Source organism: Prosthecobacter sp. Pr1 (assembly GCF_057652315.1).
The window spans coordinates 114,480-161,647 of the sequence record NZ_JBYFBS010000018.1; the positions used below are offsets into that span (position 1 = coordinate 114,480).

At 59.0% G+C, this 47,168-nt stretch carries 50 protein-coding genes (1 of these 50 only partly in view); 22 read left to right on the forward strand and 28 right to left on the reverse strand.

Features of this window, described 5'->3' with window-relative positions; translation table 11 throughout:
* Positions 1 to 247, forward strand: partial view of a DUF5329 family protein gene (locus AC24GY_RS23405; RefSeq protein ID WP_487687825.1) — the 3' portion only. It extends 104 nt beyond the left edge of the window; only the last 247 of its 351 coding nucleotides appear in the window; its start codon lies beyond the left edge, outside the window; it ends in the stop codon at positions 245 to 247.
* Positions 248 to 309: 62 nt separating this feature from the next.
* Entirely contained in the window at positions 310 to 741 is a 432-nt protein-coding gene (locus AC24GY_RS23410) for a GNAT family acetyltransferase (protein ID WP_487687935.1), read from the forward strand.
* Between the two features lie 29 nt (positions 742 to 770).
* Here the strand turns inward: AC24GY_RS23410 and mobA are convergent, their stop codons facing one another.
* On the reverse strand, positions 771 to 1,355 hold the full coding sequence (gene mobA, locus AC24GY_RS23415; protein ID WP_487687828.1) for a molybdenum cofactor guanylyltransferase: 585 nt from the start codon (positions 1,353 to 1,355) through the stop codon (positions 771 to 773).
* Positions 1,352 to 1,807: an MOSC domain-containing protein gene (locus tag AC24GY_RS23420; RefSeq protein ID WP_487687830.1), complete on the reverse strand. Its 456-nt coding sequence runs from the start codon at positions 1,805 to 1,807 to the stop codon at positions 1,352 to 1,354. The genes mobA and AC24GY_RS23420 overlap by 4 nt, the downstream gene beginning before the upstream one ends.
* A gap of 46 nt (positions 1,808 to 1,853) precedes the next feature.
* On the opposite strand from AC24GY_RS23420, the gene AC24GY_RS23425 reads away from it, so the two are divergent.
* The gene (locus tag AC24GY_RS23425) at positions 1,854 to 2,885 is read left to right on the forward strand and encodes a Gfo/Idh/MocA family protein (RefSeq protein ID WP_487687832.1); all 1,032 of its coding nucleotides are present in this window, start codon (positions 1,854 to 1,856) and stop codon (positions 2,883 to 2,885) included.
* Between the two features lie 6 nt (positions 2,886 to 2,891).
* Here AC24GY_RS23425 and AC24GY_RS23430 read toward each other — a convergent pair whose 3' ends face one another.
* From AC24GY_RS23430 to AC24GY_RS23445, 4 genes are all read right to left on the reverse strand, one after another.
* Entirely contained in the window at positions 2,892 to 3,512 is a 621-nt protein-coding gene (locus tag AC24GY_RS23430) for a hypothetical protein (protein ID WP_487687835.1), read from the reverse strand.
* 17 nt (positions 3,513 to 3,529) lie between these two features.
* Positions 3,530 to 5,014 (reverse strand): AAA family ATPase, encoded by a 1,485-nt coding sequence (locus tag AC24GY_RS23435; RefSeq protein WP_487687838.1) that lies wholly within the window; start codon positions 5,012 to 5,014, stop codon positions 3,530 to 3,532.
* 37 nt (positions 5,015 to 5,051) lie between these two features.
* Entirely contained in the window at positions 5,052 to 6,341 is a 1,290-nt protein-coding gene (locus AC24GY_RS23440; RefSeq protein WP_487687840.1) for a protein kinase domain-containing protein, read from the reverse strand.
* 73 nt (positions 6,342 to 6,414) lie between these two features.
* Complete coding sequence (locus AC24GY_RS23445; protein ID WP_487687843.1) at positions 6,415 to 7,575, reverse strand: TMEM43 family protein; 1,161 nt, start codon at positions 7,573 to 7,575, stop codon at positions 6,415 to 6,417.
* Between the two features lie 138 nt (positions 7,576 to 7,713).
* Here AC24GY_RS23445 and AC24GY_RS23450 point away from each other — a divergent pair, with 138 nt between their 5' ends.
* Positions 7,714 to 10,800, forward strand: coding sequence for a DUF7133 domain-containing protein (locus tag AC24GY_RS23450; RefSeq protein WP_487687846.1), 3,087 nt, complete (start codon positions 7,714 to 7,716; stop codon positions 10,798 to 10,800).
* Positions 10,801 to 11,114: 314 nt separating this feature from the next.
* Complete coding sequence (locus tag AC24GY_RS23455; RefSeq protein WP_487687848.1) at positions 11,115 to 12,431, forward strand: N-acetylmuramoyl-L-alanine amidase; 1,317 nt, start codon at positions 11,115 to 11,117, stop codon at positions 12,429 to 12,431.
* Between the two features lie 152 nt (positions 12,432 to 12,583).
* Here AC24GY_RS23455 and AC24GY_RS23460 read toward each other — a convergent pair whose 3' ends face one another.
* Genes AC24GY_RS23460 through AC24GY_RS23470 form a run of 3 tightly spaced genes read right to left on the reverse strand, consistent with a single transcriptional unit; the run spans position 12,584 to position 15,987 of the window.
* Positions 12,584 to 13,879 carry a tetratricopeptide repeat protein gene (locus tag AC24GY_RS23460; RefSeq protein WP_487687851.1) on the reverse strand — a complete coding sequence of 432 codons (1,296 nt, stop codon included), beginning with the start codon at positions 13,877 to 13,879 and terminating at the stop codon, positions 12,584 to 12,586.
* A 14-nt stretch (positions 13,880 to 13,893) separates the two neighbouring features.
* Positions 13,894 to 15,300 (reverse strand): ATP-binding protein, encoded by a 1,407-nt coding sequence (locus AC24GY_RS23465; RefSeq protein WP_487687854.1) that lies wholly within the window; start codon positions 15,298 to 15,300, stop codon positions 13,894 to 13,896.
* A 42-nt stretch (positions 15,301 to 15,342) separates the two neighbouring features.
* A complete protein-coding gene (locus tag AC24GY_RS23470) occupies positions 15,343 to 15,987 on the reverse strand; it encodes a peptidoglycan recognition protein family protein (RefSeq protein ID WP_487687857.1) in 645 nt (214 codons plus the stop codon).
* Between the two features lie 365 nt (positions 15,988 to 16,352).
* Here AC24GY_RS23470 and AC24GY_RS23475 point away from each other — a divergent pair, with 365 nt between their 5' ends.
* The 4 genes from AC24GY_RS23475 (at position 16,353) to AC24GY_RS23490 (ending at position 22,612) form a co-directional block, all read left to right on the forward strand.
* Positions 16,353 to 17,435, forward strand: a complete 1,083-nt coding sequence (locus AC24GY_RS23475; RefSeq protein ID WP_487687860.1) for a ribonucleotide-diphosphate reductase subunit beta — start codon at positions 16,353 to 16,355, stop codon at positions 17,433 to 17,435.
* A 132-nt stretch (positions 17,436 to 17,567) separates the two neighbouring features.
* Entirely contained in the window at positions 17,568 to 20,891 is a 3,324-nt protein-coding gene (locus AC24GY_RS23480; RefSeq protein ID WP_487687862.1) for a ribonucleoside-diphosphate reductase subunit alpha, read from the forward strand.
* Positions 20,892 to 20,979: 88 nt separating this feature from the next.
* Positions 20,980 to 21,441, forward strand: a complete 462-nt coding sequence (locus tag AC24GY_RS23485; protein WP_487687864.1) for a hypothetical protein — start codon at positions 20,980 to 20,982, stop codon at positions 21,439 to 21,441.
* A 199-nt stretch (positions 21,442 to 21,640) separates the two neighbouring features.
* Positions 21,641 to 22,612: a DUF2971 domain-containing protein gene (locus AC24GY_RS23490; RefSeq protein ID WP_487687866.1), complete on the forward strand. Its 972-nt coding sequence runs from the start codon at positions 21,641 to 21,643 to the stop codon at positions 22,610 to 22,612.
* Between the two features lie 745 nt (positions 22,613 to 23,357).
* Here the strand turns inward: AC24GY_RS23490 and AC24GY_RS23495 are convergent.
* From AC24GY_RS23495 to AC24GY_RS23505, 3 genes are all read right to left on the reverse strand, one after another.
* Positions 23,358 to 23,654: a type II toxin-antitoxin system RelE/ParE family toxin gene (locus tag AC24GY_RS23495; protein ID WP_487687869.1), complete on the reverse strand. Its 297-nt coding sequence runs from the start codon at positions 23,652 to 23,654 to the stop codon at positions 23,358 to 23,360.
* Positions 23,651 to 23,881 (reverse strand): addiction module protein, encoded by a 231-nt coding sequence (locus AC24GY_RS23500; RefSeq protein WP_487687872.1) that lies wholly within the window; start codon positions 23,879 to 23,881, stop codon positions 23,651 to 23,653. Before AC24GY_RS23500 ends, AC24GY_RS23495 begins: the two co-directional genes overlap by 4 nt.
* Positions 23,882 to 23,994: 113 nt before the next feature.
* Positions 23,995 to 24,252, reverse strand: coding sequence for a hypothetical protein (locus tag AC24GY_RS23505; protein ID WP_487687874.1), 258 nt, complete (start codon positions 24,250 to 24,252; stop codon positions 23,995 to 23,997).
* A 616-nt stretch (positions 24,253 to 24,868) separates the two neighbouring features.
* Between AC24GY_RS23505 and AC24GY_RS23510 the strand changes: the two genes are divergently transcribed.
* Positions 24,869 to 25,510 (forward strand): HNH endonuclease, encoded by a 642-nt coding sequence (locus AC24GY_RS23510; protein ID WP_487687877.1) that lies wholly within the window; start codon positions 24,869 to 24,871, stop codon positions 25,508 to 25,510.
* Between the two features lie 9 nt (positions 25,511 to 25,519).
* Positions 25,520 to 26,446, forward strand: a complete 927-nt coding sequence (locus tag AC24GY_RS23515) for a hypothetical protein (RefSeq protein ID WP_487687879.1) — start codon at positions 25,520 to 25,522, stop codon at positions 26,444 to 26,446.
* Between the two features lie 782 nt (positions 26,447 to 27,228).
* On the opposite strand, the gene AC24GY_RS23520 is transcribed toward AC24GY_RS23515, so the two are convergent.
* A complete protein-coding gene (locus tag AC24GY_RS23520; RefSeq protein ID WP_487687881.1) occupies positions 27,229 to 27,387 on the reverse strand; it encodes a hypothetical protein in 159 nt (52 codons plus the stop codon).
* A gap of 84 nt (positions 27,388 to 27,471) precedes the next feature.
* On the opposite strand from AC24GY_RS23520, the gene AC24GY_RS23525 reads away from it, so the two are divergent.
* Positions 27,472 to 27,933 carry a hypothetical protein gene (locus tag AC24GY_RS23525; protein WP_487687884.1) on the forward strand — a complete coding sequence of 154 codons (462 nt, stop codon included), beginning with the start codon at positions 27,472 to 27,474 and terminating at the stop codon, positions 27,931 to 27,933.
* 252 nt (positions 27,934 to 28,185) lie between these two features.
* A complete protein-coding gene (locus tag AC24GY_RS23530) occupies positions 28,186 to 28,884 on the forward strand; it encodes a hypothetical protein (protein WP_487687886.1) in 699 nt (232 codons plus the stop codon).
* Positions 28,885 to 28,979: 95 nt separating this feature from the next.
* On the opposite strand, the gene AC24GY_RS23535 is transcribed toward AC24GY_RS23530, so the two are convergent.
* From AC24GY_RS23535 to AC24GY_RS23585, 11 genes are all read right to left on the reverse strand, one after another.
* Positions 28,980 to 30,323: a sulfate adenylyltransferase subunit 1 gene (locus AC24GY_RS23535; protein WP_487687888.1), complete on the reverse strand. Its 1,344-nt coding sequence runs from the start codon at positions 30,321 to 30,323 to the stop codon at positions 28,980 to 28,982.
* Positions 30,324 to 30,326: 3 nt separating this feature from the next.
* Positions 30,327 to 30,626: a type II toxin-antitoxin system RelE/ParE family toxin gene (locus tag AC24GY_RS23540; RefSeq protein ID WP_487687891.1), complete on the reverse strand. Its 300-nt coding sequence runs from the start codon at positions 30,624 to 30,626 to the stop codon at positions 30,327 to 30,329.
* Positions 30,623 to 30,889 carry an addiction module protein gene (locus tag AC24GY_RS23545; RefSeq protein ID WP_487687893.1) on the reverse strand — a complete coding sequence of 89 codons (267 nt, stop codon included), beginning with the start codon at positions 30,887 to 30,889 and terminating at the stop codon, positions 30,623 to 30,625. Before AC24GY_RS23545 ends, AC24GY_RS23540 begins: the two co-directional genes overlap by 4 nt.
* Before the next feature lie 28 nt (positions 30,890 to 30,917).
* Positions 30,918 to 31,826, reverse strand: a complete 909-nt coding sequence (gene cysD / locus AC24GY_RS23550; protein WP_461527193.1) for a sulfate adenylyltransferase subunit CysD — start codon at positions 31,824 to 31,826, stop codon at positions 30,918 to 30,920.
* A gap of 12 nt (positions 31,827 to 31,838) precedes the next feature.
* Positions 31,839 to 32,585, reverse strand: a complete 747-nt coding sequence (locus tag AC24GY_RS23555; protein ID WP_487687896.1) for a sulfite exporter TauE/SafE family protein — start codon at positions 32,583 to 32,585, stop codon at positions 31,839 to 31,841.
* Between the two features lie 6 nt (positions 32,586 to 32,591).
* Positions 32,592 to 33,248, reverse strand: a complete 657-nt coding sequence (locus AC24GY_RS23560) for a phosphoadenosine phosphosulfate reductase domain-containing protein (protein ID WP_487687899.1) — start codon at positions 33,246 to 33,248, stop codon at positions 32,592 to 32,594.
* A 130-nt stretch (positions 33,249 to 33,378) separates the two neighbouring features.
* Positions 33,379 to 33,651, reverse strand: a complete 273-nt coding sequence (gene rpmA, locus AC24GY_RS23565) for a 50S ribosomal protein L27 (protein WP_487687901.1) — start codon at positions 33,649 to 33,651, stop codon at positions 33,379 to 33,381.
* Positions 33,652 to 33,670: 19 nt separating this feature from the next.
* Complete coding sequence (gene rplU, locus AC24GY_RS23570; protein WP_397385322.1) at positions 33,671 to 33,985, reverse strand: 50S ribosomal protein L21; 315 nt, start codon at positions 33,983 to 33,985, stop codon at positions 33,671 to 33,673.
* Positions 33,986 to 34,093: 108 nt separating this feature from the next.
* The gene (locus AC24GY_RS23575; RefSeq protein WP_487687904.1) at positions 34,094 to 34,900 is read right to left on the reverse strand and encodes an HAD family hydrolase; all 807 of its coding nucleotides are present in this window, start codon (positions 34,898 to 34,900) and stop codon (positions 34,094 to 34,096) included.
* Positions 34,901 to 34,916: 16 nt separating this feature from the next.
* Entirely contained in the window at positions 34,917 to 36,395 is a 1,479-nt protein-coding gene (locus tag AC24GY_RS23580) for a hypothetical protein (RefSeq protein ID WP_487687906.1), read from the reverse strand.
* A 28-nt stretch (positions 36,396 to 36,423) separates the two neighbouring features.
* Complete coding sequence (locus AC24GY_RS23585) at positions 36,424 to 37,494, reverse strand: OmpA family protein (RefSeq protein WP_422316198.1); 1,071 nt, start codon at positions 37,492 to 37,494, stop codon at positions 36,424 to 36,426.
* 107 nt (positions 37,495 to 37,601) lie between these two features.
* On the opposite strand from AC24GY_RS23585, the gene AC24GY_RS23590 reads away from it, so the two are divergent.
* Genes AC24GY_RS23590 through AC24GY_RS23605 form a run of 4 tightly spaced genes read left to right on the forward strand, consistent with a single transcriptional unit; the run spans position 37,602 to position 39,573 of the window.
* Entirely contained in the window at positions 37,602 to 38,318 is a 717-nt protein-coding gene (locus tag AC24GY_RS23590; protein ID WP_422316200.1) for a superoxide dismutase, read from the forward strand.
* Between the two features lie 22 nt (positions 38,319 to 38,340).
* Positions 38,341 to 38,868: a hypothetical protein gene (locus tag AC24GY_RS23595; RefSeq protein ID WP_487687909.1), complete on the forward strand. Its 528-nt coding sequence runs from the start codon at positions 38,341 to 38,343 to the stop codon at positions 38,866 to 38,868.
* Positions 38,869 to 38,901: 33 nt separating this feature from the next.
* Positions 38,902 to 39,279 carry a rhodanese-like domain-containing protein gene (locus AC24GY_RS23600; RefSeq protein WP_487687912.1) on the forward strand — a complete coding sequence of 126 codons (378 nt, stop codon included), beginning with the start codon at positions 38,902 to 38,904 and terminating at the stop codon, positions 39,277 to 39,279.
* A 39-nt stretch (positions 39,280 to 39,318) separates the two neighbouring features.
* Positions 39,319 to 39,573 (forward strand): hypothetical protein, encoded by a 255-nt coding sequence (locus tag AC24GY_RS23605; RefSeq protein ID WP_487687916.1) that lies wholly within the window; start codon positions 39,319 to 39,321, stop codon positions 39,571 to 39,573.
* Position 39,574: 1 nt separating this feature from the next.
* On the opposite strand, the gene AC24GY_RS23610 is transcribed toward AC24GY_RS23605, so the two are convergent.
* From AC24GY_RS23610 to AC24GY_RS23625, 4 genes are all read right to left on the reverse strand, one after another.
* Complete coding sequence (locus AC24GY_RS23610) at positions 39,575 to 40,369, reverse strand: tRNA threonylcarbamoyladenosine dehydratase (RefSeq protein ID WP_487687918.1); 795 nt, start codon at positions 40,367 to 40,369, stop codon at positions 39,575 to 39,577.
* A gap of 177 nt (positions 40,370 to 40,546) precedes the next feature.
* Complete coding sequence (locus AC24GY_RS23615; protein ID WP_487687920.1) at positions 40,547 to 41,575, reverse strand: SMP-30/gluconolactonase/LRE family protein; 1,029 nt, start codon at positions 41,573 to 41,575, stop codon at positions 40,547 to 40,549.
* A gap of 133 nt (positions 41,576 to 41,708) precedes the next feature.
* A complete protein-coding gene (locus AC24GY_RS23620; protein WP_422316212.1) occupies positions 41,709 to 43,115 on the reverse strand; it encodes a Gfo/Idh/MocA family protein in 1,407 nt (468 codons plus the stop codon).
* Positions 43,116 to 43,148: 33 nt separating this feature from the next.
* On the reverse strand, positions 43,149 to 44,000 hold the full coding sequence (locus tag AC24GY_RS23625) for a sugar phosphate isomerase/epimerase family protein (RefSeq protein WP_487687923.1): 852 nt from the start codon (positions 43,998 to 44,000) through the stop codon (positions 43,149 to 43,151).
* 228 nt (positions 44,001 to 44,228) lie between these two features.
* Between AC24GY_RS23625 and AC24GY_RS23630 the strand changes: the two genes are divergently transcribed.
* From AC24GY_RS23630 to AC24GY_RS23650, 5 genes are all read left to right on the forward strand, one after another.
* Positions 44,229 to 44,735, forward strand: coding sequence for a LysM peptidoglycan-binding domain-containing protein (locus AC24GY_RS23630; RefSeq protein ID WP_487687926.1), 507 nt, complete (start codon positions 44,229 to 44,231; stop codon positions 44,733 to 44,735).
* 92 nt (positions 44,736 to 44,827) lie between these two features.
* The gene (locus tag AC24GY_RS23635) at positions 44,828 to 45,439 is read left to right on the forward strand and encodes a sigma-70 family RNA polymerase sigma factor (protein ID WP_422316217.1); all 612 of its coding nucleotides are present in this window, start codon (positions 44,828 to 44,830) and stop codon (positions 45,437 to 45,439) included.
* Positions 45,423 to 46,067, forward strand: coding sequence for an anti-sigma factor family protein (locus AC24GY_RS23640; RefSeq protein ID WP_487687929.1), 645 nt, complete (start codon positions 45,423 to 45,425; stop codon positions 46,065 to 46,067). The genes AC24GY_RS23635 and AC24GY_RS23640 overlap by 17 nt, the downstream gene beginning before the upstream one ends.
* The gene (locus AC24GY_RS23645; RefSeq protein ID WP_422316221.1) at positions 46,064 to 46,561 is read left to right on the forward strand and encodes a hypothetical protein; all 498 of its coding nucleotides are present in this window, start codon (positions 46,064 to 46,066) and stop codon (positions 46,559 to 46,561) included. Before AC24GY_RS23640 ends, AC24GY_RS23645 begins: the two co-directional genes overlap by 4 nt.
* A gap of 296 nt (positions 46,562 to 46,857) precedes the next feature.
* On the forward strand, positions 46,858 to 47,091 hold the full coding sequence (locus AC24GY_RS23650) for a helix-turn-helix transcriptional regulator (protein ID WP_487687937.1): 234 nt from the start codon (positions 46,858 to 46,860) through the stop codon (positions 47,089 to 47,091).
* Positions 47,092 to 47,168 lie beyond the last annotated feature (77 nt).

Here is a 47,168-nt window from a genome sequence, read left to right on the forward strand (position 1 = left end):
GCACATTCAGGGGCTCGAAAACGCCACATTTGTCAGGAATGGCAGTGACTACAGCGCGGCGAATGCGGCCAAGTTTCTCCGGGCCAAATGGGAGCGGAATGACAAGGAGGTGAAGACCGCGACGGATTTCATTGCGAAGGTGGCCTCCGCCTCAGGCACTTCCGGGAAGGCTTATTTGATTCGCTTCAAGGATGGGAAAGAGACGCCGTGCGGTGAATACCTGACGGCACAGCTGAAGAAACAGTGAGCTGAGGAGTGCAGGCAGGCCCGCACTTGCAGCGGCATGGGCTTCAGGCCATGTTGCGCTGCATGGAGGTCCGCAGCTACCAGCCTGCCGATGAGGACCAGGTCATTGACCTGTGGACTTCCTGCGGACTGGTGAAACCGCAGAACAATCCGCGCGAGGACATCCAGCGCAAACTCGCTGACTCTCCCGAGCTGTTTCTTGTGGGGGTGCTGGACTCACAGGTGATCGCCACAGTCATGGCTGGATATGAGGGGCATCGAGGCTGGATCAATTATCTGGCCGTGGCTCCACATCTGCAAAAGTCGGGCCACGGACGCGCCCTCATGCGGCACGCTGAAGACCTGCTGCGCCGGCTGGGCTGCCCCAAAATCAATCTGCAGGTGCGCACGACAAACGCCCAAGTGATTGAGTTTTACCAACGGCTCGGATTTGCCATCGATGATGTCGTGAGCCTGGGCAAGCGCCTGGTGGTGGATGAGCCCTTTGAACGGTGAGCCGAAGCCCGAAGGCAATGACTGGTGCCTTAATGCTTTAAATCCGCCGGCGTGTTCGCGTTCTGGAAAAACGGCATCTGCTCGTCTCCGAGGGCGTGCGTGATGGCCAGACCCGAATGGACGGCGGTCTCGATGACGTGCTGGAGCTTGAAGTCTTTCTTGGAAAGCGACTCCCGCATGAGCGGCAGCATGGCGGGGACGTAGAGACCGGCGAGCGTTTCATCGCCGTGCGGGCCGCGAAAGAACCAGCCCTTCTCCGGGCTCTCGTGCTGGTTAAGCTGCTCGCGCAGAAAGGTGGCGGTCATCCAGGGCATGTCCACGGCGAGGACGAGCAGCGGCATCTGCACCTGCTCCAAACAACGGGTGATGGCACCCAGCGGACCGTCATCCGCGCCGTCGGGATCATGGATGACTTCGACTTCATCACTGGGGCTGACAAACAAGGGTTGTTCGCGCCGGCAGGAGAGCAGCACGCGCGCGGCACCGATCGACTGCAGCTTGTGCAATTGGGCCTGCCAGAGATCCTGTCCATGCCAGTGGAGCAGGGCTTTGTCCTGTTTCATCCGGGTGGAGCGACCCCCGGCGAGCAATACGGCGGCGAAGGGAGTGTTCATGACTTGCGGAGGATGCCGTCGCTCAGAATTTTGGCTCGCAAGCCGCCGTGGCCTTTGAGGGCTGCTTCGGCGCCTTCAGCGAAGGCCTGGTTCATCCAGTGGCAGGGCGCAGCCTCCTGCGTGCCGAGAAAACGCACACCCTGCACTTCAAATTCGGTGCCGATGAGGGTGTTGAGGTCGATGCCCTTGGTGATGAGGTTGCGGCGAAAGACGGAGGGTGGCAGGCCCATGGCGCTGAACTGTTCGCAGAGGCGCTCGTACTGCTCGTGCTCAAAGAAGGTGACCTGCCCTTTGAAGTCCTCCTTCCAGCCGAAATAGCGGTCACCGCGCAGGCCTTTACCCGCCACGCATTCAGCCTCCGGCACTTCGATCATGGGCGTGGTGCCGGGTGGCAGGCCGTGATGACCGACGTAGATGTGCTCCGGAGAAAGGAAGATGTGCAGGATTTGCATGCGGGGCTTGAATGTTGGCTCCAAGGTGTGCCCAATCCATACGTCTATGACCGCAACTGAGCAACCCATCCGCATCGGCATCATCGGCGCCGGTGGCATCGTCAAATCCCGCCACATGCCCGGCCTGCGGGCGATCCCGAATGTGCAGATCACCCAGGTGACGAACCGCTCGCTGGAAAGTGCCGAAGCTTTCTGCCGTGAGTTTGCCCCGGAAGCCAAGGCGGTGGCGCGCTGGGAGGAAGTGGCGTCGAGCGATGAGGTGGATGTGGTCTGGATCGGCACGCACCCCTACATGCATGCGGAGATGACTTGTTACGCGCTGCAGCACGGCAAGCATGTCTTCACGCAGGCACGCATGGCGGCCTCTGTGCCGGAGGCGAACCAGATGTGGGAGGCGTCCATGCGTTATCCTGAACTCGTCACCGCGATCTGCCCGGCACCGCAGGGCATGCATGGGGGTGAGCTGGTGAAGAAGCTGCTCGCGGAAGGGGCCATCGGCACGCCGCATCAGGTGCTGCTGCACAGTTTCAATGATGCCTGGCTGGATGCGGCGAAGCCCGCGCACTGGCGGCAGCAGTCCGACTTGAGCGGCATACAAATTCTCACGCTGGGCATCTACACCGAGGTGCTGCAGCAGTGGCTCGGCCACATCGTGGAAGTGGAGGCACGCGGCAATGTGGTGATCCCGGAACGTGCGGGCGTGGAGGTGGATATTCCGGATTTCGTCCACGTGATGGCCAAATTCCGCAGCGGCATCGAGGCCACGATGCTCTTCAGCGGCGTGGCCGCGCATGCGCCGACGGACAAGCTGTGGATCTTCGGCTCCGAAGGCACGCTGAGCTATGACTTCGCCACGGATGATCTTCAGCTGGGCAAACGCGGCGGCAAGCTGGAGTCAGTGCCGGTTCCCACCGAGCTGCAACGAAGCTGGACGGTGGAGCGGGATTTCATCGCTGCTGTTCGTGATCCGAAAGCCCCGCGACCCAGGCCGGATTTTGGTGAAGGCATGAACTACATGCGTGTGGTGCATGGCGTCTGGCAGGCCATGGATGCCCAGGCGGCGGTGCGGGTGGTGTAGCTCGATCTAAATTTTCACTCTCTTAAACTCTTCCTCCATTCGAGCAAAGGCTGGAAGCTGTCGGAGTGGGGAAAAGTCGTCAATAAATTCGGTCACAAGCTTTGCAGCGCGGGGCACATTGAAACTACGAAGCCGTTGTGTAGGGAGACCACACGCTATCTGCAACAACTCTCGTAGTTTAGCCTTGGGATCCGGCATCTGTTCGATCTTGGAAGATTGCGGCAGATGCAATTGCATGGAGCCATTTGGATTTCCCGCCGCTTTGCGGATCGCTTTTTCGTTAAACATCATCCATGCCTCGCTCATTCGTACCGGCACCACGCACACAGCGGGAGGATGAGCTCCTACGGTAAATGCCACCGCCAACGCAGAAAGTATTTCCTGTACACGCCTTTCCAGACTCTCTCTTTCGGCATCGCGATGCACGAACAGCACATCGCACGGATACAAATCTAATGCTGGTGCAAGCCGATCCTTCAATGCACGGCTCCTAAGACCACTGTATTCCAGATCGGCAAACTGACCGATGCACAGCTCATCAGGACGATGCTGTTGCCAAAGCCAGTTTAGAACCGGCATCAGAGCCTCATCTCCCGGACCATCAGCAAGCAGTGTAAACCGGCGCATAATCATCTGCTCATTCCTCATAGTTTCAGAAGCGGCTGCACATAATCACTATCAATCACACGTCGATATTCGTGTCGTTCATCCTCTGACTCACGTCTTTTCCCAGGCACACGCAAAAAGGCGAGCAAGGAAGCTTTTTTGACAATCATTTCTTCGTCTTTGTCAGATGAGCGCCAGGTGTCAGGCAGAATGCGAAAAACCAATCGCTCGAAGGTTTTACGACCAGGAGTCCATGCTGGCATGGTCTCCGCAAACAGAATAGCCTCATCTGGCACTTGCTGCACAACAGACGGAGAGTGTGTGTTAACAATGATTTGCCTGAGCGGATTGGCATCGTCCACTGCACACGACACATCTACCGCAATATCTTGAAGCAGGTCGAGAATCGCCGGAATGCGACGCGGATGAATGCCATTTTCGGGTTCTTCCATGCATAGCAGCCGGTTGCCACGGCTTTCCATCTGCTTGATTACCAGAGCGATGAAACTTAGCGTGCCATCAGAAAGGGAGCGGGCCGGGGTATGTACACCCATGCGGTCTACCAAATAAAGAGAAAGCAACTCCCGCTTTTCATCCACATCAACTCCGACGCCGCGAACATCTCCCAGAAGCTCCGAAAGACGATTGCTCACTCGTTGATAGATGGCTTCTGGATCGGCAGGCTTTCCAGGAATTACGGGCGTTCGGCCAAGTTCATAAAGGGTCGCGGCCATGTGAGCGCCACTAGCATCCACCCCTGTGGACTGATTGATGCTATCGCTCTCTCTCATCGCGGAAGGCTCCAACTGCAACAGCTCCCAACTGCGCAGTTCGACACGGGCGCACAGAACCGTGGGACTGTCCGCATCGCCTGCAGAAAGCACTGTCCGTGGGAGTTGACGCGCCACTCGTTTGTAACCTGTTCCCCGTTTGTTGAGACCGCTACGTGCGGTGCCGTCCTGATGCAGGACAACAAATGTTTTCCCCCCCTCAGATAGCGTTGAAATGAGTTTGCTGGTTTTACGGCCGAGTATAACCGACTCCAGCCAAGCCTTGGAAGGATGAAAGCGGAGACGTTTTTTCGCTTCGTTATGAGTGATGTAGTTCAGCTCCTCAAACAACAACTCAAGTTCGCCGAGCTGGCGTCTGTCATCAGAACTGTCACGATAACCGATCCTCAGCTTGTAATTAAGGCAGGTGGTGGACGCCTCCCCTGTCTGGCCCAACTCATCCACAGCTTCGCGAGGAACGATCATATCCAGGTCAAATTCAATTACTTTGGCTATCGCGTAACCATCGTTGGTGAACAGAGAACGGACATCACCATTGCGGTCATCTTCAGCCCGAATTGAACGAGCGGCCTCATCAAGCTTCATATCCGCCAGCAGAGACAAAAAGCGTATGGCATCAAACAGGTTGGATTTTCCGACTGCATTCGCACCTGCAATGCAGGTAAAAGGGCCAAAATAAACCTCCACATCGGAGAGGTTCTTGAAGCCTTGAATTCGAAGCCGGGTTAGCATCTGCCCATTAAAAGCAGGAAGTCCTCGCTGGCAATGCCTATGCCATGCGCCGGCGGCCCACGGCGAGGGCGCCGTTCACGACGTGCAGCAGGCCTTCGACCTGGTAGGGCTTTGGCAGCGCCGCAGCAAAGCCGTAGGCGGCGCAGTCTTTCATCACGGCATCATCCCGGTAGCCGGAGGAGACGATCGCGAGGATTTGGGGATCAAGGCGACGAAGGTAGAGCATGGTTTCCCGGCCGCACATGCCGTCGGGAATGGTGAGATCGAGAATGGCGAGATCGTAGGGACGGCCTTGCTGCATCGCTTCCTGATACTGGCGCAGAGTCTCCTTGCCGTCTCCGGTTTCAACGACTTCAAAGGACGCCTTTTCCAAGGCACGCCGCATCAGATCGCGCACCATGAGATCATCCTCGAGCAGCAGGATGCGTCCGGCGGAGGGTTTGGCGACTGGCAGCGGTCGGCTGGGTGTGTGCGCCACCGGCACCAGAGCGGCCTCGATCACGCGGCGCATGTCACCCATGGACTGGTAGCGGTGCTCACGATCCGTCATCAGGGCACGAATGATGACCGCATCAAAGCGGGGATCCAGACCATGCAGCAAGGTGGAAGGCGGCTGCCAGGAGCCGCGAGGCAGCGCCCCCGTCAGCATCTGATACATCAGCACGCCGAAGGCATAGATGTCCGCGCGATGATCGACGTCCCGGTGCGCATTGAACTGCTCCGGTGCGGCGTATTCCGGCGTGCCCATGACCATGTGCGTTTCGGTGGCCATCGAGGGCGCACGCATGACGTCCTTGGCGAGACCAAAATCGGTGATCTTCACTTCGCCCTGGCGCGTGAGCATGATGTTCGCGGGCTTGATGTCGCGATGGACGATGCCTTTGGAGTGCGCGTATTCGAGTCCGGCGCAGATTTGCGGCAGCAGCTGCAGCGCGAGTTCGCGCGTCATGCGGCCGGTGCGCATGATTTCGCCGAGATCGGTGCCATCGACGAACTCCATGACGAAGAACAGAAAGTCGGTGCCGATGTGACCATAGTCGTAGATGGCGACGATGTTCGGGTGGTTCAGCGTGGCCATGGCCCGCGCCTCACGGCGGAAGCGGTCTTCAAAGGCGAAGTCATACCCGTCGCTCACGCGCAGCACCTTGATGGCCACGGGCCGGCCGAGGCTGAGCTGCGTGCCACGATAAACCGTGCCCATGCCGCCGATGCCCACCTGCGCCTGCACCGAATAACGCCCGAAGGGCATCATGGCGGACAGCTCCTGCGACGAAGGCGGCGCGGAACGAGTCACGAGGGGAGCGGCGGTGCTGCTGGTAAGTCGCATCAATCAGGTACTGTGACACACCTGACAACGGGAGCAACAACCATCAAGCTTGGAGTATATTTAGGCCTTCCTATTAAGCGGCAGCGGGCTTGCTGGCAGCCGCCAGTTTACGTGTGTAAACGAAGGCGCCGATGGCCAGTGCCAGCACCGCGATGCCCAGCAGCGGACGGACAAAGATCCAGGCAATGGCGATGACCAGGAGGGAGATGGCACCCGCCAGGACAAACGAGATCAGGCCCGTGCCCATGCCGATGATGTTGCCGATGAAGGGAATCACACTGCCCAGCACGCTGAGCGGCTTCATGATGGCCATGAAGCCGAAGGCCATGAACAGGAAACCGAAAAAGCGCACCAGCCAGGTGATCATCGAATTCGCAGCTTCGGCGTGCTTGAACATCGCCTCGGCACTGACCGTGCCAGCTTCGATGAGGTTGATTGGCTTTCCAGCATGGGTCTGGTATGGTTCAAAAGTTTCGCCGAGTTGTGCGGCAACGATGCTGAAGGTGCCGGGCTTGACGATTTCAAAAGACACGCGCACATCACCGATCTTGGGCTCTTTGGGGTTTGGGCCGATGTAGAAGGCTCCGTCCTGAATTTTCGTGCCCTCTTTGAGATCAGCAGGCAGCGTGGCCAGATCCGCATCCGTGACCGCACGTTTGATCGGGCTGCCCATTTGCTTCACAAAGTCTTCCGGCACGCTAAACGCCCCCAGGGTGACCTTCTCGGCGCTGATGTTGGCATTTCCGGAGATCAAGTCGCCTTCGTTGGTGTGGCCTTCGGGTGTTTTGAACTCAGAGGATTTCACCGGCTCATCCACCCATTTTTTGTCGTAGGTGTAGGTGGTCGTGGTTTCTTCGCTGCCACCGACTTTTTCCTTCTTCTCGGTCTTCTGGTTCTCCACCCACTGATAAATTTCTTCGGTGCGCACCAGCCGCAGTGCGGACACGCTGACGCCGTAATCGGTGTCCACCACCGGGCCTGCGGCTTTGGCCTCTCCCGTGACATGCACGAGCTTTTTGTCATTGGCAGGGTCCACTTTGTCTGCGGACACATGCACCACGGCGGCGGCGCCTTCCTTCAGGCTGTTTGCCGTGGTGACGGCACGTCCTTCGTTCCACCAGAGCAGAATGATCGTCAGTGGGATGACAATGATGCCGAACAGAATGCCTTTGATCGATTCGCCGATGCGGCTGAACCAGTTTTGTGAAGTCACTTCAGTATAGGAGTCAGCCATGGTATATAATTGAATTGATGGTTTAAATTGGAGCGGAAAACAGGTCCGGCTTCCATTTTTTTCTGTCACACGAAAATACCGGAACCAGTGACAAGGCGGCAAGAAACCGCCGCCGCTTCGTTTGTTAGTCTCTACCCCATGAAAACGCGTCTCCTTTTTCTCCTGCTCGGTGGCTCTGCGCTCGCTGCCGACCCGAACGTCAAACCCGGCGATGTCGCGGGCAATGAGGCCGTCAAAAAGATCATGGAGACGCGCGCCGGACGCGGCGTGATGCGGGACGACACGCCTCCCACGCCCCCCGAGGAGGCGCTGAAGAAATTCAAAACACGCAGTGACGTGGCCATCGACCTCATGGCCGCCGAGCCAGTGGTGGAGCAGCCGCTGTATGCGAGCTGGGATTCCAAAGGCCGCATGTGGGTGGTGCAGTACCGGCAGTATCAGTTCCCTGCGGGACTGAAGATCATCAGCTATGACCAGCACCTGCGCGCCAAATTTGACAAGGTGCCGCTGCCACCGCCACGGGGTGAAAAGGGCGCGGACAAGATCACCGTTTTTGAAGACACGGACGGCGACGGCTTTTTTGACAAGCACGAGGACGTCATCACCGGCCTGAACATCGCCAGCGCCGCGCTGCATGGCATGGGGCGCATCTGGGTGCTGAATCCCCCTTACCTGCTCAGCTACGCGGATGCTGACTTTGACGCGAAGCCTGACAGCGACACACCCGAGGTGGAGCTCAGCGGCTTCGGCCTGGAGGACACGCACAGCGTCGCCACGAATCTGCAGTGGGGCATGGACGGCTGGCTCTACGGCGCCAACGGCAGCACCACCACTGGCAACGTCAGCAGCGCCAACACCAAGAACGTGAAGTGGGAAGGCCAGTGCATCTGGCGCTACCACCCGAAGAAGAAGACCTTCGAAATTTACGCCGAAGGCGGCGGCAACACTTTCAGCCTCGACTTCGACAGCAAGGGCCGTCTGTTCTCCGGCACAAACGGCGCCACGCGCGGCATGCACTATGAGCAGGGCAGCTACGGCATCAAAGGCTGGGGCAAGCACGGCCCGCTCACCAATCCGTATGCTTTCGGCTGGTTTGAGCACATGAATCATCAAGGCGACAACAAACGCTTTCCACAGGCTTTCACCGTGTATGAAGGCGGCCTGCTCGGCAGCGCCTACGAGGGCAAGATCATCGCCCCGAACGCGCTGCAAAACCTCGTGTATGTGAGCGAGCGCATCGCGGACGGCTCCACCTTCCGCACCAAGGACGAGGAAAACCTGCTCAGCACCCCGGACCGCTGGTTCCGCCCGGTGTGGGCTGGTGTCGGCCCGGATGGCGGCTTCTACATGGCCGACTGGTACGACACACGCCTCAGCCATGTGAGCCCCATCGACGACTGGCACAAGACCAGCGGCCGCATCTACCGTGTGCGGCCCGCCGCCGGGGTGCCGAAGTTGAAGCCCTTTGATTTGAGCAAGGCGAGCGGGGATGAGCTGCTGGGGTATTTGAGCCATCCGAACGAGTGGTTCCGGAAGCAGGCGGTGCTGGAGATCGGGTGGCGGGATTTGAAAGAGCTGGAGCCCAAGTTGTTCGACTTTCTAATCAAGAATGACAAAGACCCCAAGGCGCTCGAAATGTTGTGGGCTTGGGACTCACTCAGGCAGAATGGACATTCAGTGATTCCTATTGAGCCCGGCGTGTTTCAATCTCTGAAGCACGACGATCCGTATGTTCGCCGCTGGGCAGTGAAAATGATCGGCGAAGGTGTGACAGGAGCAATGGGGGAGGCGCTCTTTGAGCTTGTTAGAAAAGAAGAGTCTTTGGAGGTGAAGGCGCAGATGCTGGCCTCAGCCAAGCGATTGAGCGCAGATGTAGGCCTGCCTCTTCTTTGGGTCGCGGACGATGCCAAGTCGATGAAGGATGAGCACCTAATGCTCCTTGCTTGGTGGGCTTTGGAATCAAAGGCAGAGAAGGAGCGCGCTGCGGTATTCTCCTTCCTGCGTGACTTCAAGTTCTCGATGAAGGTGAAGAAACAAGTTGGCTTTGCTGAATCCACTCTCTTCCGCGACAACCTCGCCGAAAAGCTCGCGAAACGCTATGCGCTGGCGGGTGGCGAAGAGAACTTCCAGTCCTGCGCAGACCTGCTCGCGCTGACGAATGACGACGCGCTGCGCGGCAAGTTCATCGCCGGCATCGCCTCCGCGTTTGAAGGAGCGGAGATGCCGAAGCTGCCGGAGTCGCTCACGAAGGCGCTCAATGATTACATGGCCAAGCAAAGCGGCGGGGATCTCACGCTGGCGCTGCGCAGTGGCAGCGCGGATGCGCTGAAGAGCGCGCTGAAGCTGCTGGAGGACAAGAAAGCCAGCAGCACCGCCCGCATCGCCATCGCCAAGACTCTGGCCGAGCTCGGCAAACAGGAAGCGGTGATGCCCATGGTGAACATTTTGAAGGCCACGAATCCGCCGGGCCTGAAACGCGGCATTCTCCAGGCAGCGGCCAAGTTTGATGACAAACGCATCCCCGAGGCCCTGCTGCTGGGCTGGGAAGCTCAAATCGCCGGAGACAAGGCGCTGCGCGAAGATGCACTGCGTGTGATGGCAGGCCGCAAAGAGTGGGCGCAGATTTTGGTGAGCTTCGTCAATGAATGGAAGGTGCCCACCAAGCACTTCACCGTGGACATCGTACGCCAGCTCAGCCTGCACAAAGACCCAGAGATTGATGCGGCCATCGACAAGCATTGGAAGGGCCTGCTGGCCACGGGACCCACGCCGGAAAAGAAGAAGGAGTCCGAGCGCATCAAGGCCGTGCTCAAAACCGGCCTGGGTGATGCCGACAAAGGCAAGATCCAGTTCATGGCCCGCTGCTTCATCTGCCACAAGCTCTTTGGCGAAGGCGGCCAGATCGGCCCCGAGCTCACCGGCTATGACCGCAGCAATGCCGACTTCTGGCTGGACAACCTCTTCATGCCCAGCATGGAAATCCGCGAGGGCTTCGGCGCTTACATCGTGAAAACGAAAGGCGGCCAGATCCTCACCGGCCTCATGGATGCGCAGGACGCCAAGGGCATCGTCATCAAAGACATGGCCAACAACAAAACCGCGCTCAAGCAAACCGACATCGAATCCATGACCGCCTCGCCCATTTCTCTCATGCCCGAAGGCCTCACCACCGGCATGAGCGATGCGGATTTGAAGGACTTCTTTGCGTATCTGATGAAACAGTAAACCGATCCCAAAGGGTTCGCAAAACCAATTTGAAATGCGGCGCGTTGGCTGCCCGCGATCGCATCACCGTGTAAAATTCTAGGCCGGATAGAAAATTAATATCCCCGAATATTAATTATAACTCACTGTGTTGATAAAAATAACTGGCAAGCCTCAGTGAGTTCAAGCAGCATATGCGAGTTGCTATTTTATTAGGCGTCGTGCCCATAAACGCCCATTCTCTTTTACTCCGAGACGCCCCAAAGACGGAAATCCGTAATGAAACTGCAGTCCCGATGTGAACTTCTTCTGATTCTCTCCTAACCCCACACACCATGCCCACACCACCACGCATCTATTCTACGACGGACTGGAATGCCAAGACGGTCACGACGAATTTCAAACGCAGCGCGGCGAAAGGAATCGTCATTCACAACACCGAATCGGCGAACCGCGCGGCCAGCACGGGCACGGCGGAGGAGAAGGCGGCCTTTGCCTTGGCACGCTCAATTCAGACCCATCACATGAAGGACAACGGCTGGTCGGACACCGGCCAGCATTTCACTGTGAGCCGGGGCGGCTTGCTCTTGGAAGGACGCACGGGATCGGCGGCCGCCGCTCGCAAGGGCGAGGTCCTGAGTGGTGCACATGCGTCCGGAGTGACCAAATACAACGAGACATTCTTCGGCATCGAGGTGGAGGGCGACAACCGGGCCAGCTACGAAGTGACGGCCCCGGAATGGGATGCTCTGGTGGAGTTGTGCGCGTGGTTGTGCCGCTGGGGCGGCCTCACGCCCGACAAGAACACCATCACCGGGCACATGGACGTTCTGGCGGGCCACACGGACTGCCCGGGAAAACTGGAGGACAAGCTGGCCGACTTGCGGAAGGCCGTCGCGGCCAAGCTCATGACGCTAACTGACGCTGTTCCGCTCACCGACAGCGTGAAGCTGAGCAAAAAGCCGGGGCAGATCGCCACGGTGCAGGATTCTTCCGGCAAGACAGTGAAAGTGTACCAAGTGGCCGGTGAGACGGCCTTCTTCTATCTTGCCGCGCTGTCGGTAGATGCGGACGGCTCGCCACGCGCCTATCACCCGGACGATTATCCAGTGGATAAGCACAAGGGCCTGGACAATCCAGCGCACGGAGGAAAACCCGGCAACTGGTGGGCTCTCGCCACAGACACTGACAAGCCCTCAGGAACTCCCTTGGTACAAAAGTCCACCGACCCTGCCCCCGGTTACTGGATCTCCATGACGGCACTCAGCAGCGGCAAGTGGAGCGATCCCAAGAGTTATGTGAACGCCGAAGTGATTCCGTATTTTGTGATGCCAAGCCAGCTGGCCGGAGCCAAAAAAGGTGATTTCGGCATCGTTTATAACACCGAGAACGGCAAATTCACCGGTGCTATTTTTGCGGACACCAATCCGGCCGTGGGTGAGGCTTCGATTGCTTGCGCGGAGGCGCTGGGCATTTCCAAAGACGCCCGCATAGGCGGTGTCTCCAGTCAGGTCATTGGCTATCTAGTCTTTCCAAAGAGCGGCAACGGCAAACCAAGGCCACTGGCAGAAGTGCTCAACGAAGCAGAACATCGTTTCGATGAATGGGGTGGGCAGGACAAGCTGGTGCAGTTGCTGAAACAAATCGCGTAATCGCTCCTGTCACATTGCCCGCGATACGACTCCATCTGGCAGGAAAGCCTGTCATATGGAGCCGAGGCGATCACAATTGAACAAACAGGGGCACCGCTTGTGGCAGTGGTCGTCATAACAGGAGCCTCCAAGCTCGAACTGCAGCGCCCTCATTATCGATACCACACACCAAAGCCGCGCAGCCAGGTGGCGGCCACGCCGAGAAGGAGGGCCAGAGTGCCGAATTCTGTGGCGAAGGGCAGGTGCAGATCGGCAAAGACATCCAGGGTGGCGTAGAGAGCGCCCGTGCCGGCCAGCGCGGCGGCCACGCCATAGACGTGGCGGCCAATCCAGTGGTCATTGGTGAAGGCGGCGGCGTTGACCACGGCGGCGAAGATGCAGGTCAGGGCGGCAAACCCGCCCTCGGCCCCGAGATGCCAGGCAAAGCCGAGCACGAGGCTGGAGATGGAAGCGAAGATCAGGCCGCCCACCACCACGCCCTCCCAGTACTCGCGCGGGCGCAGCGCCTCCCGTGCGAAACGATCCATCACAATGAAGGCCGAGCTGAAGCCGCGCGCCAGATGCGCCCACAGCACGAACATCAGCCATGCGCCGATGACAACCGCGCCGAGGATGGGTGAGACGGTCTTGAGATAGCTGCTGAGCACCTTGTAGCAGATGAAGCCGCCGAGCATGATGGCGGTCTGCCTGCCTTCCGTGAACTGGTTCATGAAGTGCGCGAACTTCAGCTGCAGGCGGTAGGGCCATGAGCGTGCACGAAAGGACTCGATGAGGCCCAGCCGCGCGTTTTCATTCATGGGGTTCAGCCGCAGAGCTTCAAGGAAATGCTCATTGGCTTTTTTGTGATCCCCCTTCATCACGGCCATCCAGCCGGCGCTGGTGTGGGCGCTGTCGTCTTCAGCATTGCGCTCCAGCTGGTATTTGATGAGGTCCTGGTTGTCGCCGTCTTTCTTCTGCAGCAGCAGCGCGGCGGAGAGCACCTCGGCGGCCATGGTGTTCTCGGTGTCGAGCGATAGGGCGGCGCGCGCAGAGGCCTCCGCTTTCGGGTAATCACGCAGGCGCAGGTGCAGGCGTGAGAGAACGGCATGGCTGAAATCGCTGTCGGGGTCGAGATTCACCGCTTCCTCGGCCTGCTGCAGCGCCGCTTTGATCGCGGCGTTCTGACCGTCTTTGGCATTCGCATTCAAGGCGAGCGCCAGGACGCTGCGGGCGAAGGGATTTTCCGGTTCGAGCGCCACGGCGCGCTGGGCCGCGTCGATCGACTTTGGCGCGGTGTCATCCTCCTGCATCCAGCACAGCGCGAGCATGATGTAGCTGAGCGTGTGATGCGCATCGAGTTCGAGCGCCTGCTTGTAGCACGCAATGGCGTCCTGCGTGCGGTGCTGGCTTTGCAGCAGGCGGCCGCGGGCGAAGGCTGCTTCAGGGGAGGGATGAAAATCGTCAGACATGCGCTGCCAGGGGTTCAGCGCTTCATGAGGCCGAGGTGCTTCAAGACGTCATCATAAAAACCGCTTTGATTGGAATACATCGCGTAATTTTTCGCGCTCTCAAACCACGCCTTCGTCGTGGCCTTGTGACGGCCTGCGGCTTTGATGAGGTCCTTGGTGGTCAGCGGGATGACCTTGCCGCTGCGCATGACTTCATTCATCACGTCTTCGGTGGCGAGATCGAAAACCGCCTTGAGATCCGCACCTGAGAAGCCTTCGGTTTTTTTGGCGAGAGCGCGTGGGTCGAGCTCACCGATCGGCTTATTCTTCGCCATGACCTCGATGATAGCCGCGCGCCCCGCTTCATCTGGCGGAGGCACAAACAAGGTGCGGTCAAAGCGGCCCGGACGCCGAAAGGCAGGATCAATGTGCCAGGGGGCATTCGTGGCACCGAGGATGAGCACGCCGTCGTTGTTCGACTCCGCGCCATCCATTTCAGAGAGGAAGGCGTTGATGAGATTGCGGCCGGCGCTTTGGCGCAGGTCACGGCGGTCTGCGGCGAGCGCATCCACTTCATCGAAGAACAGAATGCTGGGCGCGTTCTGGCGCGCGAGCTCAAAGACCTCGTGCATGTTTTTCTCCGATCCGCCGATCCACATGTCGAGAATCTGATGCAGGCCCAGGGCGATGAAGTTGGCTTTGATCTCGCCGGCGGTGGCCTTGCTGATGAGCGTCTTGCCCACGCCGGGCGGGCCGTAGAGCAGCACGCCGCCGCCCACTTTCTTGTCGTAGGCCTTGAACAGCTCCGCGTGCTGCAGCGGGTAGATGATCTTCATGCGGATCTCCTCCTTCAGCGCCTCCATGCCGCCGACGCTGGAGAAATTGAGCTCTGGCTTGCCGAATTCAGCCAGTCCGAGATCGAAGGCGGCACCGCCACGTGGATGGCCGTCATCGTCGTCTTTCTCCTCCTGCACCGATTCGATGAGAGTGCCGCTGGAGGTCATGGCGCCGCGCTTGCGCCCTGAGTTGTCATCCCCTGAGGGTTTGATGCCGTGCAGATCTTTTTCGATGCCCGGGTCTGCCAAAGAGCGGTTCAAGGCGATGCCTTTGTCATACATCGCCTTGGCCTTTGGCAGATCGCCTTCCGTGATGTGAATGCGGGCGAGCAGCAGATAGGCTGCGGCACAGGTGGGTGTGTCGGCCACGATCTGCTCGGCGCGCACTGCGGCCTGCGAGGTCTTGCCTTGAAGCAAAGCCACACGGGCGAGGCCCAGGCGTGCGTCTGCGTGGGCAGGGTCGTCTTTCAACACGCGCTGAAAACTCTGCTCCGCCTCATCCAGCAGGCCGTCATCCAGGCAGGCGTCTGCAAAAAGCATCAGCAACGGCGCGTTGTCGGGCGAATGTTGGAGTGCCAGCCGAAGAGCATCGAGATTTTGAGCCATGTGGCAGACTCCTGCGTGGGGTGGCTGAAGTGGCAAGGTAATTTAATTTCCCAATGCACGTCGATAGGCCGCGATCCTGGCCAGGTAGGCCTGCCACCTGGCCCCCGGACGCCCACGGTCCATCAGGAAGTGCGGGCAGTTTTTGTGGCCGAGATTGCGGTGATCATCGTGGCGGATCATGAGCCAGTGCTGATGCGGGACGACGTGATCCAGAGGAATATTGTACTCCTTCATGAGCCAGGCGGTGAGACGCGCGGTTTTGTCCAGGGTGCGGGCGCGGTCGTTGCCACGGTTTTCGCACATTTCGATGCCGATGGAGGTGCGATTGCCGGGGCCGTCATAGTCGGCGTGTTCGCCACGCTCGTTGGTGGGCATGCTTTGGTAGATGGAATGATCATCCACCGTGAAATGCCAGCCGATGTAGCCGATGGCATTGTGCCGGCCCTTGATCGAGCCGGTTTTCAGCATCTGGGCATGGGCATGGGCTCCGGCACCCCGCGCATGGTTCTCCGTGGCATGGATGGTGATGTAGGTGGGCCGCATGGGCCGGTACTGCCGGCGTGCGTAACGGCCGCTGGGTATCAAATCGACCGTGACACCCGGCGGCGTGCCCTGTGGAACGATGACCGAACAGGCGCTCAAAAGGGCCGCAATGAGAGTGTAGCAGGCGATGTGGCGGAATTTCATGGGTTCAATATGAGCAGTTTACGTGACAAGATCCGCTTCCGGTCCCATGTCGTTATGGAGTTTAGGTAGTTTTTGGTTTCCCTTGGTTTTCGCCGTGCTCGGACAAGGATGCAAAGATTCTCATTTTCGCTCTGCAAGGGCGGCATTTTAACGCGTGAAAAATTTTTACGCCGTGGAACCCTTGAATCTCCGGCGTGAAACGCTTTTTAGCACAATGGATGGGAAAAAGATCTGGCCAAAACACTATATCTTGTGCATGATCCGCCTCGGTCCGCGTCCCATCTAGAATTTATGACGCATGCCGGATAATTTGTCATTTTCGATAAAATTCTAATAAACATCCTTCACTCTGCAACGAAATCGTCATGGAAAAGACCTACAAGATCGGCAATCGCGAGTTCCCCCTCGATCAAGATAAAGCAGAAGCAGCCTTCGCAGCGAAGATGGTGATTAATGGTCGCAAGAGCATGACCTTCAACCTTCTCCCGCTGAAATATCAGTGGGCTTACGACCTGTACCGGATCATGAAGGCCAACCACTGGGAGCCGGAAGACATTCAGATGCAGAAGGATGTGGAACAATGGCGCTCCAACGATATTTCCCAGAACGAACGCTGGATCATCATGATGGGCATCGGCTACTTCAGCGCCGCTGAGGGCATCGTGGGTGACAACGTGCAGCACGTGGTGCGCGAGCTGGTGACCGCCCCCGAACTGAAGCTCGTCCTGGGCCGCCATGCCCATGAGGAGAACATCCATGCGGATTCCCTGCTGTACATGATTTCCTCCCTGGGCATCAACCCGCATGAGTGCGAGGCCATGTTTGAGCAGATCCCGACGATCGTGAAGAAAAACGAATTCGTCACCAGGCACTCCAACAACCTGCGCCGCGATCTGGATCTCACGCTGCTCGAGAACAAGCAGCTGCTGGCGAAGAACATCTTCGTCTTTGGCCAGTGCATGGAAGGCACGCAGTTCTACGGCCTGTTTGGCATGATCCTGAGCCTGTACCGCCAGAACAAGTTCCCCGGCATCGGCCAGATGTTCCGCTACACGCTGCGCGATGAATCGAACCACATCGAAGTCTTCCGCAATCTGTTCATGGACCTCATCGAGGAAAATCCCGACATCTGGACCGCTGACTTCCGTGAGGAGCTGATGAACATCATGCGCGAAGGCGTGGCGCTGGAGAAGGAGTTCATCCGCGACTGCCTGCCGGTGAATGCCGTGGGCCTGAGCGCGGAAGAATTTGAGCGTTACACCGACTACATCGCTGACCGTCGTCTGGACGGCTGCGGTCTCCCGGCGCTGAACCCGGGCATCACCAATCCGCTGCCATGGCTGGCGGAGCTGATGGACATCAAGAAGGAGCAAAATTTCTTTGAGGGCAAGGTGACCGATTACCAGAAGTCCTCCGCGCTCGCCGCCTGTTCCGACGACGATCTTTAATTTCTTTAGATCTTTAATTTATCTCTAATGGCCGGCTTTTCGCTGGCGTTCCTCTGGCGAAATCTCCCTCGCCCCGTTGCTCCTTTCCGCCCACCACCTGCTCTCGTTCATCTCAACCTCGGACCTCCCGCCATGATCACTGACCTGCTCCACGAAGACAAAGCGCTCAAGCGCTACGCCCACCACACCCCCAAGGACCAAAAACCCCAGTTCGAGTGGAGTGCGCTGACCGCAGGCGTGGCCGGCATTCCCATGACGGGAACCACCAAGGTGCGCATCGGCAGCAGCGAGCGTGATTTCGATGTGGGTGAGATCGCCGACACCGTGGGCAATGCGATCACCGATCTGCTCATGGCACGCCAGCGTCAGAGCGAAATCTTCAATGATTCCAACCGCCAGCTGGTGCAGGCCATTTCACGTGCGGTGGCCGAGGAGGTCGCCCAGCGCACCACGGACAATGGCACCGAGGCCCCGATGCTGAGCACCAAGGAGATCTACCAGGTCATTGAGCAGGCGCTGGTACGTCACAACGCCCACGACGTGGCCCGCAGTCTTGCCGAGCGCCGCAAACGCACCGAAACTCTTGCCAACTCCGACGCCAACGACGCTGGCGCGCTCCAACCCATCATGGTCACCACCAAAGTCATCCGCCGCAACGGCCAGCTCGTTCCCTGGAACCACAACAAGATCGAGATCGCCGTGCGCAAGGCCTTCCTCTCCATGGAGATGGATTCCACGCCTGCCGTGCAGGTCGCCGAGTCCGTGAGCCGCGCCATCATCAATGACGGCAAGCAGTTCATGCACATCGAAGACGTGCAGAACCTCGTCGAAGAAGAGCTCATGAAGCAGGGCTTCTTCAAAGTCGCCCGCGCCTACATTCAGTACCGTGCGCTGCGCTCCACCATGCGTTTTGGTGAGGAAGCCGCCGCCGCCATCCAGGACGAGCAGGAGTCCGACCAGCAGCAGACTCTGATCCTGGTGCGTGTTTCCCCCACGGAAACCTTCCTCTGGGACGGCCAGGATCTGAAGCGCCGCATCGACTTCGCCAGCCTGGGCCTCGACCTCTGCGTCAGCCGTGCCGAGATCGAAATGGAGCTGCGCCGCTCCATCTTCAGCGAGATCACCGTCGAAGCGCTCAAGACCACCATCATCCTCAATGCGCGCACCTTGATGGAGAAGGACGCCGACTTCGCGAAGTTCGCCGGCCGCATGCTCCTCACCTACATCTATGAAGAAGTGCTCGGCTGGAGCATCGTGGATCACGGCATCGAGCAGCTGCCGAACTTCCACCGCCGTGGCTTCCGCAAGAACCTCGCCCGTGGCATCGAGATCGAGCGCCTGCACCCGCAGCTTCTCAAGTACGACCTCGACAAGATCGCCGACGCCATCGACCCGGCCGCCGACATGGACTTCGACTTCCTCGGCATCCAGACGCTGTATGACCGCTACCTGATCGTCGACAAGAAGACCAAGCCCTCCAAGCGCCTCGAAACCCCGCAGCTCTTCTGGATGCGCGTGGCCATGGGCCTCTGCGTGCAGGAAAAGGAAAACGCCGAGGACAAGATCATCGCGCTGTACCGCCTCTACAAAGGCCGCCGCTTCTGCTCCAGCACCCCGACGCTCTTCAACAGCGGCACGATGCACAGCCAGCTCTCCTCCTGCTACCTCTACAAGGTGGACGACAGCATCGAGTCCATCATGCAGCGCGGCATCGCGGACAACGCCTACCTTTCCAAGTGGGCGGGTGGCCTTGGCGGCTCATGGACGGCGGTGCGCGGCACCGGCGGCTACATCAAAGGCACCAATGGCGAAAGCCAGGGCGTCATCCCCTTCCTCAAGCTGCACAATGACCAGCTCATCGCCGTCAATCAGGGTGGCAAGCGCCGTGGCTCCGGCTGCGCCTACCTGGAAGTCTGGCACAACGACATCGAGGACTTCCTCCAGCTCCGTGTGAACACCGGCGACGAACGCCGCCGCACGCACGACCTGAACACCGCCAACTGGGTGCCCGACCTCTTCATGAAGCGCATGGAGAACCGCCAGACCTGGACGCTCTTCCGCGCCAACGAAACGCCGGACCTGCACGAGCTCTACGGCAGCGCCTTTGAAAAACGCTACGCCGAATACGAAGAGATGGCCGCCAAGGGCCAGATCTTTGGCCGCACCATGGAGGCGCTGGACCTCTGGAAGAAGATGCTCAAGTCCATCTTCGAAACCGGTCACCCCTGGATCACCTTCAAGGATCCTTGCAACGTGCGCAGCCCGCAGGACCACGTGGGTGTCATTCACAGCTCCAATCTCTGCACCGAGATCACGCTGAACACCAGCTTCGAAGAAACCGCCGTCTGCAACCTCGGCTCCGTCCTCATCGACAACCACCTCGACGACAACGGCAACATCGACCACTCCAAGCTGCGCGAGACCATCCGCGTCGCGGTGCGCATGCTCGACAACGTCATCGACATCAACTATTACCCCACCGAATCCGCGAAGACTGCCAACAGCCGTCATCGCCCCATCGGTCTCGGGGTCATGGGCCTCGGCTATGCGCTCTATCGCAAAGGCCTGCCCTTCGCTTCGAAGGAAGCCGTCGAGTTCAATGACGAGTTCATGGAAGCCGTGGCCTACTACGCCTATGAGGCCAGCAGCGACATCGCCGCAGAAAAAGGCACCTACTCCACCTACAAAGGCAGCAAGTGGGATCGTGGCCTCCTTCCGCAGGACACCGTGGATCTCCTCGCCAAAGAGCGCGGCATGGACATCGACGTCCCCCGTGGCGGCAAGATGGACTGGTCCGGCCTGCGTGCGAAGATCGCCAAGAACGGCATGCGCAACAGCAACGTCCTCGCCATCGCGCCGACGGCCACCATCTCGAACATCATGGGCTCCAGCCCCTGCATCGAGCCCCTGTTCACGAACTTCTACACCAAGAGCAACCTCTCCGGCGACTTCATGGTGCTGAATCCTTACCTCGTGAAGGACCTCAAGAAGCGCGGCCTGTGGAACTCCGAGATCCAGAACAAGATCAAGTACACCGACGGCGAACTCGAAAGCATCGAGGAAGTCCCCGTGGACCTGAAGCGCAAGTACGCCACCGCCTTCGGCATCGACTGGGCCTGGCTGCTCGACGCCGCAGCACGTCGTCAGAAGTGGATCGATCAGTCCCAGAGCGTGAACCTCTTCTGCGGCGAGAGCGCCATGCAGACCCTCTCCCACATGTACCGCGCCGCCTGGCGCAAGGGCCTCAAGACCACCTATTACCTCCGCACCCGCAGCGCCTCCAACATCGAAAAAGCCACCAGCGAAGTCGAGAAGGAAAAGCGCGGCGTCGTCGGCACCCACCACGCCGGCGTGGCCGCTGCCGCTGCCGCTGCGAAGCAGTTCACGGCTGATGAAGCTCTGGCCTGCTCCCTTGAGGCCATGCGGAATGGCGGGACGTGTGAGGCTTGCCAGTAATGTACGAAACGTTTTTTCTCATAACGAAATTTTACACCATAAGCAAAGTTGAAGACTTTGAGGCATCCTCATCCAATTCTGAAGACAGATGATTAACGAAAATAATCACAAGCAGATTGGAGCGATTGTGGTGCCCGCATTCGTTGCCGGAAAGATCGTGATACGAGAATTGGCCGATCGAAATGCTTATTCTACTTTGATTAACCGACTGACTAATTTTGGCTCGATAGAACCTCCATCATTCTTTTCATCAAGGGAGTCGGTAATTCGAAAATTGCTTTCTAATGTCGACACCTTTTCGATCATTTCCATGAATGTGGAGCTTTGTCAGATATCGGGCAGTAACGCTCAGCTGTGGAATGGGGAAGGGCAATGGAGATCTGGCTCCAATTTTCAGAGTAAGGCCGATTCAAAAAAGTTTCTCGGAATCACAGGCGTTGAGCTTGGAGGAAGGGCGTTCGCCCAACTGGACATTACCCCTTGTTTTAAGGAGTTGGAGCCATTTCTCGAAAAGCCGGAGCCGCCTGTGCGATACCATTTTCCTACCTGAAGCTGTGCAGCTGTAGCGGGAACAGCGACTCTTCACTATTTTCGACGAATATCCTAATTTCTGTTTCGCCGACATGATCCCTACCTCCTGATTAGAGAAGTCACGGCCCAAAGCTTTCGGCATGCGTCCAAGGTGAGAATATAGGTCAGTTCCTTTATCGCTCCAAGACGTTTTGTCTCACTCACTGTTTCTTGGAAGCATGAAAAAGAACCCGCCTTTTGAGAACAATCCGACATGGAAACGTGCTGTCATTGATCGCCTTAATGGGGCCTTCGTATGCGCAGATCAGTTGGAGGAAATTCAGACGGAAATTGGCCGGCATCTTCCCAAATTTCTTTACCGCTATCGATCAGCATCCAACATTAATCACGTTGCCAGTTTATTGTCAGGCGAGGAGTGGATGGCCTCTCCACTGACCTTCAATGATCCTTATGACAGCGGTTTCGCGATCAATTTCGAGCGTTTGGAGGCAAGATTCATTACCCCTGGTTTCTTGGAGGAAATTTGGCAGCAACTGAAACTTGATGCAAATTTCGATTTCAAAACCAAGCAGGAGCTTCTGTCGAGGCCACAACCCCTAAATGCTATCATGCATGCGCTTCTGGCGCAAAGTCCCCTTCATCAGGCAAACAAAGATCAGATAGTAGAAGAAGTATGGAGGCGCCAGCAAGAAGCGATGCGCAACAAGATGAGGGATGCTGTACGAATATGCTGCTTCAGTGAGGATGCGGCCTCTATCCTCATGTGGAGCCACTACGCCGACTATCATCGCGGATTCGTCATCGAGTATGACACCGGGGCATTTCCGGATGATCAGCGTTCCGCCTTTTTTCCAGTGGATTACCGAGAGGGACTGCCTGACACCGATGGGGTTTTTCTAGAGCAGACCAAGGCCAATCTATATTGGAGGGTTGCCGCAGCATGCATGAAGGCCATTCCGTGGAACTACGAGCGTGAGTGGAGGATGGTCACTTGGAATGCGGCCTTTCGTGATAAATATAAAGGTAGTGCACACCCGATCCAAATGCCAAAACCAGCTCGTGTACTGTTAGGAGCCAAAATCGAACTTCGAAACCAGCGACTGATCGAGCATGTCTGCAAAGTAAAAGGCATCGACTGCATGCCCATGAAGCTAGCACCGACCGGTTTCCAAATTAATATCGTATCTTAACATTCTCAAAAGCCCAACGGGCTTTCGTCATGCAGCCCAGGAGTGCCGAGCGATAGCGAGTGCTCTCCTGGGAACCGGGGAGATGGGGTCAGGAGATGGGGTCAGGATGCAAATAATCAAAAAACTGCCTCCGCCACCTGGCCCGACTCGATCACATCCCCAAAGCCCACCGGGCTTTCGTCATGCAGCCCAGGAGTGCCGAGCGCTAGCGAGTGCTCTCCTGGGAACCGCACCAGCCACGATCCCCGCAGGATCAGGAACCTCAACGAGGTTCCGTCACCCGAACGTCCCTGCGGCACCGCATCGCCCGTGACGGGACCGCGTTGCGGTCCGGGAATGGGAGGGGGGCGGTGGGGTTGGATTCCCAAGGGAGCACTCGCCAAGGCTCGGCACCCTTGGGCTGCATGACGGGACCCCGTTGGGGTCCAACGCGACGGCGGAACGAGGTCCGTGAAGAATTACGATCTCCCGACCCCGTAACGCGGATGTCTTTTTTCATGCCGCAGACAGAGAACGCGAACCCGCCCAGGCCGTGAAAGATGCCAGGCATTATGTACACATACTCTACCTCACTCTATTGACCCACAATGGATTGCACCACCTGTTGGCATCCGACATTTGGCGCGTAACTGCACGCATACGTAGTGCGCGTGCGCAGCAGACGAGAAAATGATTCCAGACTTTGGGCTGCATGACGGGACCCCGTTGGGGGCCAACGCGACGGCGGAACGAGGTCCGTGAAGAATTACGATCTCCCGACCCCGTAACGCGGATGTCTTTTTTCATGCCGCAGACAAAGAACGCGAACCCGCCCAGGTCGGATTTCATAGAGCACGTCGTATGGAAAGCGCCGCAATTTCACCCGCCGGACGGAGGATGAAGCGAGCCAGAAACTGAAACCTTCCGGGCGCGATTCTATCTGAGCCAGGGCATCCTTGAACTTCGCGAAGAAATCTTCTCCCAGTCCTGCACTCTGCTCCTCATACCAATCCACCGCCTCATCGACCTCCACCTGAACCCGCTGGTGAAAACTGAGCTTCATCGCCGATCACGATGGATCTTGAGCCCGGCCATGAAGTCCTCATGGGACAGTTCCAAATTCGGATCGGCATCCATCTCCTCCGAACGCCGCGTCGCCTCCTCCAGCCAGGCCTGATCGACGGTCTTCTGCCAGTCTTCCGGCACGCTGGCATAAAGCCTGTCCGCCAGCGCCACACGTTCGGCGACTGGCAACGAGAACAAAGACTGGGTCAAGGTGGCCGTGCTCATGGCACGAACCATCCTCAATTTCCCTTCGAAATCCACTGCGAAGTTTTCCACCACGCGGGTGCGAGCTCAGAGCGCAAAACCTTCCCCGTCCCCAAAAGCCCGACGGGCTTTCGTCAGGCAGCCTGGCGTTTCAGAAAGAGCCTGGCCTGAAGTTTGAGAATCGACATCATCCTGCCTGCATAGATGCAGCTCCAGTACTCGGACTCCTCATCACGAGCGAGCCGCCCCTCGTTGGCCTTGGCCGCCAGTTCTTCCATGCGGGCTGTTTTGGCAGCGTCTGGCTCGATTTGAACGATGTTTGCCGCTGTCTCAGCCGTGAAGCACGGGCGGGCGGGATCGAGCATCCTTTCGAGGCTGGAGAATGCGTTCATGACAAATGGAGTCTGCCGCACCGTCTGACGGGCGCAACCCTGCTGTGTGAGGCAAGATGCCAGGCATGAATGGGACTCGGATAAGACGAGATGTCCTGCACATACGAGAACGCGACAGCGTCTTGGAGTGCGTGCGGCAAGCCTAAGCGCGACGCCGCTTTCGCAGGCCGGACGGCAGGCTCAGGCCAAAGAATGTACAATACCCCGCGAAAGCGGTGTCGTCGATGCAGGCTTGCGCCGTGCATCTGTGCCACCGCATTGATTCGCTGCGCTCACCCTTCGGGCAGCCTGCGGCTGTCTACCTCCGCTTCGCTACGGTTCCAAGACGCTGTCGCGCTTCTCCAGTCTCAGCAGACCAAGTACCATTCACACCAGTCATTTTGCCCACGCCTGCGCTGATTTGCTTCCAGTTGCAAAGCTTTGCACACAGGCCGGGACGAGATCGTGAAACAGGCCAAAATGGCTTGATTAAATACCGGATCATACCATAATATATCCGTGGTTATCATACCATAAACGAGTGCCTCGCCCGCCTGTCTCAGTCCGGCGTTTGGAAGAAAAAGATGCCGGCCATCATGGGCATTCAAACCGGTTTCAGCATTGCCTCCAGACACCTATGGAAACACACCTGCCCATCCTCATGGAAGAGATCCCCCAGCAACGTCCTATGCGCCGCAAGTGGCTGTTTCCCTCGCTGGACATCGACAGCCGTGAGATCAGCGCGGAGGTGGCCAGGCAGCGGCATTGCGATCATCTGCGGCGGGAGCCTCGTGTGGCGCTTCAGTCGGACGGCAAGCCTTTCTATCGCATCCAGTGTCCTGACTGCGGCCAGAAGCTCAGCAATCAGCTCCCACACTCCAGTATCCCCAACCGCGAGAGGTGCCCGCAGTGGAATGAGGAGCTGTACCAGAGGCGTCTCCGCGAGGGCGTTGATGCCTACGGCCAATGCCGGGAAGCGGCCATCGCCAGGCGGAAGGCGGAGTGGCGGGCTGTCTATCGTCGCTATCTGGCATCTGCTGACTGGCAGTCCGTGCGCCAGCGCGTTTTGAGGAGGTCCTGGGTCACCTGCGAAGGGTGTTGGGAGGCTCCGGCCACGGAAGTCCACCATCTGACCTATGCCCATGTGGGTGATGAGTTCCTCTTCGAGCTTGTGGCGATCTGCCGCCCCTGCCATGAGCGCCTGCATCCCAAGTCTTCGACCGGCTATCCGGAGCTTCTGGAACGGCACCTGCAAAACGTTCATGTTTACGGAAGCTGAACTCCGCTTTTGAATACCACTTCATACCACAACACAACCATGGTGATCCAGCCAGAAATGATTGCCGCGCTGCTTGCCTCGGGCCGGCGCTTTGAACTCACGCCCGAGGGTGGCGTGATCGTGGATGCGGAGCCATCCAAGGCCGGCAGGCGTGCCGAAAGGAACCGCCGCTACTATGAATCACAGCGTCTGCGCGCGTCTGAAAACGTCTTACCATCGTCTGAACCCGTCTTGGAGTGTCTGGATGCGTCTGCATCGTCTGAAAATACAACACCTCTCCCCCTCTCTCCCTCCCTCCCCCTTTCCCCTCAGACTCCCCTTTCCCCCGCCCACCCACACGCCCCCACACCTGCACATGAGCGCACGCCCGCGTACGTACGCGAGGCCGCGACGGGTCACCCAGCGCAGCCATGGGCAGCGCAACCCCTGTCAGCGGCACCGAAGCCCAAACGCCGTGGACTGCCGGTGGACGACGCGATGTGGCTCGCGCACCTCGCTGCGAACCCGGCGTATCAAGCCCTCGACATCCCGGCGGAACTGGGGAAATGCACCGCCTGGTGCGAGCTGAAACAAAAGCGGCTCAGCCGTGTGAGGCTGCTGAACTGGCTGAACAAAGCGGACCCGCGCATCAACCCCACATGCCTGGAGTCTCCTGGCGGCACAGAGCCCCCAGCAGGCCGTGGAACCCAGGCGGAGCTGGAGGCCTACGCGGTGCAGATCGGACTGCCGGCCAGCGATGGCGCCTCGATGTTCAACCACTGGGAAGCGAACGGATGGGTGAACGGCCAAAACGCGATCAAGGACTGGCGCGCGGGGCTGCGCAAGTGGCGCGATCAAGGCTGGCTGCCTTCGCAGAAGGTGATTCACCGGCCCGTACCAGCACCAGCGCCCTCGGCACGCAGCGATACCGCGAACCGGCCGGGACGGTATGCGTAGGATCTCACCGCGCCCGTCAAAGCATCACGATCCCACGCTGCCATCTCGCGGATGCCTTTTTCGTGCCGGAGGCAAAGATCGCGAGTCCGCCCGGGTCTGATTTCATCGAGCACATCGCATGGGCGACGCTGCAGTTCTATATCACGAGCACTTATAAACAGGTCTGTGTGCTGGGCGCAGCGGGCTCAGGACGTAGGCCGGTCGTGTTTGGCGTCGAGCGCGTGTCCATTGACTACCGTCTCCTCCGCCAAACCGCCCGGCTATGAGCGTCTTCGCATGCCGGGGTGATTGCCGTGCGCTCGCAGACGGGCGGGGTTCGTAGGGCGGTCGTGTTTGGCGTCGAGCGCGTGTCCATTGACTACCGTCTCCTTCGCCAAACCGCCCGGCTATGAGCGTGTTCGCATGCCGGAGTGTTTGCCGTGCGCTCGCAGACGGGCGGGCTTCGCCACGACCGTCCTACGGCTTGCGCGGCGCGGTGTTCGTAGGGCGGTCGTGTTTGGCGTCGAAGGCGGTTCTTTGCCCTGGCATTTCCTTCGCCAAACCGCCCGGCTATGAGCGTGTTCGCATGCCGGAGTGTTTGCCGTGCGCTCGCAGACGGGCGGGCTTCGCCACGACCGTCCTACGGCTTGCGCGGCGCGGTGTTCGTGGGGCGGTCGTGTTTGGCGGCGAGCGCGTGTCCATTGACTACCGTCTCTTTCGCCAAACCGCCCGGCTATGAGCGTGTTCGCATGCCGGGGTGATTGCCGTGCGCTCGCAGACGGGCGGGCTTCGCCACGACCGTCCTACGGCTTGCGCGGCGCGGTGTTCGTAGGGCGGTCGTGTTTGGCGTCGAGCGCGTGTCCATTGACTACCGTCTCCTTCGCCAAACCGCCCGGCCATGAGCGTGTTCGCATGCCGGGGTGTTTGCCGTGCGCTCGCAGACGGGCGGGCTTCGTACTCATGCTGCCGACTGTCCCCACTTGGGGCGAATATCCCTCGCTGTTTGCAACGGCTTGATTCTCCAGTGTTTCCGGGAACCTTGGTGCATGAAGGCCCCTCAATCCCTTTCCATCGCCGAGCAGATGAAGGTGCTGCAATCCCGGGAGGATGTGGCGACGTTTTCGCTGGCACATCTGGGCCTGCCGCCGGAGTGGCGGGACACGAATGAAGAAGGCAACACGGAGCGCTGCCAGGAGGCGGTGAACAAGGTCTTCACGCTGACGCGCAAGGACATCGAGGACAGCCTCGCGGCCCAGGGCCTGCAGCCCGAGAACCTGCCTCCGGTGAGCACCGAGGTGGGATCAAGAGACGGCAGCTACTTCATTTCCAAACGGCGCGGCGAGTGGGAGTTCTACTATCAGGAACGCGGTTCCCCCTGGGCGGGCACCACCTTCGATGACCTCGCCGAGGCGCGGAAGTTCCTCATCAACTACTTCATCCCCGTCTGGCTGGATCACCTCCACGTGCCGTGCCGCACCAAGACAGGGAAAAAGATCTTGTCATTGTAAGCCCTGCGTTTGCCTCTGACATTGGACGGGCATCCTTCCTGTGGTGCCTGATCTTCCCTTCGTCATCGCCCGTATCGCGGCAGGACTCATGACCAACGCAGCAGAGGCATAATCTCCGTCCATGCTCCAAATCACACCTCGTGATTCAATCCCAAAAATGCTTAGACATTCCCGCGTTTATGAGTCATACCCCACGCACTTATGATTCGTGAATGGCTCAGATCCCGGCGACGTGAAAAAAAGATCACCCGAATGGAAAGGTTGTTCGGCAAGGAACCCGTGATCCGCAGCGGGCCCTTCAAAGGCATGAAGTTTTATCTGCCAGGCGAGTCTGACTCCATGATCCGCCAGCTGATCAATTCAGCCATCGTGACCAAGCTGGTGGGAAGCTTTGAAGAGCCCATCCAAGGCTGGATCCATGACATCGCCGCCAAAAAGTATGATCGCATCATCAACGTCGGCTCCGCCGAAGGCTATTACGCCGTGGGCTTTGCCTTCACCAAGGTCACGCCGCGCATTGTGGCGTTCGACATCGTCGAGCGGCCCCGGCAGATGCTGGAAAAGCTGGCCACGCTGAACAACGTCCTGCCGCAGATCGAGATCAACACCTTGTGCGACTGGAACCAGTTGGAGAAACTCTCCGGCCCGAAGACTCTGGTCTTTTGCGACATCGAAGGCGGCGAGGCCGACCTGCTGGACCCCGTCAAAGTTCCGAACTTGAAGTATTCCGATTTTATCATCGAAACACATGACTGCCTGGTGCCCGGAGTCACCAATCTGCTCATCGAACGCTTCCGCCTGACCCATCAAATCGAGGTCCAGTCGGACACCGAGCGCCAATGGAAGAAATATGACTGGCCGCAGGCTTTCACCGACCGCATGAAGCGCGGCTGGACCAACGAAGGCCGCCCCAAAGGGATGCTTTGGCTGCGCCTGACCAGCAAGCTGTAAGAGCCGCCCCGGCATCGCCTTTGCCTGCGTCAAAAGACCGCCGCAGGTCATGGCCACGTCTTCCAACGTGACCATGCTCAGGGCTTGAGTCCGCCTTAGATCGCCACTTCGGCATCTTCGTCACCCGCATCCACCAGCGACTTGGTGATCATGCCGGCAGCGACGGTGTTGTTCGTCTGTTCATCGACGAGGACGAAGCTGCCCGTGGTGCGGTTCTTGGAATAGGGGTCGAAGAAGATCGGGGCCGCGCAGCGGATGCGGATGCAGCCGATGTCGTTGAGGGAGAACTCCTTGCTCTCGGTGGTTTTTTCCAGCGTGCTGATGTTCACCTTGTAGAGCACGTCCGTGACGACGGCGCGCACATCATTGGTGGTGTGGCGCAGATGGAAGCGGCTGCGTGGCTTGAGCGTCTTCTTGTCGGCAAACCAGCAGATCATGGCATCAAACTCGTGGCTGGTCTGCGTGGGCTCATTGGCCTTCACGATCATGCCGCCACGGCTGGTGTCGATTTCATCGGCCACGGTGATGCTGTAGCTGAGCTGCGGGATGGCTTCTTCCTGCGGGCCTTCATAGGTGTGAATGCCGGTGATCTTGGACTTCATCTCGGACGGATACACGAGCACGTCATCGCCCACGCGGAAGGTGCCGCTGGCCATGCGGCCGGCGAAGCCACGGTAGTCATGCAGATTGCCCAGCTTGGCATCTTCACGATCGGAGATCGGGCGAATGACCCACTGCACGGCGAAGCGTGCTTCATCAGCCGCAGTTTCACTGTGCACCTGGACGGTTTCAAGGTGCTGCAGGAGCGAAGGGCCGGTGTACCACGGGGTGTTCTCGGACTTGTCCACCACGTTGTCACCATTGAGCGCGCTCATCGGGATCGGCGTGACCTTTGGCAGCTGATCGAGGCCTTTGGCGAAGGCCTGGAAGTCAGCCACGATCTTGTTATAAACGGCCTCATCGAAATCCACGAGGTCCATCTTGTTCACCGCCAGCACGATGTGGCCGATGCGCAGCAGGCTTGCGAGGAAGGTGTGGCGCATGGTCTGCTCGATGACACCGAGACGCGCATCGATCAGGATGATCGCAAGATCTGCGGTGGAGGCACCCGTGACCATGTTGCGCGTGTACTGAATGTGCCCCGGAGTATCCGCGATGATGAACTTGCGCTTTGGCGTGGCGAAGTAGCGGTAGGCCACATCAATCGTGATGCCCTGCTCGCGCTCGGCACGCAGGCCGTCGGTGAGCAAAGCGAGATTCACGTGGGCATCGCCACGACGCTTGGAGGATTCTTCGACGGCGAGAAGCTGGTCTTCGAAGATGGATTTGGAATCATACAGCAAGCGGCCGATGAGGGTGCTTTTGCCGTCATCGACCGAACCAGCGGTCGTGAAGCGGAGAAGAGAGGATTCAGTAGGGTTGAGAGTGGTGGTGGTCATAATTCAGTCAATTCTGCGCTGCCAGTAATCGGGGCGGCGTTTGTCGTGGGCCACGGCGATAATGATGACGTTTGTGGCAGACGGGAGGTAGATGTGGTTGAAAGGGTAGCGATCCACTCGGACGGCACGAGCTTTGCTCTGTTTAGAGACGGGATGGAAATGGCCAGGAGTGTTGCTGATTTTGTCGAGTGTGGCGGACACCTCCTCAAGGAACTCTGAGGCGGCCCGCTCACTGTGTTTTTGATACCAGGAATAGCTTTGCTTGAGGTCGCGTCTTGCGCCGGCGTGGAAGTGAAACGTCATGAGTCTGTCCGCACCTGAGCTCGAAGCTCGGCCAACACTTGTTCGGCAGGGATAAGTTCCGCCGTTCCCGACTCGACTTCTGCAATGCGGCGATTGATTTCTTCCATCCACTCCGGTGAAAGCGAAACCTCCCTGTCATCAGCATTCTCGCCACCATGCAGGCGATCTGACAAACGATTCAGCAGTTCATACTGATCGTCGATTGGAAGCTGCTCAGAGACTTCCAAGAATGACTCAATGGTAAGTGGAGGATTCGCAGTCATGGCATGGAGAATAGCACGATTTCAGGAATCAGAAATAGCCCTCTTTTTTGCGGTCCTCCATGGCGGTTTCAGAGCGCTTGTCATCGGCACGTGTACCGCGCTCGGTCTGGCGTGCAGCGGCGACTTCGGCGACGATTTCATCAATCGTGCTGGCGGTGGATTCGACGGCGCCGGTGCAGGTGGCATCTCCGACGGTGCGGAAGCGGATGGTCATTTCCTTCACCTTCGGCTTCTCTTCATCGAGCAGCGGGATGATGCCGGTGCTGGCATCGAGGAGCTGGCCGTGGCGCTCGATGATCTTGCGCTGGTGGCTGAAGTAGAGGCTTGGGAGAGGGATGTTTTCCTGGCGGATGTATTGCCAGATGTCCATCTCGGTCCAGTTGCTCAGAGGGAAGACGCGGAAGTGCTCGCCGAAGTGTTTGCGACCGTTGAAGATGTTCCAGAGCTCGGGGCGCTGGTTCTTGGGGTCCCACTGGCCGAACTCATCGCGGTGGCTGAAGAAGCGTTCTTTGGCGCGGGCTTTTTCTTCATCGCGACGACCACCGCCGAGGCAGGCGTCGAACTGGTTTTCTTCGATGGTGTCGAGAAGCGTGACGGTCTGCAGCTTGTTGCGGCTGGCGTTGTGGCCTTTTTCTTCCTGCACGCGGCCTTCGTCGATGGATTTCTGCACAAGACCCACGGTCAGCGTGGCGCCGATCTCCTGCACGAACCAGTCGCGGTATTCCATGGCCTCAGGGAAGTTGTGGCCGGTGTCCACGTGGAGCAGCGGGAAGGGCAGCTTGGATGGGTAGAAGGCTTTGCGCGCCAGCCAGGCCATGACGATGGAGTCTTTGCCACCGGAGAACAGCAGCGCGGGCTTTTGGAACTGCGCGGCCGTTTCGCGCAGGATGTAGATGGCCTCGGATTCGAGGAATTGGAGATGGGTGATCGCGGACATGAGACGGTTAAATTAAAGGATCTTGAAAATGCGGAGGGAGTTGATGACGACGATCAGCAGACCGACGAGCACCATGAAGGGCTTGTGCGGGATGTGCTTCGCGGCCCACGCAGCGAGAGGCGCAGCGATGACACCGCCGATGGCGAGCGCAAGGATGATGTTCCAATGCGTGAGGCCGATGGTCAGGAAGAAGGTGATGGAAGCGGCGAGTGTGACGAAGAACTCCACCGCGTTCACGCTGCCAACGGTGATGCGCGTGTCATTGCCACGGATGATGAGGTTGGAGGCGACGATGGGGCCCCAGCCGCCGCCGCACATCGCATCGACCAGCGCGCCGAAGAATCCCAGCGGGGCGAGGTGCGTGGTGACCTTGCGTGGTGGCACACGGGTGAAAGCCTTGGCGATGATGACCACGCCCATGACCACGAGATAGATGGAGATGTAGGGTTTGAGCACCTTGCCGTCGATCGAAGTGAGAACGTAGGCACCCACGACCGCGCCGATCACGGCTGGAATGAGCAGCCGGCGAAACAAGACGCGGTCCACATTGCCAAACGCATGATGAGAGATGCTGGAGGCTCCCGTGGTGAAGCACTCCGCTGCATGCACGGTGGCGCTGACCACCTGGGGTGACACACCGAAGACGGACAGCAAGGATGAGGCGCTGACGCCGTAGGCCATGCCGAGTGCTCCGTCGATCAATTGAGCGACGAAGCCGGCCAGCACGTAGAGCGCGAATTCTTGAGTCAGGAATTCCATGAACGCTTACGCTTTGTCGGTGACGAGCTTGGCGTGCAGGCCGCATTCGTGCTTTTCGTCGCCTTTGGCAGGATCGTAGTAGGTGCGCTCGTTCGGCAGATTGTGCTCGGCCAGGTAGGCGTCCATCTCAACCGGTGTCCACTCGAGGATGGGGTTCACCTTGAGGCAGTTGAATTTGGCATCCCACATGAAGGGCTGCAGCGTGGCGGCACGCTGGGGGTTCTGCTCCTTGCGCAGCGCGGTGATCCAGACTTTCGGAGCGAGCTCGCGCATGCCGCGCTCAAAGGGCTCCAGCTTCATGATGCGGCTGAAGGACTCCACGCGCTCGACTTCATCCGGCATTGGCACCTGGCCGCCGTTGAGCGCCAGCCAGTGCGCGGCGGTCATTTTCGGCAGGTAGGGTTTCAAATTGAGGCCCAGCCGTGCGCGGCTCTTCTCGGCGAAGACGTAGGTTTCAGGGAGATTGGTGCCGTGATCCACCCAAAGGATCGGGATGTCCTGGCTCTGCTCCGTCGCGAGATGCAGAATGACAGCCTCATACGGACGGAAATTCGTGGTGACGATGGCACCGCCGTCGGCATGAGCGAGGGCGGTCTTGATGATTTCCTGGGGCGACTGGCCACGGGCGGCATCGTTGAGAGCTTGGATTTGGTCGGGATTCATGCGAGGGGCGCGGAGTATTCACCTGATTCCCGATGTGTAAAGTAGGAAATTGAAATTCAGGGCGGAATTTGGGCAAGAAAAAGGGCGCGGAGGTGATCCGCGCCCTGATGAAAATAAACTGTTCGATCGCTTATGCCTGGAGGGCAGCAGCCTCGACAGCAACAGGCTCGATGTTCACGCGACGACCATCCTTGTCGAAGAGGACTTTGCCATCGACGAGAGCGAAGATGGTGTGGTCACGGCCAAGACCGACATTGCGGCCTGGAACCCACTTCGTTCCGCGCTGGCGGAGGATGATGTTGCCTGCGATGACGGCTTCACCGCCGAATTTCTTGACGCCAAGACGCTTGCTCTGGCTGTCGCGACCGTTTTTGACGGAACCTTGTCCTTTTTTATGGGCCATAAGAAGTGAGTATTAAAAATTAAGCGTTGATGGCGGTGATCTGCACGAGGGTCAGCGGCTGGCGGTGACCACGGGTCTTGTGGAAGCCCTTGCGCTTGCGGAATTTGAAGGTGGTGGCCTTGTCAGCCTTGTGCTGCTTGATCACCTTGGCGGAGACGCTGGCGCCTGCCAGGGTCGGAGCGCCCACGGTGATGCTGCTGCCTTCGCCGGCGGCGAGCACTTGGTCGAAGGTCGCGGTGTCGCCTTCTGCAGCTTCGAGTTTCTCCACGTCGAACTTGTCGCCCACGGAGACTTTGTACTGCTTGCCGCCTGTTTTGATGATTGCGTATGCCATAACCTGAAAAGTAAGAGTTGCCCCGTCATTTTGGGACGAGGGGCGCGGAGGTTTCCACACCTCGACCCATTCGGCAAGGGAAAACTTCCCTCGAAGGCTTTAGAATTGTTAAAATAAGGCCGTTGGGGGCTGAGAATTGCCAAAAAAATGTGTCAGCGCCTCCATCATGCCCTCGCTGGCGTAGCGCGTGGCGATGAATCCGCCGCGTGAATGCACGATCTGTTTCACCGGCTCCACCGCATTTCCGGGGCAGGCGATCATGCGGGCATGGCGCGGATCCAGCATGCTGAGGTCATTGAAATTGTCCCCGGCGGCAAAACAGGCCGAGGCATCCAGTCCAAGCAGGCGCGCCAGTTCGCTGAGCGCGGTGCCTTTGCTGTAGCCGCTGTGCGAGAAGCGCAGGTAGATGCCGTTGCGGTGGTAGCCGATGTCCGGGAACTGCTGCGCGTGCGTGTCGATGTAAGCACAAATGCCGTCGAGTTCGAGGTCGCTGGTGCCGACAATGCCCATCTCACCCTCACCACCAGTGATGAACGAGGCCTGGGTCTGTGTCTCCACCATGCGGCGGATGTCTTGAAGCGATGCCTGGTGGTCTTTGGCGAACCGCTCCTGGGCACGCCGCGCCAGCCGGTTCCAGGAGCCGTAGTCCGTCCAGCGGCTGAAGAAGCCCGGCTTATAAATGTCACTCTCCCGCGCGATGATGAAATCCGGCTCCATGTAGATGCCATGCTGCGCGAGCCCTTCGATGGTCTGGCTCAAGCCACGGCCCGTATTGATCACCCACGCCGCGCCCTGTCCGCGCAGCAGTTTGATCATCTGCCCGAGACCTGGATGAAACACGGGCTCTCTCTCGGGATGTATGAGAGTGCCATCGAAGTCGAAGCAGAGAATGAAACGATGTTTGGAGGCAGCCATGAATAGGGGCGCGCATTCATGCCGCGAAAGAGCCCGGCTGCAAGACCGCGATCACTCGCCAGAAGGCCAGAGTGCAGAGCGCCCACAGCACCGTTTCATAGATCACGAAGACTGGCAGGCGCATGTTGCGCCGGCGCGCACGATGCACCAATGCCTCGCTGGCCCAGAGCAGGCTGAGCACCAGCGGCGGATACAAGGCCAGATGACGATTTCCCCAGGTGAGCACCGGCATGTCCCAGCCGAAATCTAGCGTGCAGGCCACAAAGGCCAGAATGCTGAACAAAGCCAGCGGGGCTGTTTCAGGATGCAAGGCCTGCCCGGCATGCGCCGCACGTGGCGCCACGAACGCGATGATCAGCAGCAGCAGGCACAAAATGCTGGCCAGAACGCTCACAAACACCCCGCGTTCATGCGGCAGCGAATCAAAGCTCCAGGGGAACTGCAGCACGGCTCCCATCATTTTCAGCCCGCCGTGCCAAAAGCGCTCCTGCCTCTCTTTGGGTGAATGGGTTGCAAGGTAGTTGGCATAGCTCGGCATCTCGCCAGCGGGCACAGCCTGCAAAGCTTCGCGCGTCCGATGCACCGCCGTCCACTGCTGCATGGCGGTTTCATTTTCAAACCACCGCCAGTGGAAGGGCGTGGCGTCTCCCAGTTTCTCCTTCGAGTACGCCATCATGGGGCCGACGGTGATCAGATGGCAGGCCACCAGCAGGACCATGCCCAGCCAGTGATTCCGCCACACCCACAGAGACGTGCCGCGTTCATGGGGCAGGTGGGCCAGGACCCAGCCCCACAGCCAGCGCAGCGTGCTCACGGCGATGAAAACCAGCACCAGCGTGGTGGTGGTGGGCAGCGTCAGATTCGCCAGCGCCGAGAACAGGCCGATCAACCCGTAAAGCCAGAGAGAATTGCGTTTCAACGCCGCCACGCAGCAAACCCAGGTGAGCAGAAACAGCAGCTGAAACAGCACATCCGGTGAAAACTCAGCAGTGGAAGGCAGCAGCACACCAAAGCCGATGGTCAAAATCGTGAGCAACGCCGCCGGAACCGAAAACGCCCGCGCCGCCGCCAGTCCGAGCATCATCAAAAAGCCCAGGCTCACTCCCATGAGCCAGCACTTGCTGGCCCCAAGCACCCGCTGGTCCTCCTTGCTCAAGGGGCCGGAGGACAGGGGCTGCTCCGCGCCGACATTCCATGCGGCCAGCCAGGGCCAGATGGGGCGCACCACGCCATCCGTGCGATGGGGCAGCCAGTCGTTCAGCGGCTTGGAAACGCTTTTGGAGAAATCCGGCGTCAGATCCTTCCGTGTTTCGATGGCGGCGTTCAGATACATCCGCTCATGCTCCGGAAGGGGATCTGAACGGGTGATCCCCTGCCGCTGAAAGGCCCGCATGTAGCACCAGGCAAAAAAGATCAGACAAACGAACATCACCACCCAGCGGCCGCCGCGCAGCCATAGTTTCGTTAACTGCAGATACACGGACTTGACCGACATGCGGACTGCGGGGTTGGCGTGAAACGGGTTATTTCTTCGGCCGCACCTTGATTTCCACGCGGCGGTTCATGCCCTGCTGCTCCGGCGTGCCGGCGGTGCTGACGATCGGCTTCGACTTGCCCATGCCCACGGCCTGAATGCGGTCGGTTCCCAGGCCAAGCGATTCACGCAGCCAGCTGACCACCGCAGTCGCACGGCGGATGCTGAGCTCGAGATTGTAGTCCTCACCGCCGAAGCTGTCGGTGTGGCCTTCGATGATGAAGAGCGAATCCGGGTTTTTTTGAATGAGGAAACCCAGCTTCATCAGGCTGAGGCGTGCCGCTTCGGCGAGCTGGTCGCTGCCATACTCAAAGAGCAGATCGGTGGGCATCAGAATCGGGGCCGTGCTGCCACCCATTTTGCCACCGCCGCCAAGCAGATCATCCAGATTGCTGAAACCCTTCACACGTGCGCCTGAAGCGGCCGTCGTGCTCTGGCTTTTGACAGCGTCAAGAAGGCCGCTGTCCATCTTGCCTCCCTCGCCGGGGTCTGCGGCACCGGCATCCAGCAGCATTTGTTTTTCTGAGATGGGTTTGGACAAGACATCCCGGCGCACGCTGGCCATCTCCGTGGCGATGTCCGGCCCGTCCATGGCCGCTGGGGCGAGCAGCTTCGCCATGTCAACGCCTTTGGAGGTGCCGGGCGCACCGTCACCGGGATCGTTGGCGCGGATGAAATTAGTGATCTCCTTCACGTTCGGCGTGAGGTCGATCTCCTGATTCTTCGGCAGTTCCTGCAGCTTGTCGAAGTCATCCAATTTCGGCTCAAAGGCCTTCATGTCGGGCACGTTGCCGGGAGCGATGATTTCCGGGATCTCCTGGATGGCCTGCTGGTCTTTCAGCAGCTGCTCGCTGATGCGCACGCGCTCCGGCACATCACGCGGCTTGGTGGGGGTCACATTCGAGATGCCCAGCGTGTCAAAACCGACCACGAGCATCATGTGAAACACCACGGAGAGGATGAGCGCGAACATCACCCACCATTTCAGGCTCCAATCGTCACGAGAACGAAATGAGGACTGCGGAGTGGTCCATTCAGGGGGATGGGTGACTGCGGCCATGACAAATGCAAAGCTACCACGGTGACAAAAGATTGCACGCAGCACTTTCGCCGTGACATCGCCCCCGCTGAATTCGTATTCTGGAAGCTCACCCACACCCCAACACCATGAACCGCCGCCACTTCCTCACCACCAGCACCGCCGCCCTCGCAGGCTCGCTCGTTGTCCCCACCAGCAGCCACGCGCTGGAACTCACCCAGGCTCCCCTGCCCTACGCTCCCGAAGCCCTGGAACCCCACATCGACGCCCTGACGATGAACATCCACTTCGGCAAGCACCACACCGCCTACATCGCCAAGCTCGGTGATGCACTCAAGGCGGCGAACATCAGCAAAACCGACGCCATCGAACTGGTCTCCGACATCAAATCTCTCCCCGAAGCCTCCCGGATGGCCATCCGCAACAACGGCGGCGGCCACGTGAACCACACCTGGTTCTGGAAATGGATGGCCCCGGCTGGCAGCGGCCCGACCGGCCCTGAAGGCAAGCTCGGTGAAGCGATTCAGAGCACCTTCACCAGCATCGACGACTTCAAAAAACTCTTCGGCGAGGCCGGAGTGAAGCGCTTTGGCTCCGGCTGGGCCTGGCTCATCGTCACCAAGGACGGCAAGCTCAAGATCACCTCCACACCCAATCAGGACAATCCGCTGATGAAGGGCATCGTCGATGCCGCTGATCTTGGCACTCCGATCCTCGGCCTGGATGTCTGGGAGCACGCCTACTACCTCAAGTATCAAAACAAGCGCCCCGACTACATCGCCGCATGGTGGAACGTCGTGAACTGGGCGGAAGTGGCCAAAGGCTACGCTGCCGCAAAGGCGTGAGCCGCTCCACCGCATCACGCTCATGACCGAACTCATCGAGGTCAATCTCATGGAGTTGAACCAGTTGTTCAACTCCCTGGACCCCTCCCCGTTCCATGAGCGTGATCTGGATCACGATGCCGAGGAATTCATCGTCAGCTGGGCGCAGGAACACTCGCGCAAACACGATTTGAAGCTCGTCGTGCATCTGGCGAAACGTCCCGTGGATGTCGCCGATGCACAGAAGCTCGTCGCCAACTCCATCGCCCATTACTTTGAGTATCGCGCCGAAATGACGCTGCGTGAATTCAAGCGCCTGATACGCGAGGGGCGCGCGTCCTTCCTGATCGGCTTGCTCTTCCTCGGCACCTGCCAGTTCACCGCCACGCTGATCACCCCTGCCGATGGCAACTGGCAGTCCGTCGCCCGCGAAGGTCTCACCATCATCGGCTGGGTGGCCATGTGGAAGCCGCTCGAAATCTACCTCTACCGCTGGTGGCCCCTGCTCGCCCTGATTAAACTCTACCAACGTCTCAGCCGCATGCCCGTCGAAGTCCGCTGCTCAGTCTGAATTTAAGCTTTATATTTTACACCAACCCATCCAATGAAAACGCTCCTCACCGCCCTCCTTCTTTTGCTCCCCACGCTCATGCTTGCCGCAGACCCCGCCAAACACGTCAAAGCTGACGAAGCCGCCAAGATCATTGCCGACGGCAAAGTGGCCGTCATTGATGTGCGCACGCCCGACGAATTCAAAGACGGCCACATCCAAGGCGCGAAGAACATCGACATCATGGCGAACGACTTCGAAGCCCAGCTCGGGAAACTCGACAAGACCCAGCCCACCCTCGTTCACTGCCAGGCCGGTGGTCGCAGCACACGCGCCCTCAAGGTCTTTGAAAAACTCGGTTTCACGAACCTGATCCACTTGGATGAAGGCTTCGGCGGCTGGGCAGCGGCGGGCAAGCCGGTGGTGAAGTAGCGTTGCTGGCAGCCGATCTTTGCGTCAATTTCTTCCGCCATGCCTATCACATTGACGCTTGATGACGATCTTGCTGCGCTGCTCCACTCCGCAGCGCAGCAGAAAGGGCAGCCCGTGGCCGAAATGGCGTTTAGCCTGCTACGCACCGCACTCAGCAAGCCGGCGCAATCGCTTCCGGCTTCCACCCCATTTCGCATCCGTCCTCATCAGGGTGTTTTTGCACCCAGAGTTCCATTGCGAAAGTTGAACCAAATGGCTGATGAACTCGATGTGGACGCCTTCCTGGCACCCTAATTCAATCCGCCTTCGTCAGCCTTCTCACCACCTCCGCCGCAAGCACAAAGCCAAAGGTGCCGGTGACGAACGTCGCAGCACCAAAGCCAGCAGCGCAATCGAGGCGCAGGCCCGTTTCAGCGCCGGTTTCGGGTTCGAGGGAGCAGGAACCATCCGCCCACGGAAACACCGGCTTCTCCATGGAGAACACGCAGGGGATGTCCATCGTCACGGGGCGGCCCTGTTCGCTTTTGGCGAAGCCATAGTCACGGCGCAGGCTCTGGCGCACACCACGGAGCAGGGGATCCGCCCCGGCATGACCGAGATCGGCGATTTTGATGCCGGTGGGATCTCGCCGCCCCCCGGCAGATCCCGAAGTGATGACCGGCAAACCGCGTGCATGGCAGCGGGCGATGATGATCGCCTTGATCGAAGTACGATCCACGGCATCGACCACGAAATCAAAATTCGGCGCGAGCAGACGGTCCGCATTCGATTCCGTGAGGAACTCGATGACGCGGTTCACGCGGCAGGCGGGATTGATCTCGGCCACGCGTGCGGCCAGCACATCGACCTTCGACACACCGATGGTGTGGGCCAGCGCGGGAAGCTGCCGATTGGTGTTGGTGATGCAGACGTCATCCATGTCGATCAACGTCAGCTCGCCAATGCCGCTGCGCACCAGAGCCTCCACGATCCAGGACCCCACACCACCAACACCCACGATGGCGACGTGTGCTGCGGCAAGACGTGGCAGCGCTGCAGCTCCGTAAAGCCGCCCGATGCCGCCAAAGCGTTGGGTGTAGGATTCATCCATGCAGTCGTTTAGCGTGGGCAGCACTTGAGATCAAGGAACTGCCGAGCCATGGATCATTCGATTTAGCCGCAGAGAGGCGGAGGAGCAGAGGCGGCAGAGATTTTGAATAAATTCGGATTTTCTGCTCCCTCTGCCTCTTTGCTCCTCTGCGGCTAAACCGAGCGTCGCCAGCTTTTCTCAGCAATGATGCGCTCCACGCGTATTCACGTAGAGCGAATAAAGGCTCTGCGAAGCGGTGATGAAGAGGCGGTTCCGCTTCGGACCGCCGAAGCAGAGGTTGCTGGCGGTTTCAGGAAGCTTGATGTAGCCGAGCATTTTCCCTGCGGGATTGAAGACGTGGACGCCATCGTAGCCGTCGCCGATCCAGCCGGCGCTGGCCCAGACATTGCCCTCGACGTCGCAGCGGATGCCGTCCGAGTTTCCTTTGGCAGCTTTGTCGGTGAGCATGCCTTTGTTAGTCGCAAATACCTTCCCGTTCTTCACCTTCTTGCCATCCACCTCATACACCCGGATGTTCTTCGGCGCACCCGTGTCCACGATATAAACCTTCTGGTAGTCCGGCGAAAAACAGAGCCCGTTCGGTTTCTCCAGATCCTCCGTAACCTTGCTGATCTCACCACTTGGATCGATGCGATACACCGCCTCCTTCAGCAGCAGTTCTCCTTTGTTGCCCTCGTAATCCATCATGCTGCCGTAGCCGGGATCGGTGAACCACACGGAGCCGTCGGCATGCACGGCGCCGTCATTCGGTGCGTTGAGCGGTTTGCCTTCAAACTTGTCGGCCAGCACGGTGATCTTGCCGTCGAGTTCGTAGCGGACGACGCGGCGCGTGGCGTGCTCAAAGGAGATCTGGCGGCCCTGTAGATCAAAGGTGTTGCCGTTGCTGTTGTTCGCGTTGTTGCGCAGCACGGAGACGTGGCCATCTTCGGGCAGATACCGCATCTGCGCGTTGTTCGGGATGTCGCTCCACACGAGGTAGTTGCCGCTGCCGTTCCATGCCGGGCCTTCCGCCCAGAGCATGCCGGTGTGCAGGCGGCGGATGGGCGAGTTTCCCTGAATGAGTTTTTCAAACTCAGGCTCGAGCACGATGACATCGGGATCTGGATAGCGCTCGGGCGTCTGGCCGGACCAGTCGCGGGACAGCAAAGTCGTGGTGGCGGCGGAAACGGCGAAACTGGTCAGGAAGGTGCGGCGGCTGGTGTTCATGGCAGGAGATGGTTGTAGCGAATGGAACGTGCGATTGACAAGAGATTTGGCAGCAGGAGAGAAGGAGATAGCACACAAAAAAGCCCCGGCTGCATCGCTGCGACCGGGGCTGGAGTGATCCAGGTTGGTGAGATTAGACGATCTCCACGTTCTGGCGGCCATGCTCGGCATAATCCTTCGCAGCCCAGCCGGGCATGGCGACAGGGTACCAGCCTTCAGCATCGGGTTTGACCGGCGCTTCGGACTCGGGGGTGATGATGTTGGGCATGTGCTGCACTTTGCTGTTGAGCACTTCATCCCACTTCAGCTCCTTGCCGGAGTAGGTGGCCATGCGGCCCATGAGGGCGGTCATCGTGGATTCAGCACCGTAGTAGGCGTTGTTGACGGGCTTGTTCTCACGGATGGCGGCCTGCAGGGTGTCGTGCTCGGTCTGATATGGATCTGGATCCAGCTTCTTGGCATTTCCCTTGCCTGCCGATGCGGGATCCTTGCCACCTGGGCGGTATTTCCAGATGGTTTCGCCCTTGTGGTTGTTGGCGTAGCAGCGGCCGCTGTTGTCGAGGTAGATCTTGCCTTTGGTGCCGGTGAATTCTTCGCGCACGGCGTTGCTCACACCGGACTGGTGACGGCACTGGCTGTTGATGCGGACACCGTTTTCATAGGTGTACTCCACGTAGTGGTGGTCATAGATTTGGGCGAATTTCTTGTCCACACGCTGCTGGCGGCCGCCCATGCCCTGGGCGCTGATGGGGTGACCACCAAGGAACCAGTTGGCCACGTCGATGTTGTGGATGTGCTGCTCATTGATGTGGTCTCCGCAGAGCCAGGTGAAGAAATACCAGTTGTTGAGCTGGTACATGAGTTCGGTCTGGTCTGGGCGCTTGTCGCGGAACCAGATGCCACCGCCATTCCAGTAAACCTGGCCGGAGACGATGTCGCCGATGACGCCGTTCTCCTTGACCTGAGTGAGGGCTTCGCGGTAGCAGTTTTGGTAGCGACGCTGAAGACCGCAGACGACCTTGAGGTTTTTCTCGTCGGCAATTTTGGCCATTTCAAGGACCTTGCGCACGCCGGGGCTGTCCACAGCGACGGGCTTTTCCATGAAGATGTTTTTACCAGCGTTCACAGCGGCTTCGAAGTGATACGGGCGGAAGCCGGGAGGCGTCGTGAGGATGACGAGATCGCAGCAATCGATCACCTTCTGATAAGCGTCCGTACCGGCAAAGATGCGGGAGTCATCGACCTTCACCTTGTCTGGGACTTTGTTGCGCAGATTGCTCAGCGCGCCGTCCGCCTTTTCTTTGAAGGCGTCGCCCACAGCGTGCAGCGTGACGCCTTTCTGATTGGTGCTGAGCGCCTGGCCGGCAGCGCCGGTGCCACGACCGCCGCAGCCAATGAGGCCGATTTTGATTTCATCGCTGCCGGCAACATTCGCGGACTGGGCGACGGTGAGGCCGGTGCTTGCTACAGTCGCGGCGGTGGTGCCGATAAACTGGCGGCGGGAGGTCGCCGCTGCTGGGGGTGGGGTCGGTGTGTTCATGGGTTGAATGGGTTGGGTTGACGTGGCTTCAAATCAGGCGAGCGCGTTTTTGATGAGCGCGTAGCCTTCGGTGTAAACTTGTTCGGTGTTGGGGAAGAAATCGCGCCAGACACGGGTGGCGGCGGCGAGGTCTGGCAGGGCGCTGCCAAAGGCTTCGATGGTCATCCAGCCGTCATAGCCGATCTTTTTGAGGTGCTTGATCTGCTCAACGATGTTGATGTGGCCACGGCCAGGAGTGCCGCGATCATTTTCGGAAATGTGGACGTGGTTGAGCTTGCCGGAGGCAAACACCGTGTCGATGGCCGCCAGCGGGTTCTTCTCTTCGATGTTGGCGTGGAAGGTGTCATACATCGTGCCGAAATTCGGATGATCGACGCGCTTCACGTAGGCGGCAGCCTGCTCCATGGTGTTGAGCAGGTGGGCCTCGAAGCGATTGAGCGCTTCGATGGCGCACTTCACGCCTGCGGCTTCAGCGACGGGAGCGATGGCACGGTGCACTTCGGCAGCGCCTGCAAGTTCAGCTTCCGAAGGGAAGGCTCCGGTAAACTGGCCGAGCACCTGGTAATAGGGGCCGACGAGAGTCTGCACGCCGGCGTTGTGCGCGCATTCGATCACACGCTTGAGATGATCAATGGCACCCTGGCGGTTGGCCGCGACGGGGCTGATAGCGTTGTGGGCTTCATCTGGCAGGACGGTGACAGCCGTGCATTCGAGGCCGTTGTCCTTCAGCACCTGGCCGATGCCTTTGAAATGGGCGGGATTGCTGACATCAAAGATCGGAACCTCGACTCCGTCGTAGCCGGTGGCCTTGAGTTTTTCGATGACGGGGTAGTTTGCCTCGGTGATGTGGCCGGAGTAGAGAAGGAGATTGAAGCCGATTTTCATGGGGTGGGACACGAAGCTAGGGAATGGCGGGCGAATTGGCAAGGTCTGTGTCGGAAGATTTCCCTCGTCAGGCACAACGCCCGTGCTGCCGCCTCTATTGCGCCAACCTCGGGAAATCGCAGCACAGGCTCAGCAGCGGCAAATTAGGCATTGAAAAGGATGCGCCCGATTTCATTAGTGCGTAGACTTCCCGCCATGCGAGTTTGCTGGCTGAAATCACACCTCATCATGACTGCCCTCCGTTTCATCGCGCTGTCCGCCACCTGCCTTGCCCTGGCTTCCTGTGAAAACACGAACAAATCCGGCGGCACTAGCAGCGATCCCTATGCCTCCAACTACGGCACCGACGGGCATTACAATCCTTACCCGGGCCAGAGCGGCTACGCTTCTTCCACCACGCCGAAGTATCAGACCCCGCCGGCCCCGCCCTCCCTGCCGCCGGAGCCTCCTGCGAACCCCTATGCTTTCAGCGGCACGAAGAAGGTGACGCCGTCCAGCACGTCATCCACGCCCAAGAAGTCCACGGCTTCCAGCAGCTCTGCGAAGAAGAAGTCCACCCCTTCGAAATCCAAAGCGACTGGCAAAAAGTCCTCGGGGTCGAGATACACCGTCGTCAAGGGTGACACGCTCTCCTCCATCGCCCGGAAAAAGGGTTCTTCCGTGGCTAAGATCAAGGCCGCCAACGGCCTCAGCAGTGATCTGATCCGACTTGGTCAGTCCCTGAAAATCCCCTGATTCAACGTTCGACGCATTTTTTGGCTCCAAAACGTGCTGCGACCTGAATAATTCCACCGTCACGGCCGTCAATCCTCTGCCAACAATAATCCATGCCTGCCTCAGCATCGACTGACCCTGGCGAAGTCTCAGACCTCGACTTGGTCAAACGCAGCCAAGCAGGCGACACGCGGGCCTTTGACGTTCTCGTCACGCGCTACCGTGGGAGGATTTATGCCATGACCTATCACCTCATCCAGAACGAAACCGAAGCATGGGACCTCGCCCAAGAGGCCTTCATCAAGGCATGGCGCGCGCTGCCGACGTTCAAGCATGATGCGGGATTCTACACCTGGCTCTACCGCATCGCCCACAATGTGAGCTATGACTGGCTCCGGAAAAAGAAGATCCAGGGCGATGGTGAATTCGATGACGAACGCACCGAGCACCGCGTCGCCGTAGGCGCGGAAGCCACGCCGAAGGGCGATCTAGCGCCCGACGCTGCCATGACAAACGCCGAGCTCGGGCAGCGTATTCAGCAGGCCATCGCCAAACTTTCGCCCGAACACCGCCAGGTCATCGTCCTGCGCGAGGTCGAAGGGCTCGCTTATGAAGAAATCGCCGCCCTCATCCCCTGCTCTCTCGGCACGGTGATGTCGCGTCTGTTTTACGCCCGCAAGAAACTTCAGGAACAACTCCACGACGTTTATGAAACCTCCATCTGAAGAACACGACCTCATTCGCTGGATTGATGGCGAAATGAATGAAACGGAAAGCGCCACTTTTGAGGAGCGCCTCAAGCAAGATCCCGTGCTCGCCAAGGAAGCCCGGCAGATGCGCGAGCTGAGCAACAGCCTCCGCACCCATCTGCCCGCCGAAATGCGTGTGCCGCACGCCGATTACTTCAATACTCAGATCGGAGTGCGCATCACCCAGATGGCGCTGGACGACACACGCGCCAAGCAGGCCGCTCCGGGCTGGGGCGCCATGTTTCAATGGCTGCGCCAGCCATGGTTTGCGCTGGCCGGCACTGCTGCCTTGGCGGTTCTGGGCTTCTTCCTGATGAATCCCGCGACAGGTGACGCTTCGGAAAGCATGATCCTCAGTTCCTACACCCCCAACACCCACGTGCAGGCGCGCACCTACCATGACACTGCCGCAGATGCCACCGTCCTGATGCTTGATGGACTGGATGCTGTGCCGGCTGAGCGTAAAGTTTCGGGAATCAACATCCAGCGCAGTGAAGTGGAGCCTCAACTGGCCTCGACAACGATGTTCGACGCCCATGGAACTCCGGTGCTCATGATTTCCCGTGACGCACTTGGCAATCCCATGATCACTCCTCGCGGATGAAGCCCCTCCTTACAGCGCTCTTCCTTGTCATCAGCACGGCTCTTGCCAGTGCCCAGGGGCAGCCACCCTCTGTGGTATCTTCAGTCAAACACGCGACTGAAGGTCACGTGTGGGGCGCGCTCATTTTCGCCACCAACGATGCCACCCAACTGACCGGCGCCAAAGAGCCGATTCACGCGGAGCTGCCCCGGCTGAATGAGCGACTCGCGAAGGTGTTTCCGTTCAAACACTTCGAAATCCTCGGCCAGCATCGGCAGGACATCTTCCGTGAGTATGAATCCTGGGTCGTTCCTTCCCGGGATCTGTTCATGAAAATTGACTCCAAAGGACCGGCTGACAAAGGCGGGGTGAATTTACATCTTCAAGTCTGGCGTGAGCAGCAGGTTTTGGTCAAAAGTGATGCCGTTCTGCGCAAAGACAGCCCCTTGTTCATCGGCGGACCGCCATGGAAAGAAGGACGTTTGATTTTTGTTCTGTTCCTGGAGCGCAAATAAAAGGAACTCACTGGTCCAATCGTCCAGTTCAACGACTCAACAGGCTTCGATCAGCATAAAACGATCAAGTCACGCGGCAGAAATCAGCCGTTAAGGCTCATGACTCTCGCCGAGAAATGACGATGGGCGCCAAACCCGGCGACTGATCCCAGCGAATCACAAAGTTCTGCCGAAATGGGATCTCTTTTTCCATCTGCCCGAGGGGGTAAAGTCGCCCCTCCAGCTAGGAATTACTGATTTGTGCATGCGCCAGGCCGAGGCGAGACGCACCATTTTCGGTGCTGCAGGTGGTGCCGATGTCGCGCACGGCGTTTGAGCGTAAATTTCGCAGTCATTTCGGGTGTTCACCGTATGGCGAGATCCTGAAGGTGAGGCTGCAGCATGCGCGTCAGCTGCTGAGCACGACGCGTCTTTCGATAGCGGAAGTTGCCGAGCGCGCCGGTTTTTCATCGGGGGAGTATTTGTGCGTGGCCTTCAAGAACCAGGGGTGGCCGAGTCCGAAGACGTTCCGTGCGCCGGCGCGGGGGTGAGTGGTGACGCTGGGCAGGATTTGTGCGCGGTTCGCGGTTTGAGTTTGCAGCTCGCGGCGCGCAGCGCTGGGTCTGCC

Excerpts from the sequence above, each read along its gene's own strand:
- cysD (WP_461527193.1), bottom strand. The coding sequence starts at position 31,826 with ATGTCCGCGATCACCCATCTCCAATTCCTCGAATCCGAGGCCATCTAC.
- AC24GY_RS23650 (WP_487687937.1), top strand. The coding sequence starts at position 46,858 with ATGTCGCGCACGGCGTTTGAGCGTAAATTTCGCAGTCATTTCGGGTGT.
- AC24GY_RS23605 (WP_487687916.1), top strand. The coding sequence starts at position 39,319 with ATGCCTATCACATTGACGCTTGATGACGATCTTGCTGCGCTGCTCCAC.
- AC24GY_RS23450 (WP_487687846.1), top strand. The coding sequence starts at position 7,714 with ATGAAAACGCGTCTCCTTTTTCTCCTGCTCGGTGGCTCTGCGCTCGCT.
- AC24GY_RS23575 (WP_487687904.1), bottom strand. The coding sequence starts at position 34,900 with ATGGCTGCCTCCAAACATCGTTTCATTCTCTGCTTCGACTTCGATGGC.
- AC24GY_RS23490 (WP_487687866.1), top strand. The coding sequence starts at position 21,641 with ATGAAAAAGAACCCGCCTTTTGAGAACAATCCGACATGGAAACGTGCT.
- AC24GY_RS23510 (WP_487687877.1), top strand. The coding sequence starts at position 24,869 with ATGGAAACACACCTGCCCATCCTCATGGAAGAGATCCCCCAGCAACGT.
- AC24GY_RS23590 (WP_422316200.1), top strand. The coding sequence starts at position 37,602 with ATGAACCGCCGCCACTTCCTCACCACCAGCACCGCCGCCCTCGCAGGC.
- AC24GY_RS23430 (WP_487687835.1), bottom strand. The coding sequence starts at position 3,512 with ATGCGCCGGTTTACACTGCTTGCTGATGGTCCGGGAGATGAGGCTCTG.
- AC24GY_RS23625 (WP_487687923.1), bottom strand. The coding sequence starts at position 44,000 with ATGAAAATCGGCTTCAATCTCCTTCTCTACTCCGGCCACATCACCGAG.
- AC24GY_RS23610 (WP_487687918.1), bottom strand. The coding sequence starts at position 40,369 with ATGGATGAATCCTACACCCAACGCTTTGGCGGCATCGGGCGGCTTTAC.
- AC24GY_RS23470 (WP_487687857.1), bottom strand. The coding sequence starts at position 15,987 with ATGAAATTCCGCCACATCGCCTGCTACACTCTCATTGCGGCCCTTTTG.
- AC24GY_RS23440 (WP_487687840.1), bottom strand. The coding sequence starts at position 6,341 with ATGCGACTTACCAGCAGCACCGCCGCTCCCCTCGTGACTCGTTCCGCG.
- AC24GY_RS23540 (WP_487687891.1), bottom strand. The coding sequence starts at position 30,626 with ATGACGTTTCACTTCCACGCCGGCGCAAGACGCGACCTCAAGCAAAGC.
- AC24GY_RS23480 (WP_487687862.1), top strand. The coding sequence starts at position 17,568 with ATGATCACTGACCTGCTCCACGAAGACAAAGCGCTCAAGCGCTACGCC.
- AC24GY_RS23420 (WP_487687830.1), bottom strand. The coding sequence starts at position 1,807 with ATGCAAATCCTGCACATCTTCCTTTCTCCGGAGCACATCTACGTCGGT.
- AC24GY_RS23455 (WP_487687848.1), top strand. The coding sequence starts at position 11,115 with ATGCCCACACCACCACGCATCTATTCTACGACGGACTGGAATGCCAAG.
- AC24GY_RS23410 (WP_487687935.1), top strand. The coding sequence starts at position 310 with ATGGAGGTCCGCAGCTACCAGCCTGCCGATGAGGACCAGGTCATTGAC.
- AC24GY_RS23560 (WP_487687899.1), bottom strand. The coding sequence starts at position 33,248 with ATGAATCCCGACCAAATCCAAGCTCTCAACGATGCCGCCCGTGGCCAG.
- AC24GY_RS23500 (WP_487687872.1), bottom strand. The coding sequence starts at position 23,881 with ATGAGCACGGCCACCTTGACCCAGTCTTTGTTCTCGTTGCCAGTCGCC.
- AC24GY_RS23525 (WP_487687884.1), top strand. The coding sequence starts at position 27,472 with ATGAAGGCCCCTCAATCCCTTTCCATCGCCGAGCAGATGAAGGTGCTG.
- AC24GY_RS23495 (WP_487687869.1), bottom strand. The coding sequence starts at position 23,654 with ATGAAGCTCAGTTTTCACCAGCGGGTTCAGGTGGAGGTCGATGAGGCG.
- AC24GY_RS23475 (WP_487687860.1), top strand. The coding sequence starts at position 16,353 with ATGGAAAAGACCTACAAGATCGGCAATCGCGAGTTCCCCCTCGATCAA.
- AC24GY_RS23445 (WP_487687843.1), bottom strand. The coding sequence starts at position 7,575 with ATGGCTGACTCCTATACTGAAGTGACTTCACAAAACTGGTTCAGCCGC.
- AC24GY_RS23635 (WP_422316217.1), top strand. The coding sequence starts at position 44,828 with ATGCCTGCCTCAGCATCGACTGACCCTGGCGAAGTCTCAGACCTCGAC.
- AC24GY_RS23580 (WP_487687906.1), bottom strand. The coding sequence starts at position 36,395 with ATGTCGGTCAAGTCCGTGTATCTGCAGTTAACGAAACTATGGCTGCGC.
- rplU (WP_397385322.1), bottom strand. The coding sequence starts at position 33,985 with ATGGCATACGCAATCATCAAAACAGGCGGCAAGCAGTACAAAGTCTCC.
- AC24GY_RS23595 (WP_487687909.1), top strand. The coding sequence starts at position 38,341 with ATGACCGAACTCATCGAGGTCAATCTCATGGAGTTGAACCAGTTGTTC.
- AC24GY_RS23645 (WP_422316221.1), top strand. The coding sequence starts at position 46,064 with ATGAAGCCCCTCCTTACAGCGCTCTTCCTTGTCATCAGCACGGCTCTT.
- AC24GY_RS23615 (WP_487687920.1), bottom strand. The coding sequence starts at position 41,575 with ATGAACACCAGCCGCCGCACCTTCCTGACCAGTTTCGCCGTTTCCGCC.
- AC24GY_RS23435 (WP_487687838.1), bottom strand. The coding sequence starts at position 5,014 with ATGCTAACCCGGCTTCGAATTCAAGGCTTCAAGAACCTCTCCGATGTG.
- AC24GY_RS23640 (WP_487687929.1), top strand. The coding sequence starts at position 45,423 with ATGAAACCTCCATCTGAAGAACACGACCTCATTCGCTGGATTGATGGC.
- AC24GY_RS23620 (WP_422316212.1), bottom strand. The coding sequence starts at position 43,115 with ATGAACACACCGACCCCACCCCCAGCAGCGGCGACCTCCCGCCGCCAG.
- AC24GY_RS23460 (WP_487687851.1), bottom strand. The coding sequence starts at position 13,879 with ATGTCTGACGATTTTCATCCCTCCCCTGAAGCAGCCTTCGCCCGCGGC.
- AC24GY_RS23555 (WP_487687896.1), bottom strand. The coding sequence starts at position 32,585 with ATGGAATTCCTGACTCAAGAATTCGCGCTCTACGTGCTGGCCGGCTTC.
- AC24GY_RS23485 (WP_487687864.1), top strand. The coding sequence starts at position 20,980 with ATGATTAACGAAAATAATCACAAGCAGATTGGAGCGATTGTGGTGCCC.
- AC24GY_RS23520 (WP_487687881.1), bottom strand. The coding sequence starts at position 27,387 with ATGAGTACGAAGCCCGCCCGTCTGCGAGCGCACGGCAAACACCCCGGC.
- AC24GY_RS23530 (WP_487687886.1), top strand. The coding sequence starts at position 28,186 with ATGGAAAGGTTGTTCGGCAAGGAACCCGTGATCCGCAGCGGGCCCTTC.
- rpmA (WP_487687901.1), bottom strand. The coding sequence starts at position 33,651 with ATGGCCCATAAAAAAGGACAAGGTTCCGTCAAAAACGGTCGCGACAGC.
- AC24GY_RS23585 (WP_422316198.1), bottom strand. The coding sequence starts at position 37,494 with ATGGCCGCAGTCACCCATCCCCCTGAATGGACCACTCCGCAGTCCTCA.
- AC24GY_RS23545 (WP_487687893.1), bottom strand. The coding sequence starts at position 30,889 with ATGACTGCGAATCCTCCACTTACCATTGAGTCATTCTTGGAAGTCTCT.
- AC24GY_RS23630 (WP_487687926.1), top strand. The coding sequence starts at position 44,229 with ATGACTGCCCTCCGTTTCATCGCGCTGTCCGCCACCTGCCTTGCCCTG.
- AC24GY_RS23535 (WP_487687888.1), bottom strand. The coding sequence starts at position 30,323 with ATGACCACCACCACTCTCAACCCTACTGAATCCTCTCTTCTCCGCTTC.
- AC24GY_RS23425 (WP_487687832.1), top strand. The coding sequence starts at position 1,854 with ATGACCGCAACTGAGCAACCCATCCGCATCGGCATCATCGGCGCCGGT.
- AC24GY_RS23600 (WP_487687912.1), top strand. The coding sequence starts at position 38,902 with ATGAAAACGCTCCTCACCGCCCTCCTTCTTTTGCTCCCCACGCTCATG.
- mobA (WP_487687828.1), bottom strand. The coding sequence starts at position 1,355 with ATGAACACTCCCTTCGCCGCCGTATTGCTCGCCGGGGGTCGCTCCACC.
- AC24GY_RS23465 (WP_487687854.1), bottom strand. The coding sequence starts at position 15,300 with ATGGCTCAAAATCTCGATGCTCTTCGGCTGGCACTCCAACATTCGCCC.
- AC24GY_RS23505 (WP_487687874.1), bottom strand. The coding sequence starts at position 24,252 with ATGAACGCATTCTCCAGCCTCGAAAGGATGCTCGATCCCGCCCGCCCG.